We start from the raw sequence: 57,671 nt of genomic DNA, 5'->3' as shown, positions 1-57,671 counted from the left end.
TGCCCAAAGTTTTGCGCGATCAGCCTTATGTTCGTCAAATTGAGCAGCGTTCTCTCGTATATGTTTTTCAAAATTATCCATCACATTTCGCTTATAATTTCTAGTAATTTTTTCTTTGCCCTGTGGTATTGCGATTTGGAAGTACTGGTTGATATTCCCAATATTTCTCCGATCTCCACATGGTCATAGCCTTCTATTAAGTATAGGTTGATAATCTGTCTGTAGCCATCTGGTAATTTGGAAATACCAGATTTCACCTTTTTAATATCTACTGGGTCGGCTTTTATAGGTGCTTCATCTGCTAGATGATATTCATGAGCATCCATAGGTACCACAGGAACCCTTTTAGTCTTCAATCTGTTGATACTCTTATTAATGACAATTCGTTTTAGCCAAGCTCCAAAACTACTGTCATACTTAAAGTTATTCAGGTTTTTAAAAGCGTCTACAAAACTATCTTGTACGATATCTTCTGCTTCTTCCTTACTTCCCAAAAAACGCATACCAACATTATACATCGCATCCACATACAGCCCATACAGCTCAAATTGAGAACTGCTATTCCCTGCCTTGCATTGCTCGACTAGGGTCTTGTGCGTAAAGCGGATGTCGGTTTCCAAAGGGTATTAGGTTGATGTCTTGATGTTGCTAAAGACAAGGTAAAAAATAAAGGGTTGCATCTAGGCATAAAAATTTTAAAAAAAGTTTGCTCATGCAACTCTCTATTTTTTGGGTTGTCATTAGTGGTGAAAATTTTATAAACCATAAAAAATCAAAAAATGAACAGTCAACCACAACTGTCCTCAGTTACCCAACCTAATCGCTGGTTACTGTGGCTATTCTTTTTAAGTTCCGTCATAACAATGGCACAAAACAATCACACCGTTAGTGGAACCATTGCCGACAAGAGCAATGGAGAAAGTATTTTTGGAGCTACAGTATTCCTTAACGGCACTAACATTGGCGGTGTTACCAACGAATACGGATTTTATTCTATTACTGCTCCCGAAGGTTCTTACGTTCTTACCATTTCCTATATGGGATTTAGTGATGTTACCATTAATATCGATCTTACTCAAGATGTAAAACATGATGTTGAAATTGATCAATTAACTTCAGAACTTGAAGAAGTTGTTGTTAAGGCCGAAGGTGTAGAACGTGCTATTCTTCGTAAACCTGAAATGAGTGTAGCCAAGATGAATATTGGTACGGTCAAGCAAATGCCAGTAGTTCTGGGTGAAGTAGACGTTTTGAAATCCCTACAAATGCTACCTGGAGTCGCCAACAATGGTGAAGGAACTGGTGGATTTCATGTCCGTGGAGGTGCGCAAGACCAAAACTTGGTATTGCTTGATGAAGCCATCATTTACAACACTTCGCACATGTTCGGTTTCTTCTCTGTTTTTAATGCTGATGCTATCAAAGATGTAAAACTCTATAAGGGTGGTATCCCCGCACGTTTTGGAGGTAGAGTATCTTCGGTATTAGATATCCGTCAAAAAGATGGGAACAGCAAAAATTTTGGATTGACCGGAGGAATTGGACTCATCTCTAGTCGCCTAACTGCAGAAGGCCCGCTCTTTGGGGATAATGGTTCCTTTTTGGTAGCGGGAAGAAGATCGTATATCGATTTGATCCTAAAAGCGTCAGGCGAAGACAACAGTGTATCCTTTTATGACCTCAACCTTAAAACAAACTACAAGATCAACAAAAACAACAAGTTATTTTTGAGCGGGTATTTTGGTAGAGATGCTTTCGAACTTGGGAATAACTTTGATAGCAGTTATGGAAATACTTCGGGGAACTTGCGTTGGAATCATATTTTTAACGATAGAATATTCTCTAATCTGTCTGCTATATGGAGTAAGTATGATTATGATTTAGGGTTTTCACAAGATCAATTCGAATGGATCTCTTCCATCACGAATTACAACCTCAAATACGATGTAAAGTATTATTCAAGCGATGCACTTACGCTGGATTTTGGGGTAAACGGAATTTATTATGATTTTGATCCGGGTCAAATTAAGACCACGTCAGATACTTCTCCGGTTAATCCGTTAACCTTAGACCCTAAACGAGCTGTTGAAGGTGGTGCATATATCAACGCAGAATATAAAATCACCAAAAATTTAAGCACACAACTAGGACTACGCTATAGCACGTTTTCAAGATTAGGAGGACAACCTATAGCTCAATATGCCAATAATCAACCTGTAGTATATAACCCAACTTTGGGGATTTATGAAAGAGGCCAAGAAATTGGAGAAGAAACTTTTTCCAAAAGTGACGCCATAAAAACTTTTGGGAACTTTGAGCCCAGAATATCTCTTGCTTATCTATTAAATGAGAATTCTTCGGTGAAAGCAGGCTTTTCTAGAACTGCACAATATATTCACTTATTATCTAATACCTCATCGGTTACCCCATTGGATGTATGGACGCCTAGTGGTCCATTTATCGAACCTCAATTATCCAATCAATACGCCATAGGATACTTCCGTAATTTTCTGGATAAAAAATATTCTTTAGAAGTAGAAACTTATTACAAAACAGTAGACAATCGTATCGATTATATTGATGGATCAGAGCTGATCGGACAAAACAATATCGAAACTGAGATTCTAAATGGCGAAATGCGCGCCTATGGTCTAGAAGTGTTGCTTCGCAAAAACATAGGTAATTTTAAAGGATGGATCGCCTATACCCTTTCCAAATCAGAGCAACGTACTCCTGGAGGAATTGCAGGTGGGCCTGGTATCAATAACGGAGAATGGTATAATGCAGTTTTTGATAGGACTCACGATATTTCTATTTCTGGTTCGTATCGATTCAATGATCAATGGAGTTTTGGAGCCAATATGGTCTTCCAAACCGGTAGACCTGTCACCTATCCCAATGGTCAATATGAATATGAGGATCTATCTATTGCGAGTTATGCAGCAAGAAATTCAGATCGCTTGCCTGCCTACCATAGAATGGATGTTTCTTTAAATTATAAGCCTAAAAAATATCAAAACAAAAAGTTTAAAGGAGAATGGGTATTAAGTGTCTACAACTTATACCATCGAAAAAATGCGGCCTCCATTTCTTTTGGACAAAACCTGGAAACCGGAGCTAACGAAGCTACCCGAACCGCCATTTTTGGTATTGTTCCCTCTATAACATACAACTTTACATTTTAAGCCATGAAAACAGTAGTTAAACTTATTATAGTAACAATCGCCATCATTTTTACATCTTGTGAAGATGTTATTGATGTTGAAGTACAACAAGGTCCTGAACGACTGGTCGTAGAAGCCTCTATCGATTGGGAGAAAGGAACCCCTGGTAACGAACAAACGATCCGATTACGTAAATCAACACCATTTTTTGATACCAATACTAACACTGCAGTAACAGGAGCTTCGGTAGAAATAACCAATATCAGTACTCAAGAACAATTTGTTTTTACAGATCAGAATGATGGAACCTATACTACAGATTCTTTTGTACCTGTTTTAGGGCAATCTTATTCACTTCGTATAGCCTATGACGGAGAAGTTTATACAGCCACAGAAACTATGACATCTGTTCCTGATATTACCAATGTTTTTCAGGATAGAGAAGATGGGTTCGACGAGGAGCTTCTAGAAGTTCACCTTGTATTTACGGATCCCGTAGATGAAGAAAACAATTATCTATTCAAGTTTCAACGTAGAGGAGACTTACTGCCTGAATTAGAAGTTGCTGAAGACGAATTTGTGAATGGAAATGAGATCGATTGGTGGTATGAACTAGAAGATGATGATGAAGACGGAGAAAATCAAGGTCCGTTTGCGCCAGGAGATACTGTAGATATCGAATTTTTTGGAATATCAAGACAATATTATGATTATATCAAAATTTTAATCTCTCAAATAGGGGGTGTTGGTCTTTTTGAATCCACTCCTGTAGCGGTAAGAGGAAACTGTATTAACGAAACAAATCCCGATAATTATCCTTTTGGCTATTTCAGATTGACAGAAGTGGTAAGAACGAGCTATACATTTACAGAAGATTAGGTTTGGTTGGTTTGATGTCGAGTGTCAGGTTCCTAGGGCCTGGCACTTTTTTTATTGTATATAAATTTCCATTGGAAGCCTTCGTTATCAAAATGTTACTTTTCGTTAATTATACTCAAAACAGGTAGTTTTTACGTAAATTATTATTCAAATCTTAAAACCTAATATTATGTTACACCGTATTTTAAATCTTAATGGAGTAAAAACACTTGACAGCAATCAGAAAAAAACAATACACGGAGGTGCCTGGCCACAAACCGAAGAAGATTGTTATCGATGCGGAGGTACCAGCTGGATTCCTACTCCGCTCAATGGAGGTTTATGCGAACTCCCCTGGAACTCTCCTTGTATCTAGTTATTCGCAAACGATATGAAAAGAAAAAAGCGAGCATGAATATATGCTCGCTTTTTATTGATCATCTTAAATGAGTAAACTAAGATGAAAACCTAAATTCCTTAGATGTTGTATACATCCATTAAGCTTTCTTTTCTTTTAAAAATTACTGTACGGCTTTAAGAACATCTATTTTGCCGAAACCATATCTGTTGCTACGATTAGGATAATATTCACCCGCTTTTTGCATTTTATCCAACACCTGTTCTCTTGTCATATCTGGATTAGTTGCCCATACCAGTGCTGCTATTCCTGCAGTGGTCGCTGTTGCAATCGAGGACCCTCCTACTACATTTCTAACATCTGATCTGTACCCTAAAACTGGCATTGTTCTATCTCCATCGTTATCCCTTTGCATCATTACAGTAAAGTCTATTTTTCTTCCATCATGACATATATTACAACGTTTACCATTCTCTCTGATACCTGTAACTGCTACCGTTTCTCTCATACTAGCTGGAAATATTACTGCATACCAATTAGTAAACGTGGTAGAAGTACCTCCTGCAGCAACAATCATCTTCCCTTTAGAATGCGCATATTTTACTGCGTCTTTTATATTTCCTACGGTCCACACCCATCCAATAGACATAGATATAATTTTTACATCAGGCCGATCTGCCAATTCTATAAGCGCTTTGCTAACTGATCTTCTTTCTTTTCTACTTTCTAAAAGTACATCCCCTGTACCTCTGTAGGACACCAAATTACAATTGTAAGCTACTCCTACAGGCATTGCATCATCATTTCTTGGGCCTGCAATTGCAGCAGACATAGCTGTACCATGACCACAATCGTCCACTACTGAACCATCAAAAGTACCCAACTTCTCAACCGTTCTTCCTGTTGAAAAACCATCATTAAAATCACTTCCTAGAAACTTTTGACTGTCAGAAATACCAGAATCGATAATTCCAACAGTAATTCCAGCACCAGTACTATATTGCCAAGCTTGAGGGATATTATGAACATCAAAAGTCCAGGGAATCCAACTATTAGGCGTAGTTACTCTATAGTCATTGGGATTAACTAGTCTTCCATCTCTAGCGCAACCAAAGTTTTTTTGGTTTTCTTCATTCAATTCATTTTCTAAAAAGAAGGTATACGAATTGGGTTCTAAATATCTTACTCCTTCCAATTTTTGAAGGGCTTCGATGGTCTTCAAGTTGGAAACTTTAACCTCGACAGATTGTAATATTTCCTGCTCTTCTATTACAAAGTTGGATTTGGTTGTATTTTCATTTGCTTTCAAAACAGCAAAGATATTTTCCTTTATCGTATTAATTTCAGGTGATTTCTGGCCAGAAAAATGTACTTCTTTTCCATATCCTATACTTAGATATCCATCACCATGTTTTACCGCACTCCATAATACATTTGCAGGTGCATCAAACCAGAGCAGATCTCCTTTTTCTTGCAATTGCTCTTCTATGTAGGTATTGACCTCTGTAATAGATAGTAATTTTTGATTTTGTTCTATAACAGATTCGTTAGGGATCGTTTCATTCACTTTTTCTTTTGTACACGATACAATAAGAACTAAACCAATGATTAAAAATTGAATTTTTTTCATTTGATAAGATTTTCGAGTTTGTGTTATTTGTGTGAGGTTTTTAGTTGGTTCAGTTTTTTGGTTATTTCCTCCTTTCTTTTTCGTTTATTTTAAAATAGTGCCTAAACCCAGTCAAAACCCTAATTATATAGGATTTTGACTGCGTTGTTTTCTATCCTAGGTGTTTATGTACTACTGTTTAATGATTCGGGTAGTACTAATTTGGGTACCATTATTTACTTTAAGGAAATAAGTTCCTGAAGGAATGTCATTTACCATATCACTTATATCGATGTTGCTTTGCAGCTCCTTGCTAAATTGATCTGACTTTTGATGTATTAGTCTACCAGTAAGATCAAACAAGGATATGGTAGCTTTTGATGTATTACTACTATCGTAGGTAAGCATTAATTGTTTACCATCGGTAGGGTTAGGATATACCACCACAGTATTCGTAAGAAAAGTATCGTCTATTATCGTATTATTTTGCTTGGATAAACTACTAATCGTTACATCTAGATTTCCTGGAGAAGACCAGTTTCCTGCTGCATCTCTTACCAAACTTTTCACCTTACCATTTCTCCTTCTTATATCCTTGGTCACTGCACTTCCTGCAGTAATCACTTGACTATTCCCTGCTCTGAATTTGTACACCTTAAGGTCATCAAATTCTACCGCCGTTTTATTGGTTCTTAACGAAATAGAACTACCATTCTTGATCGGGGAAGTATCTGTCCATTTCAACAAAGACCTATTGTTCTTGAAGATTTCTAATACTCCAAATGCTGGACTGTAGGTAATTTTGTAATTCGCCCATTTGTTATCCTGTGGCGCATCACCAATAGCTCGGGTATTAAGCACATTATTCACCGTTTCGTAAATACGCACCTTATTATCTTCGCCACTAAACCATATCAGGTAAGAATTACCCCGTTGAGATAAACTACCATCACTGGCCATGATATGTATCCCAAACTTACGAGGACCAGAAGTTGATTCTACTTTGGCAGCAAACTCATACAAATAAGGCAACCCTGAGTTCTGAGACAAAAACGAGCTAAGTTGAGTGTTATCAGAACTTGTGTTGGATTGCCGAAGATGTTTATTACTAATCGACCAGTTTCCTGCTCCAATGGTATAGCCAGAATAGAGCACATTGCAATTATCATTAAAGAATCCATTACCTCGATTAGCATACCAGTTATCGCCGTATTTCTCGAGAGCCTGATAAAACCTTCTAGTTACTCCAACATTATCATTATCTGTAAAGTTGGCTGTAAAATCACCAGCTTGTGTAGCTCCTCCACTGGCACTAATACTAGTTGTGGGAGCAGTAGTATCCCCAGAAGGTGGAGGTGGTGGCGGAGTTCCTCCTCCAGAACAATTCCCTAAACTGTTTTTTAATGCTGTCACGTAAGCATCGGCAAATCGATCTCTCCAGGTATCATTCAATAATTTATTTTTATCGGCAGAGTCTACAAAACCAATTTCATTTAATACACCTATCGCATTATTTTGATTCAAAACTCCTAGTGTGAACCCCAAATAAGGGCGATCTTCAGAAGACCTGCGATCTACCCATTGCCCTCCAGCAACCATTTGATCCTGAATTTCTCTAGAAAAACGACTGTTGCTTGCGTTCGGTGAATTACTAGATCTGGACCAAAAGGTTTCGGTTCCTGTACCTCCTCCACCATTACAATGAATACTAATAAAACGATCTCCCCTCCAATTGTTAGACATTACTCTCCTTTGTGTAAGCGACACCCAACCATTTCTGGTTGTTCTTGTCATTCTTACGGTCCAATTGCCACAACCATTTTGCAATTTTGCACGAAGTTTCAATCCCACAGCAAGTGCTGTAGCATGCTCTGTATCTGTCCTTCCATCGGGATCTGCTCCGGTAGATGTATATCCATGCCCTGGGTCAATAACAACTACTTGAGCATTACTTGTTTCTGAAAATAGCATTACCACCAATAAGACCATAATGCCAATAGTATTATTCAAATATTTAGATGTATTCATGATTTACTTATTTAGGTTAAAATCAGCGATAAATATGGCTCCGGTTTTTTCGTCAGAAAACGCAATTTTCTTTCCATCTGGAGATATATCTCCCCACATTTCGATAGTATTTGGTGTAGCCGTTAGTTGTACCTTTTTTGAAGATTTTGCAGAAATATAAAAGAGTTCTGAAGCAGAAACATCATGTCCATCCTCACTTTCATCTTCAAAAGTGACTATTCCACTGCTATCTGGAAGCCAGCTACTTGCCAAACCTATCCCCAGGTCTTTTCTTTGACCTTTTCCTGAAATAGGGTAACTATACATATTAGCGCCCTCATGGACCACCACATATTTTTGATCTGGAGAAACTATTGGATGATAAAACTGTCCCTCTTCTTTGGTAATTACCCAAGGTTTCCCAGTTTTTCCTTGTTTTGCCTCAAGTTTTAAAGTCTTTTGATTAATGTATACTACTAATTGGTTCCCCGATTTTGTTTGAGCCACCATTTTAGTATTCTCAGGGTGTACTCCGGCCAATACTTTTTCCTTTTTAGATGCCAGATTGATACTCTTTACCTCAAGGTCAGAAAAAGTTCCTCCTTCAGGTTTTTCACGAAATATGATACTATTGCTATCGGCTGACCAATTGGCTAAATATCCAATACCCTCAGCACTTTTTACTTTTTCCACTTTATTCTTTTTTTGAGATCGACAACAAACAAAGTACTGTTTTCATGATTCGTAAAAAGTATTTTTTGTCCATTGGGAGACCATACTGGTGTGCTAAAATCTCCTCCTGAAGTAATTGGTTTTACATTGGTTAGATAAGATTGCGAATACCCAATAGCGCAGGTAAAACCGCATAGCATTACTGCTAATAATTTGAATGTTTTCATAAGATTTGTGTTTCGATTAATTATTCTGAGGTAGCTTTTTACTTTTCAAATTTCGATTTATTGATATGTATCCTCCTGAGATTACTTGTTGAGAATACCTTTGTCCTCTATTGTTTTGTAATTTTTACTGTACTGGTGATGTGATCAATAGATACTTTGATTATATATTGCCCTTTTTGAAGATCGTTTATAAAATTGCTGAGATCCATACTTCTGGCATTTATTCCTTTATAAGGATCATGAGTCGATTTCAGTTTTCTTCCTAGCATATCATAAATAGAAATATATGCTGTGTTCTTGGATAAAGAATGGTAATCCATTTGTAGTTCTTTTCCATCAGTAGGGTTAGGATAGATCACCACAGTATTGGTAAGAAAAGTATCGTCTATTATCGTATTGTTTTGCTTGGATAAACTACTAATCGTTACATCTAGATTTCCTGGAGAAGACCAGTTTCCAGCAGCATCTCTTACCAGACTTTTTACCTTGCCATTTTGCCTTCTTATGTCCTTGGTCACTGCACTTCCTGCAGTAATCACTTGACTATTCCCTGCTCTGAATTTGTACACCTTAAGATCATCAAATTCTACAACCGTCTTGTTCGTTCTTAATGAAATAGAACTACCATTTTTGATCGGGGAAGTATCTGTCCATTTCAACAAAGACCTATTGTTCTTAAAGATTTCTAATACTCCAAAAGCTGGGCTATAAGTAATTTTATAATTCGCCCATTTGTTATCTTGTGGCGCATCACCAATAGCTCTGGTATTAAGGACATTATTCACCGTTTCGTAAATACGCACCTTATTATCTTCGCCACTAAACCATATCAGGTAAGAATTACCGCGTTGAGATAAACTACCATCACTTGCCATGATATGTATCCCAAACTTACGAGGACCAGAGGTCGATTCTACCTTGGCGGCAAACTCATACAAATAGGGCAATCCTGAGTTCTGAGACAAAAACGAGCTAAGTTGAGTGTTATCAGAACTTGTATTGGATTGCCGAAGATGTTTGTTACTGATTGACCAGTTTCCTGCTCCAATGGTATAACCAGAATAGAGCACGTTGCAGTTATCATTAAAGAATCCATTACCACGATTAGCATACCAGTTATCACCGTATTTCTCTAAGGCTTGATAAAACCTTCTAGTTACTCCAACATTATCATTATCTGTAAAGTTGGCTGTAAAATCACCAGCTTGTGTAGCTCCCCCACTGGCACTAATACTAGTTGTGGGAGCAGTAGTATCCCCAGAAGGTGGTGGCGGTGGTGGAGTTCCTGTACTGTTATTAGAGCGATAACGATAGTCTTGTCTTGGTTGTCCAATTCCTGTAAAACGACCTGTGGTAGAAGCATTACCACCAGCAGCTCTCCATTCAAAATGAATATGATCTCCAGTTGATCCGCCTGTGGTACCTTCTTTTGCAACTACTTGACCTCTGCTAACGGTTTGACCTTGGCTGACCAAGTTGACCTTATTATGTGCATAATAGGTTCTTGTACCATCACTGTGGCGAATAATCACTAACCGACCATATCCACTGGTAAGACTACCGCTTATACCTGAAAAAGAAACCACTCCGCTTGCCGAAGCCCGAACATTTTGATCACTAGACAAAGATGTTGCAAAATCAATTGCTGGATACGAATGATGTCCTCCTGGTCCAAATATGTTACATCGACCAACATTAGTATGAGATCCAACTGGTCCTGGAGTACCATGCCTGGAAACGCATAAATCTACTCCTGCATCCCATGGTAAATAATAACTTAAGTTAGAAAATTTTGTTTGGTTTTGTTGGCGTTTCTTTTGAGTTAGCTGTTGTTTCCAGCCTATTAATTGTAAATATTGTCCCTTTGCTTCTAGCAGCGTATTCGTTTGTTTGGATTTTATATCGTAAGAAATGATCTTGTCAGCGTGTCCATGTAATACATCTATCTTCCTGTCCATTGTCCCCAAAAAATAGAACTGAGATCTATTAGGTGATAGTAATGGTGTTTTCATGTAGCTAAATGGTATGCCTAACTTTTCGAACTTATTGGATAAAAGATCTAATATCCAAATACCATTATGCTCATCAGAGGAATCCAGAAAGGTTCCCTCTACATAAATCTTATTGGGATCGTTAGTCCAAGCTATTGGTTTGAAAGCAATTTCCCTTCGGTCTGGATTCTTTTTATGTAATAAGATACTTTTCTGTTTCTGTAAAAGATTGATTTTGATCAAATTGAATGCGCCTCCAATCTGTTCACGTTCCATATATACCCATAAGTTTGGATCAAAAGGACTTTGAAGGCCCTGAAAAAAATCATAGGCTTTGGTGACCTCTATATTTGGATCTATCTGAGCAATAGTATAAGCGATATTATCCAAAGATGTAGGTTGAATATCCAGTGTTACAGCGTTTTTTGATGTATTTGGGTCAATTTTTCCTGTCATAGGATCCATAACAACTATTTCTTGTTGTTTTTGAAGGATCAATTCTTGAGAATGTATTGCTGAAGCATAGAGCAATAGCAAACACATACATGTTTGTGCAAAAGATTTCATTAGGGATGAGTTTGTAGTTAAGATTAGTTAATAGTCAGCCTAGCCTATTTGAAACAAATAAGCTGCTATGACAATTTGTGATTGTCTTTTTAGGGATTTTAAAGTCTAGTAATTGGTTTGTTTACGGATTAGTCAAATAAATACTAAAATGACAAGGAGTTTTTCATACATTGGGTTTTAAGTTTGATGCATCATTGTATTTAATAATGCTAAAGTACTTATACCCAAACCTAAAAAAATAGGCACATGTTCTTATTTCTACAAAAGGTTAATAATCATGGATGAAAAGCAGACCATTTCGTCTCAAAATGTAGTAATCAATTATCCATATAAATGCTCCTACTAAATAGGAATACCAGGAGACATGATATCTTTTTTTATTTCTAACGCATATTTCAAAAGCGCATTGCTTCCTTGAAGGTTAAGTTTATTACATATGTTTTGCCTATGGTTTTTTACTGTCTTTACACTCTTATAAAATTCTAAAGCGATCTCTTTATTGGTTTTGCCCTGCGCCACCTGTTGTAGAATTTTTATTTCTGTCTTTGATAATTTGTACAAGGGATTCTCCTTTTGTATTTCCTCTGCATCCTCGGCATACCATTTTTCCCTGAACTTTTTACTTATATAAGGTTTATCATGAATAGCCCTCCATGCGCATTTTTTCATGCTTTCTACGGTATCTGCTTTGTACATCACCCAGGTGATCTCCATTTTTCTTAAGATCCTTTTCAAGCGAATATCCAAATCAAAAGTCATGATAACTATTTTAGTTTTCTTTGCATTTGCTTTGGTAAACTGGGCAAGCTCTATTCCTGAATTATTAGAATTTAAAGTCGCATCAATAACAATAAAATCAGGTTGTAAATCTACAATCAATGCTCTCATTTTATCCAGGTCACTTATATCATCATGAAGTATAAATTTAAGTTCTTTTGGAGCTTCAAGCATTGCTCTTATTCCTAATCGTTTTAAGGGGTCTTCATAGGCTACAATCACGTCAAATTCTCTCATCATTCAAATTGGTTAATTATCGCAAAACAAACTATTTTTGGAAAATAGTTTGTTAATATAACAATATTTACTATAAAAAATTAACGAATTTTTACTTTACAATCAATTTTATTGACATAATGCAATAATTTTCGACGTCTGACAATATTTTAAAAAATAAGGTTTCATAAAAACAAAATAACTGTTCTTTATCTTCTAGATCATCTACAACAAATAAAACCCGTATTTAAAAATCCACAACCACACCAATACTCGGTATAATTTGCCCAGAGTCAGTTTCAATTGGAGTAAGGCTTCTTGGATTGATTATTGTTCCTGTATTATCTCTACTAAGTCCAAATTGAGTAGGCTGAGGAATCTCTTGACCCAGCACATTTTGAGCTTCTATAAATACATCAAGAGATAGATTCTTAAAATTCCATTTTTTATCGATTCGAAGATCTAGCTGACTGAAAACATCTAATTTTTCTTCTCCCAATCTCGAATAATCCAAAATAACTTCAGGATAATTTGCCAGGGTAGCATCAAGATCCGTCGGTACAAATGGTGTTTCGCCTGCAAAGCGATAACGCGCACTTATTTCCCAATTTTTACGAAGTTTATATCCTCCAGTAAACGACACCAAATGACGGCTATCCCATACCGAAGGCAAGTATTCATTGCTATCAAAACCAGTAAACTCACTGTAAAACCAGGTATAGGCAAAGATTCCGTAAAAATTATTCGACAGTTTTTGTTGAAATTGCAATTCGACGCCATAGCTTCTTCCCTGACCTACGGTAGCTACATCTTCACTTCCTAACACCTCAAAATCAGCTCCCTTGTTAGCTAGAGAAACTCCATCCAGTACAGATACTGGATAATCATCATATCTTTTGTAAAATCCCTCTAAAGAAATACTGGCAGATGGCCCAAAATAATGTTGCAATCCAATAACGTAATGGTCGCTCACCGTATAATCTACATCTCTATTCACCAAAACATCATTGTTATCTCTAAATCCTAAGATTGTATATGGTGGTAATTTGTAATACCTCCCTAACGATCCATTTACTCTCCAATCTTCAGCAAATTCATAGGATAAGGAAAGTCGTGGCGAAAAAGTGGAAAACAGCGTATTGTCTTCTACAAAACTGTCATCGTCTGCTCTAAATCCAAAAGACACGTCTAATTTCTCATTAAAAAAGGAACGGGTCACATTGGCAAATAACCCGTATTTAAAAAAATCAATCTCGGTACTAAAAAAGTTATTATCTGTAAGATTAGCAGTATTGTTTTCGTAATACGAATACTGGGCATTAAACCCTGTGGTGAGTTTCCAATCTCCCAAAAATTTGGTGAGTTGATATCGTAGTTTCGTTTCAGATTCTACCGCATCATTACTAAAAATAACCCCTGTTTCATTCTCTGGATCTTCAAATCTTGTAAATTCATTGTTCAATGTATTATTGCTCAGTGTAGTTTGCATAAAACCAGAACCATCCTTGAAACGGTTTCTCCACGATATCCCGATAGCGTTGGTCCTTTGTTCTATAAAAGGAGCCTGCTCTAATTGTGCCTGTTGTTCGGGATCAAAGTCATCTGGAGCTTCCACAGAAAAATCATCAATAGATCCTAAACCTGTAAGGCTAATCTCATTATAAGCATCAATTTTGTGATTGATTTTGTATTGATAATCCCAATAATTAGGTCTAAAAGGAAGACCAATCACTTCGAATAAGAATTGCAGATAACTACGTCTTGCAGATACTAAGAAAGTAGTTTTTGCATCTTCTAGAGTTCCTTTAAACAAAGGGCCTTCTAGAGTTAACGCTGCTTCACTTGCACTAACTCTGAAGTTTCCACTCAACGATCTACTATTTCCTGTGCGTTGACTGAATTGTAACACACCAGATAGTGGATTATCATATTGCGCACCAAATGCAGAAGTGGACAAGGTAACATTGTCTATAAAAGAAACATTGATTAAACCTACAGGTCCTCCCGCACTTCCTTGGGTACTAAAATGATTAATGTTTGGTACCTCCATACCATCTAGATAATACACCGTTTCGTTGGGTGCCCCTCCCCTTATGATTAAATCATTTCTAAACCCTCCTATTGAAGGGGATACTCCTGGTAGCGTTTGTGCTACTTGTACCACATCATTATTACTCCCCGGATAGGTTGCTATTTCTACAGCAGATAATGATTGTGTGGATAATGGTGTTTCTTTTGGTCTACTTATCTTATTAGCATTGGTTACAACCACTTCATCCAAGGATTCTGTGGATTCTAAAAGAACAAAATTATAAGCTGGAGTTCCCTTTGATCTTACGATAACATTAAATGTGGTTTGCGTTTCAAAACCTACATAACTTACTATTAAATTATATGATCCGGGAGTAATATTGGTGATGCGGTAATTCCCATCAAAATCAGTTTGTGCTCCTTTTTCGGTACCCTCTAGAAAGACTGAAGCACCCAAAATCGGTTGACCGGTCTCGTCGGTGACATTCCCGGAAAGTTCTCCATACACTTGCGCATGTAGGTTTGAAATCACCATCATAAAAAATACAAGGAAAACATTTTTAGAATTCATAGTAGTAAGAGTTAATGTTTTAGTTCTATTTTAGTAAATACCAAAAAAGAGATTTAAATTTGTATAACATTTTTTTACAAATATTAAACAAAAAGGTATTTTATCATAATATATATTTTTAATTTAGTGTTAAATAATACATAATGAAGGTTTTTGACTTTATAAAACAGGTGTATGATCTGGTTGGAGTATTTATAAAGAGCAACAAGGAAGAGGATATCAATCTGAAATATTTCTCAAATTGGTTAGATCATCAATTAGACGATACAGAGCAAAATGACCATTTTGGCATTACAGAACATAGTATTGATGCCGAAATAGCTGCATATATTGGAAGGATGAGTAGATATTCTAATTTCTACATCAAATCTGCCTTAGAAGAATTGCCCTTTACCACAGATATGGATTTTGCCTTTACAGCAATCTTACACAGATCTCAACCTATCGGAAAAACGAATTTGATTAAAAAAATGGCGTATGATAAATCTTCAGGAATGGAAGTAATTAAACGATTACTAAAAAATGGGATTATCGAGCAGTTTCCTAACCCAGAGGATAAAAGAGGTAAATTATTACGATTAACAAAAAAAGGCGAAGAAAATGTAATCCTCGCCTATGCCGAGGCCGGAAAGGCGGCAAAACTTGTAAGCGGTAATCTATCCAAAAAAGAACAACAGACGTTGCATCAACTCCTTAAAAAACTAGATAATTTTCATTATCCAATATATTTAAATGACGGAAAAGATATAAACACTATTCTTAACGAATATCTGTAACTACTTTATACCTAAATTATAATCTTCTAATCTTTGGTATCGCAAATGCAATTAGTAATACCGAAGCTACCATGAGTGGTAACATTCCTCGCATAGGAACCAAATCAGCATTTGCTTTGTGATATTCGGGTTTAAATTGTTTCCAATCTACAGTATCCGCATGTTGTTGCTCAAAAATTTTGGGGTAGAAGAAAATGATGAACCATATCATTACAATATGCGTAAAACCTTGTCCAAATATAGAACGCAGAATTAAGAATAAAATTTACTGTTTTAACAGAACTTTAAATTGTAATTTTATAACTCATAGTAATGCTTTTCTATCAAGTCTTGTAATGAATTTCTTTTTTACACGACTTAGCACTACTTATACCATTAAATTATAGTTGCCCACTGAATGTATACTTCAAACACAGCATTACTTGTTTTCTCCCTTTCACTTCAAGAAGAGTTGAAAAACAAGGCATTTTTTGGACAACATAATTTAGGAAAATCCTTAAGCAACAACACCAAAAAAATTGCAAATCAAAGTGGGTTACCTGTCCTTTATTTTGACGAGAAGCAACAATCAGGTGTTAATTTTGGAGAAAGATTCTCTAATGCCTTACTAGATGTCTTTGAAGCTGGATACGATAAAATCATCACTATTGGTAATGATTGCCCTCTACTTGATGTAAGGCATATCCAACAGGCAAAAAAAGCGCTAGACAATAATGGTAATGCTATAGGTCCAACTGCTGATGGTGGTTTTTATTTATTGGGTATTTCCAAAGATGACTTTGATTACCATTCTTTTTTGGACTTCACCTGGAATACAGCATTCGTCTATCAGGAAGTATTAGATAACATCATCGATAGCAATCCTTCTTGTATCGTACTTGAAGAGCTTCAGGATGTTGATTTCCTATCGGATATCTACCACTTATCTACTAGATATATCCTTAATGAGGCATTAAGAAGAAGCATCCAAGCCATTCAAAAGCAAGCCTCTCCGTCTTATAGTCATATTGATTTCAATATACTTCAATGTTTACAACAAATTCCTTTTAACAAAGGATCCCCGGTACCACTTTTAATTCAATTGTAAGACGAGGTCTTTTGTTTTAAATACAACCTCTGGTTATTCCTATTTATTTTTTAATCATCTACTTTAAATTCTAGAAGCTTTTCTGGTGTTTTTAAGTACTAATTCAGCATAGCCGCATGAATCGCTTTGTCATTATCATCACTATACTATTTTTTAACCTATATACTTTTGCCCAAGAGACTACGGGTAGCCTTCAAGGAAGTTTAAAAGATCTTCAAAACAACCCTATACCCTTTGCCAATATTGTATTAACAGATACTGAAACCAATTTTACCTATGGTGCTATTTCTCAGGAAAACGGGTTTTATAGATTTAATAATATACCCCCTGGAAGTCAATATACTGTTACCATCTCTTTTTTAGGGTTTAAAACCGTTGAAGAGCGTAATCTCGTCATCAATTTGGGGAGCGCTACTATAAGAGATTTTATACTTCAAGAAGAAAGTACTGCACTACAGGAAGTGGTTGTTTTGGCAGAATCTACACCCAAAAAAAATGGTAATGAAACTTTACTCAATCGTAAAGCCATTAAAGCTACTCCTACCATCAATAGAAACATCCAGGATCTTACTAAAAACTTACCCGAGAACAATCTAAACTCTTTTGGGGGTGCCAGTAACCGATTTAATAATTTAAACATTGACGGGATTGCAAACAATGATATTATTGGATTTCAGGAACCTGCTAGTGGAGCATCAGGCTCGTCGGCTAACGGGACTCCAGGTAGTCTGTCCAGGAGTCAACCTATTGGACTTGGAGCAGTAAAGCAAGTAAGTGTAAAACTATCTCCGTTTGATGTGAGTATTGGAAATTTTAACGGAGCAAGTATCAACTTAGTTACAAAAAATGGTACAAACACCACAAAGGGAGAAGTATATGGTTATGGTAACAATCAAAATCTAATAGGTGAGTTTGCCCGAGGTATAGAGCAAGATGTACAATCCTTTTATGATGTACAATTTGGTGGTGGAATCGGTGGTGCTATTATCAAAGACAAGTTATTTTACTACGTCAATTTTGAGCAGGCCTTATCCAAAACCCCCGTATTAAATGCTCCTGGGAGCGAGTCTTCGAACATTTCGTTGGATGATGTAACTGCAATCCGAAACAGATTACTCAATGTATACAATTATGATCCTGGTGCATACGAGAGCGCTGATTTACCAACTGCAAGTACCAAACTATTTGCTCGCTTAGACTACAATCTTTCTGAAATCCACAAGTTGACACTTCGTAATAATTATGTAAATAGTTTTGCGGATAATTTAGAATGGAATAGTACTTTTTTCAACTTCGGAAATCAAGGATACCGACATAATAGTATTGCCAATAGTCTGGCATTAGAACTAAAATCTAACTTTTCTAATGGAGCGACCAATAAGCTTTCTGTTGGGTATAATATTGTAAAAGAAGATCGAGATTTTGACGGACGCGTGTTTCCGCACATTCAGATCGCAACTTCGTCTGCCGGTCGTATATTTGCCGGAACGTATCGAGAAGCTTCAGTTTATAATACCGATTTCTCAACACTTCAGATTGCCGACACTTATACTTTTGATATCGACAAGCATCACTTTACTGCAGGGGTATTTGGACAACTGCATGATGTTGATTATGGATTTCTTTCGGCATGGAACGGTCGTTGGGAATACCGTTCTGTAGATGATTTTTTGAATGATCGCCCTGCTCGAATTCGAGGAGTTTATAACATCAATAACAATGACTTTGGTTTTGTGAGCAACCGCCCTTCTGCGACTATCGGAGTCTTTGAAGCCGCTGCTTTTTTTCAGGATAACTTTCGTATTGGGGAAAACCTAGAGGTAACTGCCGGAGTGCGCCTTGACGGACAGTATCTGACTCAAAAACTACCTATCAGCGAAGCTGTAAGCAACACTCCAGAATTTTCTCGATTCGATAATACCATATCCAAAGCCCCACAACTTAATCCAAGAATTGGGTTTAATTACAAAATAGATGCCAATGGCAAATACACGTTAAGAGGTGGAACCGGTTTGTTCTCTGGACGTATCCCCTATCTGTGGTTTGCTTATGCAGAATATATTTCGGGTACAGAATATTTTAATATCGATCTAAGGCCAGATAATACTGTTGCACTTACTGAAAACCTAGAAGATCTGCGAAGCGTGCAGCCCAATTTGACCGAAATTAATCTATTGGATCCTGATTTTAGTCTACCTCGAGATTGGAAAACAAATATTGCTTTCAAAGCAAAACTACCATATCGATGGACGATAGACGTAGAAGGTACTTATACCGAAGTAGTCAATGGACTCCTTTTTCAGTCGATCAACAGAAGAGATAATGTGGGTAACTTTGATGGTGCAGACAACAGACCGTATTTTTTAGAAACCGGTGACGCCATCAAAATTAATCCAAATTTCACCAACGTGTTTTTACTCACCAATACCGACAAAGGGTTTCGATATAACCTAACTTTAGGACTCAGCAAGCAAGCCGGAAATTACAGTGGATATTTGGGCTATACTTATGGCCGTAGTCGAGACATTTCAAGTACAGTACGTAGTTCTCCTGCGGCTAATTTTGAGTGGAACCAAGCATTAGTCGCAAACGATCCTGGCTTGTCTTATTCCAATTTTGACCTCAGACATAAATTTGTAAGTAGTCATTCTTATAATTTTAATTTCGGAAAATCCAGTACAGGCTTCATTTCGTTTTTATATAATGGAAGAGCTGGAACCCCTTTTTCTTATGTATACCAAGGAGATTTAAATCGTGATGGTTCCTCCAGAAATGATGTAATCTATGTGCCAAGAGATGCTTCAGAAATTAATTTGATTGATATCACCGATAGTGCTGGAAATGTTACAGTAAGTGCTGTAGAACAGTGGCAACGTCTTAATGCGTTTATAGAAGCAGATCCTTATCTAAGAGACAGAAGAGGGCAAATTGCAGAACGTAACGGAGCCCGTACTCCCTGGAACCATGAATTAGACATGAAACTAGAATATGCAGTACAGCTAAAAAACGGGGATGGCATTTCTCTCTCTTTTGATATGCTTAATGTATTCAACTTTATCAATAGAGATTGGGGGCGTTTGGTGTTTGTGCCTAATGTGGTCAACTCCAGTTTTAGTCTTTTAAATTTTAGAGGAATCGAGAACAACGAACCTTTATTTCAGTTTAATATCCCTGAGGGTACAGAACCTTACGTAACGGATTTGTTCAACTCGAGATGGAGAGCACAGTTTGGGTTGAAGTATAATTTTTAAACATTCAAATGCTTCAGTAAATTTCACCTATTTTATTTTTAGAAATAAAATAGGTGAAACAAATTACATTGATTCAAAATGCAAGTATAAATACCAACTTAAATTTTAAGCAATAGTACGTAACCAATCGTCACTTTAAGTTGATAACAGGTTAACAAAAAAATAAAGGAATTAACATGTCTAATTGAGGAAAAATATGGTTTTTTGCAGGCGAATTTTAAAACCTATATTATGTTTGCCCCAAAAGACAAATACTTAGGTCAATACAAAGGCCTGGATTTATATCAAATCCGAAAACCGCAGCTTCCTTTTTTCTCTGACTTTGTGTTTAAACTGTATAGTTATCACTATGCCAAAAAGTATGACTGGCAGCCTTCAGATCAAATTCGCTTGGATATGCGAGCTTCAGACCAAAAAAGATACTATCAATCCGTCTGTTTTGGGTTTAAAAATGAATCTCAAGACTTTGTGGGTACCATAAAAGTTACCTACAAGACAGAAGGTGATGTATTTCCCATTGAAGAGGAATTTCATATCAACTTACCTGAAATTATCCAAGAAAAGAACCTACAGGTAAAACATATTTGGCATCTTGGTCGGCTTGCCATCGATTCTAAATTTTTGAAACAATACAAGAATAAGATTTCATCAAAAGAATTAATCACGCAACTGGTAAACCAAGCTTTTCTGATTGTCGATAAAAATCCGAATAGTTTGGTGATTGCAGAATCTGATGCGCTTATTTATACCATTTTCAGAGAAATAGGGATCAATATGCAGAAAATAGGCCCCAGTCAGGAATGTTTGGGGAGCCCCACATATCCCGTGATCATGACCGGACCGGATATCCATAATTGGCTAAAGGGTATCGAAAACAATGAATTGTCTCCAATATATCATTAAAAAAAACAGCATTATAGAAATATGGAAAGTGTAAAGAAAATACCCGAAATGCACGATGAAGAACACTATCATAAAAATGTGCTATATATCACTCCGGAAGAACAAGATCGACTGAAAAATATAAAAATTGTATTTGGAGGCGTAGGTTTAGGTAGTGTTATTGCCGAAGCCGCTCTGCGATTAGGTTTTGAAAACTTTGTATTTATCGATGGTGATGAAGTTGAAGCTTCGAATTTGAATCGACAAAACTATGATTTTCAAAACGTTGGAGAATCAAAAGTGGCATCGATTACTAAAAGAATGCAAGCCATTAATCCTAATGCAAATATCGAGTATCACCATCTGTTTCTGGAGCCTAACACCATTGCTCAGTATGTTGACGGTTGCGATATTGCCATAAATGCAATTGATTTTGATGCAGAACAAACTCCTTTTGTGTTTGACGAAATATGCAAAGAAAAAGAGATCCCGGTAATTCATCCTTTGAATTTTGGTTGGGGTGGAGCAGCTTATGTAGTTACCCCAGATAGCGAACAGATATTTGATGTAGCCCAAAAAGAAGGAAGATTTGAGCTTGTACTGATCAAAAATATGTTGGCTTATTTCAAAGACAGAGCCGATATAAATCTAGATTGGTTTTATAATTTTTACGAATCCTACAAAGCCAATTCGACTAAGATCACGCCTCCTCAACTCGTGGTGGGATCGCATCTGGCCGCTGCTCTGGTAACCAATATCTTATTTTGTATCTGCAATGGGATTGAGGTAAAAAAGTTCCCAGAACCTTATTTTCTGTCAACTCGGTAGTTGATTTGGCAGCTATATTTACTTATATTTTTACTTGGTAAAGCTTGTTACTTTTGTATAGCAACAAGCTTTACTAGATGCAATACTTGCATTTTACTCAACTCCCAATAATTAATAAAGCCCCAATTAACAACAGCACTATCCATCCAGGATGTTTTGCTTTGGTTGCCACAAACACCAGGAGTGAAGAAACAAACATAGTTATCGCAGTGGCATAGACCATAAAACTGACAACATCTGCATTCAACTGCTCTTGTACCAATGCTATTTTTACTAGAAAGGCTCCAATACACCAACCAAAAAATGAAGCCAAATGCCAGGTTGCCCAGAGTATTCTTAAATGTCTTCCTTTCAACTTGGTGTTTCCTATTGTAGGAACAATATGCCCTTTTCTTCTTTTGGATTTAAATATTAAATACTCTCCAAGAATGGAGTGTACCAATCCCAATATAAAACATAAGCTTCCTGCAATTAAAAAATACGTATTCATAAATGGGTTACTATTCTGGTTATTAAGGTTCAGCTCGTACTAGTTTTTAGGATCGGTTTCGATCTTTTTAATCATCTCTTTGGCATTTGCATTTTTAGGATCTAGAAGGAGCGATTTTTTATAATTGATAGCTGCTTTTTCTTTGTCTCCTAATTTCAGATAACACTCTCCTAGACTATCATACACGTTACCAGAATCAGGAAATAACTTGGTATTCAATTTAAATACTTTTAGTGCATCATCCATTTTTTCCTGGTTCAAAAGTGCATAACCTACATTATTCATTTCCTGTTCTCTAAGATAAAATTTTTCTGAATTTTTATGTTGGTCAAACCATACTTTTCCGGCTTCATAATTCGTAGTAGAAATAATATCATAGATTTCTTGCGCAATGGATTTTTTGGGTAAAACATATTTCCTGTTGGTTAACTTGTAAAGTATTTCCTTTTCTAATTCTCCAATCCACTTTCCACCGCTTGAAGTGAGAATGATTACTCCCGATTGATATTCAGGAGAAAAAACATAAGCACTTCCAAAACCATCCAAGTCTCCACCATGTCCATATTGTATTCCGGTATCAAAAACCTTTTTACCCAATCCAAAACCATATCCATTTTCTTTTTCGAACGGATTTTTATGAAGCATTAACGGATTTGAGGGGTCACTCTTTTTGGAATACGTTTTCATCTGAAGCCTCATCAATTGAATTTGATCATTTATTGTTGAATACACTCCTCCAGCAGCGGCCAACGTACCCATAGTAAATGCGGATGTTTCTTCATTTCTATTTTCTTTTCGATAAGGGGTAGCTAGAAGTTCTTTCTGTTTGTCTGTCAAAACCACCGTTGTATTAGTCATATCATATGCGTTTGAAATATACTTCTGGATCAATGCTGCATAAGTTTGTTGACTTGCCAATTCGCAAACATATCCCACAATGGCATATCCGAAGTTTGAATAGCCAAATTCTGCTCCTGGTTTAGACTGTAATGTAACCTTGTTCAAATCATTTAACAAAAGTGCTTTTGTATACGGGTTTAGCATAGGTTCTCCATCCTTTCTCGTAATAGTGAGTTGTCTATAAGGCAATCCGGATGTGTGTAACAAAAGATGTCTTACTGTCACATGCTTGAGTCTTTCTTTAGCATCGTTCTCTAATAAACTCCCTAGATATACTACAATAGGTTGATCCAAATCTAATTTTTGCTCATTAACCAGGTTTTTGGCAATGATACCCGTCATTTTTTTGGTGTCCGAAGCAATTTGATACATCGAATTTTCGGTTGCAAGTCGTTTTGTATTTCGATGTAGAACACCAACTCCTTTTTTAGAATAACCTTTCCCCTATGTATAACTCCGATAGACAAGGCAGGGATGTTGTTTTTTTGAACTACACTATCAATTTTGCGATTCATCCACTGCACCAATTGTTCTTCGGTGTAGTTGGCAGTGGCCCCATCATCGGTTCCCAATTGTGAATACAAGGAATAACTACTTAGTAGATAGCAGGCGATTACGAACAGTATTATTTGTCTCATGTTTTCTAATTTTTTAAAACGATGCCACAAACCTCTGATTTATAGTTCTAATAAAAGTTCGAATGATTCATCCGAACCATTTTCTCATCAAATAATTATGATAAATGATGTTTTTTTCTGAATTCTGTAGGTGTATGCCCTGTTGATGTTTTGAAATGAGTATTAAAAGTAGATTTGCTATTGTAGCCTACCTGGTATAAAACTTCCAAAATTGTTTTCTCTTTGTCTTGAAGTAGAATATGTTTTGCCTCGGTAATCCGGTATTGATTCACAAATTCGTAAAAATTGAGATTCAGATGGTGGTTTAGGATACTTGAAATTTCTCTGGTATCGGTTTGAGTCTGCTCAGATAGCTTTTGAATCGTAAAGTCGGGATCAAAAAAAGGTTTTTCTTCTTGCATGAACCTTTTTAATTCATTCACTTTTTGATGGAGATCAGGATTTTCTTTTACGATAGCCGTTTCCTTGTTTTTATTCAATTGAAGTTTGGAATCAATTCCTGTAAAAATTTTGGGAGCATACATGGCTTTTAACACTAGCCAACAGGTAAACAATAACATTCCCACGGATACCGCTAACCGAAATGGAAGAAGGTCTTCGTTTGTATTTCCATACTTCTGACTATTTTTTATGATGGCAACCACAAACAATACACTTAAAAAAATAGTCATTTGCATCAACCATTTATAGTTATAATCGTCTGAGATTGCATAGTTGGCCACCAGTATCTTTTTATATTTCATTAAAAGCTGAAAAATCAGAATGATATACAGTAAGTTTTGCAAATGGGCTAAAGACATCGAAAACACACCAAAAGGGTTATACAGATAGGTATCTGCAAATTGATTTTGAGCGCTAGCATCGGCCAAATAAAAAATAGGAATTTGTATCAGACTCACCAACACAAAAGGAATCAGATGTAACAAGTATTTTTTCTTGATTTCAAAGTCAGCGTAGACTATAGAAAGTACAAAAAGATATAGAAATGGAATCTCCAAAAAGGAGCCAAGGTCCATTCTGAACAACTCTAACTCGATAGGTAAATCCACTATATCATAGTAAAAATAAGCACTTACATCTATGGCTCTAATGATTAAATAAATGGCTAGAAATATATTCCCTATCCTATTTTTTGAGTTTACCGTAAATAAGAAAAATGCTAAAAGAAATGAAACAAATACTATTAAAAAACTAGTGATTTGAAGTAAAAACTCAGTATTCATTCTTTCTTACACCATTGTTTTATTGCAGTAGGTTGCCTTTTCGAAGTCCCTAATATTGATCGAAATAATCGGAACGTCTGGAAATAGCAATTTCAACTCGGTGATGATACTATCCGACAATTTCTTTTTTTGAGCAACGGTTCGTCCTTCCATAATATTGGCAAAAATATGGATGAAATCATCTTGAGTATTACCAACGGTATAATATTCAAAGGGATTGATTCTAACTTTAATATCTCCGGGATCAAAAAGATCGGATGCTACTGCCGTATCATAGACTTTTTGAATAATTTCTTGTGGGGACTTTAGTTGTATAATGTGCTGTGAACAATCAATAACAAAGTGTGGCATAAACTATTTGATTTTCGGCTGTTGATTTTGACTAATGAGAAGGTATTATATCCTTAGGAATTTCACTTATACCAAGGTAAGGAAATTGTGAAGAATTAGGGTAATATAAGTTATATACTTTATGGTAAAAACATTTTACCCGATCTTAAAATTAAGCACTAAATTTCCCTTATCAATCAGAAAATCTCCTATTTCATCAATTATTACATTTTTGTCCAAAGAAGAGTCGGAATAATCTATTACCCAATCGATTCCTTTCGAATCTAAACCTCCTCCTGCTATTAAATTCCGTTTTTCAATTTCTTCAATCAGTTCATCCCAAAAAACCATTTGTTCTGATTCTGATAGAATATTGGTAAATTCTATTTTTAAGGTTAACTCTTTATCCATCTATTGTGAAATTCTCTTTTTACTGAATACTTTTTTGTATGAATTTTCAAAGGGCATACAATGATTGGCAAGTTCATAACTATAACTTACAGAATAACAATCATAATCTGTGTTACCTTACCATATTTTTAATTCAATACTGTTTTTATTTTTTCCCAAAAACTTTTCTTTTTTGACTGAATTTGAAACTTATTATCTTCATTTCTGGTGTTCACTTCTCTTCCGATAGATCTTTAATAAGTATTCTATCCTTGATGAATTTGTATCCAGATGATTCAGGAATACTTTAAACTCTTCAGATCCGGTTGTAAAGATCAAATATTCATCAGGGTTCCATGGAGAGGCGTGATTAGCTTCATTTATGATTTGGTCATCAGAGATTGCTCCCCAACTTATCGCCTTTCTCCCTTCTAATGCGATTCCTTTATCGGATAGTTCGATTTGTATCCTATTCGTTTTTGCTAATTTTAAATACCCTGGAATGCCTCTCATCGCTAATAGCGTATATAAAATAACCACTACCCCAATTATCCAGTGGACAGCGAATAGTAAATAAACCCCAACAGCGATCCAAAATATCGCTAACGCGATTTGCCGGTAATAATAGGATTTGGATATATATATATATTGGTTTGTTGAGGCGCTTTTTTGTTTTCTACAAAAAGTTCTGAAATCATTTTTGATTTAATTCTATTTTGAGGTTTATGTGATCTTGCAAAAAGACAACAGAAAATACATTTTATATGGTGTTGTTTTTCCTTTTTTTAACTAGTATTTTTTTACAAAATAATCCCAAGCTACTTTTGTAATATCAGCGATGATTTTCTCGTTGGTTTCAAAATTTTCTGACGATTCGGTAACAAAGACACTTATGGCAAAGTACTTTCCATTGGGAAGAAAAACGAGTCCAATATCGTTTACTGCAGCCGTAATCCCTGTTTCCTTATGCGCTCCTGACCAACCTGTTTTATGTGCCACTACGGTTTCCTTTGGCAATTGCCCTTTTAATCGGTTTTTACCTGTTTTGGTTCCTTTCATAACATCCCATACAAATTGGTGACTTTCTTTGGTGAGCAGGCTATTGCTGTTTTCGTAAAATGCTTTAAGAATCCTATTCGCTTCTTGAGGTGTAGTCCAATTCAAAAACTGCTGATCCCAATTGTTTTGCATGGTTTCCTCATTGATTTTTACTGCAAAATCTTTAAAACCTAATTGAGAAAAATGATGTTCTATTGCTTGTGGTCCTCCCATCAATCTTAATAACACATCGCATCCCACGTTGTCACTTAAAGCAACTGTATATTTCATAATTTCGGCCAGGGTTAGTGTAGCTCCTTCTGGATATTTTTCCCGTATTGGGCTCCATAAACCTGGCAACAATTCACTTTTCTTGATTTTGATTTTTTGCTCCAGAGAAAAGTTTCCTTTATCGATTTCAGATAACACCTTCAACGCAATTGGGAACTTGAATACACTTTGCATCGGAAAGTGTTTTTGTCCGTTGATACTCAGAGTATCTTTATCATCCATTCCATGAATTGCCACCCCAACAACAACATTCTTGGACTGTATAACATCTTCTAATTTCTGTCGTAAAGTTTCTATTTTTTGAGAATATCCTTGTGTAAAAATCAATAACAGGATGAAGAAGATAAACGGTCTTTTGTTTGTCATAATTTGCTTGCTGGTACTTGGATGAGAATTATAGGTTGTAAAATCGCTGCGGATTATTACTTGTATCAAATATAAAGAAAAAGGCAATTGAGAGAGTTCTCAAATGCCTTATCTTTTTACAAAATTTGATGTGCTTTTATTTACTCGGTAGAGTTGAGTTTTCGGTTTTTGAAGTAAGCATAAAAACTTGTAATTATCGCAAAAGATGAAACGATAGTCATTACGGTTCCTGGAAAAAACTTAACATATCCTCCTAGATCCATAAACAAGAAGTATCCCAAATCTGCTAAGCCTCCAGTTATTGCCGCAAGAAAAATAGCATTTTTATTTCCTTTCCAAACAAAGAACGCGCTTACAAAGGTTACAATACCAATCCAAAACAAGTTGAATCCGTGTTGTCCTACAACAGCTCCGGCTGCTTTTGGATAATCCATGGTTAGTGTATTGGGTTCAATAGCATCTGCTATTCCCGCAATCGATGAAGAAATATCGTTGGTGAGTATGCCTTTCATGGTCATAACCCCTGCGAGAATATGCACAATTCCCCAAATAATCCATAAAATTGCCGAAATTTTCAGTAGTGTAGCTCCGCTTTTCATTTGACTGTAAAATTGATTCCGTCAAATATGTTCTTAATTTATCTTTTGTGCATTAATGTAGATTAAGAAATAATGGGAAACGCTTATTTAAGTTGTTTGCTTTTGATAGCGCTCAATGCTTCTGGTGTAATTCCTAGATACGAAGCAATCATCTTTTGGGGTACTCTCTGTACAATTTCTGGATAGGTCTGTATAAAATGGTCATATCGTTCAAGAGCAGAAGCGCTCATTAGCATAATCACTCTTTTCTGAAGGACCGCAATACGTTTTATAAATGCTGGTGCATTTTTACTTTCTTTTTGTATATCTTTAGGAAAAACAGTGATCACAGAGTCCTCAAGCGCATCGATATATAAATCACAAGGTATATCTGGTGCTACATTATCAGCTACCGTCCACCCCTCGGGGCCAAACATAAAAATATGTTCTTTGCCCTTTTTATCAATTAAATAACTTCGCAAAAGGCCAGATTGAACTTGATAAATTTTACTGTTTAGATCTCCGCTTTTTTGTAAGATCTCTCCTTTTTTGACGCTGATCTGTTTCAACTCTTATCTTTTTTATCAACCAATTTTGTTAAAGACATCTATTAAAATTCCAATCAAGACGATAACAAATGAACCCATTGTTGTTCCAAAAACATATGCTAACAAGCCCTTGAAATAACTCATCGCTTTGTTTTTATCAAAGAAGTTTCCAATAGCCCAGGCAGAATAAGCAAGTGCCACAAAATAGGTAAAATTATAACTTTCAAAACCTGTTATACTTTCTACAATCCCAAAGAAAGTGAAAATTAGATTTCCGATTCCTACAGTAAAAAATACCAAAATAAATATCTCATAGATATTATACTTGGAGTTTAAAAAAAACAATCGAGTCCAAAGCCCAATAAAAAAACCCAATAGAATATTTACCACCCCAAAATTTTCTCCGACCCATTCAAATGCTTTTAGCACGCCAGGGCTTTGTATATTCTCTGGAGTTGTTCCCGTATTAAAACCTAATATTTGTTGAGTAATCACAAAAAACAGTGAACTAAAAATCACAAAAATGATAGGCTTTACCAATCTTTTTCTATCATATAAAATAAATTCAAGTACCGCTTTTCCCGGTCTTAAAAACAACTCTTTGATGGTATACAACACTCCCTTTTCAAAGTTCAAAACACCACCAATTTCTTTTAGGATATAAGCACCATCAATTCTCTCTAAAGGTTCTAAATTTTTATGTTCCTCAGACTGTTGTTGATCAGGAGTAGTATTCCATTTTTTTGTTTTTTATCAATAGTAACTTTAACGTGTAGAACGATTAAGAAACTTCCCTTGGAGCACTAAAATAACAAAATTGAATTGCATTCTTTTATAATAAGCTCTACTGCAAATAGACTCTTTATTTTTCGCTTTGAGTTTTAATAACTATAGTTTTTGCAACGATATCACCAACCCTTTGGTTCTTTTCTGAGTTTTGTATCGTTAGAATCCCAACTAATCCGAAAAAAAACATGTCAATAGGATCGAATAGATGCCTAAGCAAAGATTGTCCTAATGAAACTTTTTTTGAAATTCCGTTAATCGACACAGGTTTTAATCTTGTAATTGAATTACCTATGGTAGCCCCGAACAACTGTTCAAGTCCAACTGTCATTATCCCCCAAAATAATACCGGTATCAATGCTGGCAATCCGTTTACAGAATATCCTCCATCCGGGTCAGGAGCTCCAAAAGTGTATATATACACAAAGAAAAACGCATAAATTATTAAGTAGTCGATAAATCCAGCCAAAATTCTGCTTCCAAGATTTGATTCGTTTTTTGTATTCTTTTGATTATTCATTCAGTTTCTAATATATATTGAAACAGTATTATTTGTTCAACTCCATATGTAAGATCGGATAAGGTTTACCAATGGAGTCTAATTCTGAACGACTTATAACTTCAAATCCGAAATGCTTATAAAAACCAACAGCTTGTTCATTTTGTTCGTTCACATCTACTTTGGTTACGCCCAAATTATCGATAGCATAATCTAATAATGTTTTTCCAATTCTTTTTCCTCGATACTTAGGATCTATAAATAACATTTCCAAATTCCCTTCGGCAACTCCTAAAAACCCTATTATGCTTTGATCTTTATTCTTGATACATCTTAATGTTACTGCATCCAAATAGGTATTTAAGATTAGCGGTTTAAAATAGGTTATATCTTCTTCTTTTAAAAAGTGATGCGTAGCTCTAACCGAAGCTTCCCAAACCTCTACTACTTCTTGGTATTGTTCTTTGCTAACTGTATCTATTTTTTGTTTCATTCGTTTGATTGTAACTATCGTTCCCCGTAGATGTCCGCCTAGAGCAAAGCGTTACCTTATTTTTTTGATTTTTCTACCTCATCAACAGTCAAATCCGTATATGGATTGCTATCTATTGGCATTGTACAATTCGATGGCTTGTAAGTATTTCTTTCCTACCTCCTTTGTTTGCGGATACAGAAATCCATCCAGTTCAGGATGGTTTACCTTCGTCCAATTTACCAGGCCATCCCTGTTTTTAAGAAATTTTGCGACATCAAAAACCTCGTATTCCACTCTTTCAACCTTGACTATTTTTTGATCCTCAAATCGTACCATTTCACGCCATACTATTGGTTCTTCGGTTAGAAAAAGAATTCTTTTATCAATTTTTGAAATTTTGGCTTTCACCACATCATTTTTTTGTTCAATTTCAAGGACTTTGTAAGTGGGCTCGAATACCGAATCCCATTCTAACCATATGGTATAGGCTTCTTGAGAAAAACGTTCTTCGTAGTTGTCTGCGTTTTCTCGTACCACAATACTATCCCCTAGTATCGCTGCCATTCCGGAGACATCAGAACGATCAAGAGCCTCATAATACTGCTTTGCAATTTCGAGTTTGGTAATTTCTTCATCCTTTTTCTTTTCAGAAGTATTGCAGGATGTACACCCTATGATCAGCAATACTAACAGTGTCAGGATTTTGTTCATTCTCTTTTAATTTGATGTAATATACTAATAAAGGGCATTAAATGCCCTTTATATAATGTGATCTTCAGCGTTTTTAATTCAATCCGATTCTTCAAGATGAAATTACGTCATCATGAATCATTCAAGTTATAGACCTTTCAAATCAATTACTTCAAAATTTCTAGCATCAAAATAATCATCCAATCCATAATCAGTATTAATGATGACCCCTCCCAATAAGGTTATCTTGTCTACATGGAATTCATTTTTACAGGTTTTTATATACTCATGGATCTTCTTATCAATAATCTTGTACGTGGCTTCTGTAATGGCTTTTGCCTGATTATCGCTACCCAGTATTTCGTCTCTGTATGGCAATAAGCTCTCTTCCAACTTCATTTGTTGGTAGTCATCATCATTGATCACAGGAGCGTAACTATTATCTTGTAAACGACTTAAAGCAAGCATCAAAGCTCCACAAGAGTTTCCTGTTTCTTCCATTCTTGGTCGATACATCTTACCTAAATCTCCTTCTAAGGTAATTCCGATATGAGGGCCATAAAAAATAAAAGCACTTCCATTATCCGGTATATGATGTGCGAATGCTGTCATTCCTGTTTGTCCAACAAAAGGGACTCCCCCAAGTCCTCCCATAACAAACGGTCCAAACAAGACATTAAAGAACGTAGTTGATGGCACATTGATATCGTCAGAACATACAGAAGTTGCCATAAGTACCTTTGAAATATCTAATTGATGCTCAATTTGCATTTTCCCTAAATAATGAATAGAAGTATCCTTTGCATCCTTCGCATTAGGGAATTCCTTTTTTACTACTTCGTCAAATTTTCTTTGTAACATGCTTCAGTGATTTTTTACAATGTTTTAATTATTAGATCTTATAAAGATAAACTAATTTCATCAAAAGCAACAAAGTTGCATTAAATATAAAGTATCAAATGGGAGACCTTGCCAGATATAATTTTCCGACAATTATTTTTCTTTGTCTTTTGCTATCTCAAGGTATATGTAGTACAGAAATTCCTAATTCTTTAACTGCTGTAGCTTATGAATTGCATTTTGGTTTTCAGGATTCAGTTCTAAAGATTTTTTGAAGTTCACAATGGCATTTTTTGCATCCTTTTTGATCAAGTAAGCTTCGGCTATACTATCGTACAAATTTGCCGAATTTGGATATATATGCAACGCTAACAAAAACACATTGATCCCCTCCTCTATTCTTTTTTGGCCAAAAGACAATCTCAAACCTAGTTTATTGAGCATCCACTCTTTTAGTTTAAGGTTTGGATGGTTTGTCAAAGTTTGTTGATACAAAGGAATCAAATCTTGATATCCTTGACCTAGTGCCAAATCATTAAAATCCTTATAGTTGAATTCTTTTGAGAGGGATTTCTTCATTTTTTTTGAAATCTCATTCACCTCTGGAGTGTTTTCAATGAATTTCTTGGCACTTACTTCATTTTTTAATGTAGCATTGAGAAATTGCAAGGTATACATCGAAAGCAGGTTGTAAGAGGCCATTATTTTATCATCACTTTTGTCTTGCCTTTTATCTCTATTCCCAAATAAAACGCCATAGGAACTAAAATAAGAATGAGATAGATCATGGAATTTGTAACTATACGCATTGCTGTATTGTAAAGAATCATACAGTTGAAACTTATAGTTCAATTCTTCTGGAATCTTATCCTCCTTCAAAACGATTTCAGGAATTTCTTTTTGGGCAAAATGAACATAGGGAATATTCAATCTGTTTAAATTAAAATAAGCTGATTTTTCTAACACATCATATCTGTATCTTTCTGTTCCATCCAGACTTACCAAGGCTTTTATGTTACGATTTTTCATCACCGTAATTGCGTTAGAGAGCCCTCCAAAACTAAATCCCATCAATGCAATTTTATCTGTATCTATGCTTTTATACTTATGAATCTCTTTTAGTAGGAACTCGACATCACGAGATTGCGTTTCCATATCTTTGGTTGTTCCACCTTCTAACTGTCTGGTATCTGTACCTCGGGATGGGCTTGATATCACAACAAATCCATTACTCACCAAATACTCAAAGAGTGCAAAATTCTCGATCGATGACGCTTGGTAACTGGGTGCATACACTACCACAGGAAATGTATCGTCCAAAAAATGGACTTCAGGAAAAGCTCTCGCGTTTTCGGGTAGATGCGCTTTGTTTTGAGGTGTATTCCACAAGTAAGGAAACCAATCTAGCAGAAACTCATTGGGTAAGTTTTCCCATTCTTCCTCTTCCTTTAACACCTCCAAATAATCTAAAACTGTTAGTGGCTTGGTATTTTCTTTTTTAAGGTCTGCAGGATACCAAATACTCACAGGAATGGGTCTGTATACAAATTGATTATTGAACTCATTTTTGATTTGATAAGTTCTTGTACTATCAACAGTGGTATAATGTTTAAAACCTACGGTATACTTCCCTGGGTTTAAATTGATTTTTTCTAATGAAGTTTGTCCAGATAGTACCCCAAATTGAAAAAGCACCAGGGCCCATAACATTGCGATTCTCATATTTTTAGATGATTAGTGTTCAAACGTATAGATTTACTAAATAGATGATTGTTACAGTTGGTATGCTAGTAGATGGTGTTTATAATAGCAGTATTTTTCTGAAAGCAGCAATTATAATCATTGAGATTGTATGCGATATCTTTCACTCAATTTCTATATATTCTGACTTTCCACCAGTCAAATCTCCATTTAGCCAATTCCAGTCAAACTCTAATTTAAGTTTTCCATCTGTTGTTTCCGAAATGATCCCTTTAGACTCCCCTGCTTTTAATTCTCCATCGGTAGTGAGGCACTGATACAAAAGTTCAATTTTTGAATCTTCAATTTGCTTACCAATAATAAGCCCTTCTTGTATCGATCCTCCTTTATAAGTTCCGGTAATTGTTGTTCCCTTTTGGAAGTAATGAAAAGTGGTTTCTTTGGATGATAATCCACTTTTATTTTCGGCAGTTACAAATTTTCTATTGTTTAAATTCAATGTAAATACTTTTTTAATTTCTAAAATAATTATGAATCCACTATTAGTAATTTTATTCTGTACTGGAAGTGCTTGATGTTCTTATCAGTGCGTGTACTTTATCCATATGAATGCCCTTACCATTATTCAGATCTTCAACGGTATACATCACATTAATTTTAGGCAGTAATCCTTTATTTATGGTCTGCTGTTTTTCTGAAACCGGAAAAACGATGTGATATCTTGGTATTCCAATCTCTAGCTGGCTATTGACTAAAGTGACATACTGCTTTGATCCAGCTGCAAACCCTTCATACCGAGTACCAGTCTCTTCTCCAACAATAGTAGCATCTGCATATTCGTAAAGATATCTCGCAAGGGTACTGCCTGCAGAATACGTTCTTCCATCTACCAGTACATAAACGTTACCTTTAAATGCGTTTTTCGAGGGTTTAGGAAACTTATAGATTTTCTCCTTTCCTTTCCAGGAAATAGTTTTTCTTAGAAATGGAGATTGCACACTCCCCTTGAGTATGTATGGTACCATATCATCGGCAAACTCATTTCTTCCTCCAGTATTTCCTCTCAGATCGATCACCAAATGTTTCATCTGTTTAGCATCAATCTGAGTAAAGATAGTTTTGTAAAGTTGGGGGGATTTGACTTCAAACTTCTCTACCAACTTCCTGGCAAAAGATGGTAAGGTCAAATAGGCTACATTATCTTTAAACTCCAGGGTATAAAAGGCCTCATTCCCTCCCTTTTTCTTTACATTATCAGCATTATATTTAGCAAAGTTTTTGGACTGTACCTCCCTCGTCAATCCTTGTATTGTTATTTTTTTAGTACTGCCAGCTGTATCTTTTATCTCCAAATGATAGGTGTCAGTTGGAAATACATACAAGTAATACATCCAGGAAAACCCCTGTTCAATAATTCTGTCTTGATAGGTATTTATACTACCATCGGAAGGTGATGCTGAATATAATCGACTCAGAATATCTTCTGCTTTCATAGTATTCATTGATAGAATTTCATCACCACGGTTTAATAGTTGTTCTCCTGAATTATCATTCCAGACGTATATACTACCCTTTATGATTTTTATTGAAATTGGTAGGTACTGATATTCATTTTGCAAGAAACCCGAATGTACCTTATCCTTCCAACTTCCTAATGCGAAATGACCTTCATTGCTCAAAGCACAAAGTTGACTTATCCATTTAAAAGTTTCAATATTGGATGCCGAATCTTTAGGAATCTTTGCAATTAAACGATCGACATTTGTGTTAAACTTTGGATTGTAAACCTCTAGCGCTGGGTTATATTCTGCAATAGCGTTTTTTAACTGAATTAAATCATCATACAACTGGGTATTTGATAGACTTTGCCCGCGAAGCACACCAAATTGAAAAAAGATCAAGGCCAATAACGTTACAATTCTCATTTTTTACGTGATTAGTGTTTAAGTCTATAGATTCCCTAATTAGATAATTGTTACAGTTGGTTTTCTTGCAACCAATATCTATAACGAAAGTGGCAATATCAAGAAAGCCTACAGTTTATTATTTTGTTGCCTGTTCATTCCAATTTTTGTGTTCGATACTTTATCATATATACTACTTTCCCCTCCTGAGATAATAATACTGATCAAATAAATCACAATAATGACCTGAGGTACTATTAAAGTAACCCAAATCCAGACTGGAGGATTTTGATCAGATTCAGAGTAGAAAACAATCCAATGCACCCCAGTATGAGCAATTTCCCAGGGCAATAGCTTTAAGATATTCCTTATAAGAATATGTACTCTACTATTTTGAGAACCAGAACGAACTGAAATATTTAAGATTTTTTTCCCAATCGTAGCTCTAGTTTTGCTTTGTTCTGACAAGAAAAAATAAAAGAACACTGGCAATGTTAACGAAACGAACCCCAACAGCTGAGCGCTAATAGGTGTTAAAGGGATTTTTTTTAAATTGAAGATAGTCGCAATCCCAAATAAAATAACAGCGTAGATGGCGATGATGATATAGTCAATCATGTATGCTACTAATCTTCTTATAACTAATTTTTTCATATGTTGACTTATCTCAATGCTATGGTATCTATAAGCAACTGAAATTCTTCTTCACTTTTGTTTCCGATTAAAAAAGCAATTTCCTCTATATACTCTCCTGAAAAATTTGGTTGCTCAAGCTTTCTCCCTCTAAATGTAGGATACATATCTTTTAAAGGGATTTGTATTTCCTGCCAATCTCCATTTGTAGAGAAATAAGATATATAAGAATAATAATCTCTTGAATTGGCTTTTAGTCTAAATTGATATTTTTTACCATCTCCTTTTACTTTAAGGACGATTTTGGAGAAACCCTTCGCCGACATTCTTTCAAATCTATGTCGTACCGAGGAGAACCCTCCATTATTTTCTAAGGATACATTTCCTTTAAAAACTCCATAACCTTCAGGACTTAACGTCAAAGAACCCGATGATCTTCCTCCCATCACAACGTCATCAACTACTAGCCAGTTTTTTAGATCCGAATCTGGATTAAAATCAAAAATGATCTGTGATGAAAGTGAAGCAAACATGATAATCATAGTTATTATATACTTCATGATTTAGCAATTGCTATTCTTTAGAGCTGTTACTATCCCTGTAACGCACTCTAAAAAATGATATTTTTTGATAACAAGATACTAAATATTAGAAACAACAACGGTTTGAGTCTACACCCAAACCGTCATTATTTTTTATACATTTTTTGTAAGCTCTTTTTTCTTTATTAATTTGGAGAATGTAGCCCTAATTTATTTCCTTCTGTATCCAAAAACAAGGCAAAAAATCCACTTTCATCTGCATGAGCAGTTTTGGGAAAAATAATACTGCCACCATTTTCTTCAACCTTATCGAGTATAGTTTGAAGATTATTACCGCCATTTAGATATATAGTTACCCCATCCGCAGAGGGTTTGAAATCTTCTCCTTTCATGATGACTCCCATTACCGTTTGGTTTTGATACGGGAATATACCCATTTCCATTCCTGGCATTTCCATTTTTTCGATATCCACCTCCAAAATTGTTTGATAAAAACGAATTGCTCGCGAAATATCTGTTGCCGGAATCTCAAAAAGGGAAACAAAACTATTCATATCTTTTACTTTTTCTACCGTTGTTGGTTGTATTTTGGTTTCTGAATTGGGCTTGTTTTGATCTTTACAGCTAATAACGCTTAAGATCAAAAAAAATGAAACCCCTAGTATTTTTCTTTTCATTCTTTTAAATAAGTTTATATCATAAAATTAATTGTAACGAACGAATTGGAATTGTAAAAATGCGACATCAAAACCTTATTTGTAGAAAAGGGTCGAAAGCTCCATGTTTTTGTTTCCTAAAAATTCCTTTGGCGTAGTCCCAACGAATTCTTTAAAGTCCTTATTAAAATGGGCTTGATCGAAATATTCACTTTCATAAGCAATTGTGGTCAGGCTTTCTTTATCATCGAGCAACATTTGTAAAGCCGATTGTAAACGCAATACCCTACCCAACTGTTTTGGACTAATTCCTATTTGTTTTTTGAAATTTCTTTCGAGCTGTCTTCTTTTTGATAAATCTTCTTTCTATATTTGATGTATAGAGCTACTTCCATTTGTAGTAAGAAGTGCATCTACGGTAGTTTTCACTAAGTTTTCAATAGTAGAATTCTGATTCAATTTGTCAAAAAGAAAGGTTTCAATAATCTCAATACGTTCTTCAGTACCAGACGCCTTATCTATTTTCTGCTCTAGTGCTTGCCCAGTAATCTCTCCAAACAAATCTTTGATCGGCACTTCTTTATCTACTAACTTTTCGAGAGGGGTGTTCACAAAATTTCCAAAACCATGTGGATAAAAGCAAATTGCAAATGATTTGACATCACCTAAGGGTTCTATAAAATAGGATTTTGTTCTTTGTCCCATTATCATGGCGTTAGGATGCACTATAAATTCTTCTTCAGAGATATATTTTTTGATCTTATCTTTCAGGTTAAAGGTCATCTCGATACATCCATCTGGAATGATTTTTTGCTTTTCGTTATTAGGATCAAAAGGGACTTCTAAAGTCCAATAAAATTTGACCAAAGCACTTAGATCAGGATGTGGCTGAAACGTCTGATAATCCATCATAATTACATATTATTGAGTAACTTTTCTGAAGATAATAACACTCCATCCAAATCGGCATAAATGTGGTGTGTATTCTTAATTTTAGTCCCTTCGATTATCAATTCTTCACCCAATACACCTACATTTCTTTTGACACTTTTTACAGGGCAGGTTCCTATGGCTTTAATGCCAATATCCATGGTATTAATTTCTTTGGAATCTCTAATGCAACCATATACTAATATTCCTTCCCAATGATTATCTATCGCTAGCTTTGCTATATTATCTCCTACCAGCGCGCAACGCCTAGATCCTCCCCCATCAATGACCAAAACCTTACCACTCCCATCGTTTTCAAGTGTTTTTCTAACAAAAGAGTTATCCTCATAGACTTTTAAGGTGACCACCTCTCCGGCAAAACTTTCTTTTTTACCAAAATGTTTAAAATCTACATTGAGTAAGGTAAGTCGTTCTGCATATCGATCCCAAAGATCGGCTGTAATAATTTCCATGGTTATTGCTTTCTGTTTTTATAATGATAATGTTTTAATATTTAATCGTCAAATTCAACTCCAAAAATTCCCTTGATTTTCCTTGATGCATATTGTCAAATTCGAGAGTTAGGTGCATTCTATTTCCTGTTGTAAATTCGATGAGATCTACATCTTGAAAATGGTTGACAAATTTGGTTCCATAATTAAGTGTGGGCATTTCAAATTCTACTCGAGTGAGTCGCTTAATTTGGTTTGCATGTTCTGTAGGTTCTGTATGAGGCTTCTTTTCGCCACGATAAGGAAGTCTAAAAGTCCAAGGTAATTTTGGATATTCTTCGTTGGGGATGATGTCTATTGACATTCCTTCAGGAAAATAATTCGGTTGGTAAATTTTGCTGGTTTCAAAAAGTTGATCCGTGGATGTAGCGTTTACCAAACACAAACCAAACGGCGAATAATCATTGTTCTCGAATTGAGAGCGTTCCCATAGTTTTGTTGGAGCGGTCAATTCACTTTGAATTTCCTTTTCGTTAACCACCCATAAAATCTCGAGGAAGAAATTCTCAAAATAGAATTTTCGATTCGTTGTTCCTTGTCCAGGATGGCTTCTGCTACTGCCTTCTGTTAAACCAAATTCAATCAAACTATTGGCTTCTTCACCTCTAGCACTAGAAAATATAAATATGTGATCAACTTCCATATTCAATGAATAGCATCCAAAGTTTTATAACGGACTAGTATATGATAGACAGTGGGGTTTTCTCCTCACTGACTTTTCAATGTTATATGATCATAAATTTATTAAATTCATTTCCGTCTAAATGCTTATCAGATACTTTTTTATTCGGATCGAAGTTTTTTGTAACATATATGCATTTTGGGTTTTTGATATCAGTCAGTATTCATTGCTTTAACGTATAATTCTGCATTAAAAAGTCAACAGTAAATCCCATTTTCAAGTACATGTTTTTTGCCATTTCTGAGGCTTGTAACGTGGCTATATCACAATTTAAATCAATTGCCCTATTCAAAACATGTTGCATGATACTCCATGCATAACCTTTTTTTCTTTGAGCAGGAATAATGCCCAAGCTATGGATTCCGGCCACGTTGTTTGTGATCAACAACATCACTGTTCCTACGATATTTCCCTGATCATATACAAGAAAATAGTGCACATCATTGCTAGTTTTTACTACTACATTTGCTGCGATTTGATATCCAAAAGCTTCAGAAAAAGTACTACTCCACAACAAAGCTTTGGCTTCGTCATCTACTAGTATGCATTCTAATTCTCTTTCAATTTTATTTTTTTCGCTAAGAGGTAAACTCATACCGTATTGTAGAGATTTAAGTGTAAAAAGCTGTTGAGTCTCTAAGGAATTATCTTCCTGATTTTCACTAAAACAGGAGAAGGTCAACTCAGGAGATTCCTTCATTTTTAAACTTATTTCTTTTAATGACTCTTCAGATAGTGTTGAAGTCGACCAAATTCTATTGGGCCATTCTGTATTATTTATTTTAGCAATGGTATACGTTAACTTTTCTTCAAATCCCTGGAAAGCTTTCCCTGCTAACGCCCATAAACGGGTCAAATTATTGATATTTCGTTTTACGTTTTTCATTTTGAATTGATTAAGATGATTCCGACGATCATCGCAAAAGCTCCTATCAGTCGTTTTGTAGTTAAGGGTTCTACAGGCAGGTTTAACCAACCAAATTTCCCTGCTACTAACGAAAAAATAAGTTGTCCGCACAGGCCGAGAGCAATCATTTTTGAAATTCCAAGTTTTGGGATGGTATAGAAATAAAGTGTTATACCAATCATACTAAATAATCCGCCGATAAACCATAAAAACCAGGGTACCTCGCCAAAGATTTGAAGCTGAATATTTCCTTTACTTATAACTAACAAAATAAGTAAACCAAAAACAACACTCGTTATAGAAGTTGATATTACTGCAATAATAGGTTGTTTAAGAATTGAACCCAACTGTGTGTTGAATCCAGCTTGAACGGCAAGAAAAACGCCGCCCGTAAATGCAAGTGTGTATACTAATATTGATTTCATATTGCAAAGTTCAAGAAGAACAAGTTCTTTTTCCTTTACATATGTTGATTCAGGTGTGTTTTTTTATTTTTTTCGAATTCTACTTAATTGCGTAGGGGTAATCCCCAGATTAGAAGCTATGTAATGTAAAGGAATGCGTTCTTCAATTTTAGGGTGGGCATGGATAAAATCAAGATATCGTTCTTCGGCATCTTTTAAAACAATATTGATCTCTCGTTTTTCTTTATCGAGCACCCAATTTTTTTCGAGATAGGCAATATAGAAGTCTTTGAGTTCCACATGTTTCTCTATAAGTTGGCGATATTGTTTATAATCAAAACTAATGAGTATACAAGGTTCAATCGCTTCGAGTGCAAAATTTGAAGGTTCATTTATTAAAGCAGAAACCATCGAACCCACAAAATTCTCTTTTAAGAAGATATTTTTATGATACAAATTCCCTTCATCACTGATATAATACGAGACAATGACCCCTTTGTACAAAATGTGTTTTTGTTTTGAAGTCTTCCCGATTTCAAGCAACATTTCTCCTTTCTCCAAATGCTTGATTTCAGAAATTGACGCAATCAATGAGACATTCGTATCGTTTACCGGACTGTATGTATTTAGAACTTTTTTGATAAATGGTATGTAGTCTTCTATATCCTTCATTACCTACTGATTGATAACTGTTGTCATAAAATCAATATTACAAAGTGTTCACTTTTGTTTTCATTAAATGTTGTTCTATTAATGGTTTTAACTCATAAATAAGGTCTCTCCCCTTATTACCATTGGTCATTATAATGAACCCCATTTGCTGCTTCCAAAATAAATAAAAAAGAGATCTATAAGAATCATTTGCTCCTCCATGTTCGACGATATGTTTCCCATTTTCCGTATTGATTCTAGGGCCAAGTCCATTATGCGAATTTTCTTCTGCTGTGATCATATCTTCAACTAATTCCTTTGACAAAAATTTGGAACTAGTATCTTGTTGTGATGTCATCGTTGCTTTCAAAATCACATACAAATCCTCAGGAGTTATCCACAATCCAGAAGCGGCTGCTTCTGGCATAGTTTGATAACCTCGTGGCAAAGCCTCTGGTTTTCCTTTTTCATCATGGGCTTTGGCAATATTTCCAAATGCCTCTGGAAGCGGATTTAAAAAACTTGCTCTTTTAAGTCCTAATGGTTCAAATATTTCTTTTGTAGCAGCTTTATGAAAAGGTAACCCGGTAACATCTTCAATGATCTTCTGTAAGACCGTTGTTCCACCACCAGAATATTGATATTTTTCACCAACTGGAAAGACTAATTTTACTTCGTCATTTTTTACGGGTTCTTTACCTTCCAGAATAGCTATCGTTGATGTTGGCAGTGCTTCTCCCGGATAATAATCAGCAAAACCATGGACCGAAAATCCTGCTGTATGAGACAAGATATGTCTTATAGTTACAGGTTGATGTTTATTAAATTGATTTCCCTGGACCTTCCAATCTCTTAAATAGGTATTGATATCAGTATCCAAGGCTAATTTTCCAGAATCAACCAATCGTAATGCTAAAATTGCGGTGACTACTTTACTAACGGAACCCGCCGAAAATACCGTCTCTTGATCGATCGGTGTTTCTTTTCCTTTTTGTTGTACTCCAAATGTTAGGGTTTGTACAGTATCCAAACTCTTCATCAATAACATGCTCATTCCAGGGATTTTATGTTTTTTCATAAGCCGTTGTGCTGATACCTTTAGGCTATCTTTGCTCACAGCTAATGCAGTAGCGTTCGAACTTTTAGTCTGCGCGCAAGAAAAGGTGATGCCGTACGATAAACAGATCGCAAGTATTAATCTTTTACTATTCATTTTGGAAAGTATTTTTCTCATTAATCCTAGGATTACTTTGAAATCCAAATAAAGGCTCCAGCTTTATCGATATACCCTAATCGATCTCGATGCTTAACATAAGCAAGGCCATTTTTAAAGGGCAAAGCTATTTCAAACTTTTCCGGAATCACTATCTCCCCGCTCATATCAATATAACCTTTGTATTTGACTCCCGTTCTTTGAACACAGGCCGTCCCCTCGGAAAATCTCATGCTAGATTTGAATTTTGGTTCAATAACCCATTCCCCGGAAGTATTAACAAAACCAAAAAGCTCATTTTCTGAATCATACATATCCGCCAATCCTTCTGAAAAACTAGTTGCTACCTGAGTTGTCCTCTCAAAAGGGACTTCTCCTTCTATATTGATGAAGTAATAATCAAAACGATCCTTCACCATTGCAAACCCTTCTGAAAATGCATTTGCATAATAATCTTGAGGTTCAAAAACAACGTCACCTCTTTTATTAATATAGCCGTAATTGTTTTCACTTTTAATCCCTTCTTCGCCAATGTTAAAACGAACTGCTGCAAGTCCTTGTGAGAATTTACTTCTTGCCTCAAAAGTTCGATCCACACCAAATTCGCAATTTATAATTTGATTACCAAGTTCATCTATATACCCATAAGATCCATTTATAGCCACTAATGCTCGGTTTTCAGAGAAAGCATAGGCTTTGTCATAAATGGGTTCGGTTACAGGCTCTCCAAACTTATTGATATACATCTTTTTTTTATTATTAGCTTGGATAGGCGCCAATCCATCAGAGAAAAGACTTGTTTCATTCAAAGACCAACCATATCCAGAAAAAACAGGCTCTATTACCCAACTTCCATTTTCATTTATAAATCCTGAAAACCACTTGCCATTTTTTTCTATAACTGCCCAAGCAAGACCTTCATTAAACTCGGATACTCTTTCAAATACGGGTTCAATAACTTCTTGTCCTTTTTGGTTAATGAATCCATATTTCCCGTTTCGCGTAATTATATATCTAAACATCTTTTTTTACTGATAATGATTAATGCGAGAAAATATCCAAGTACCTTCTCTTGTTAAAAATACTTAATACCTGTGAATTTCTGATGCTCATTGTGAGCTTTAATATACTCGAGCAAACCTTTTAGAAGTAAGGCAATTGAGCTGGAATTATGGACATGCATTGTTAGCTAAAGCTTTTTTGATTTTTCTAAGTTTGAATATATGAAATCCATGAATCATAATCGCAATTCCGCATCCTATGATAAATGGCGGTGCATTGAGTAACACTCCATAGACAAGATAAATCAAATTGGCAATTAACGACAATAATCGCAATAGAAAGATATTTTTCATTGTCATCGAAACCAAATTGATTCCTAAAGCAATATAACCAATGATATGAATCATAATGAAAGGCACATAATTTTTTCTGTTCTTTCTAATACTTCCATTTGAGGTGGTGCCGAACGATCATCAAACCCAAGTTTATAATATAGTTTATGGGCTTGAGGCATACTCATAGTAGTTTGTAGCCACAATTCTTTAGCATCATTTTCTAGACAACGAGTTATACAACGCTCAATGAGCTTTGTCGCGATTCCCAGTTTTCTAAAGTTAGGATTGATAAATAACTTGGCGAATTCAAAAGTATCTTCATTCAATCGTTTCAGAGCAACGCAACCCACTATTTCACTTTTGAATTTTGCATAAAACAGAAATCCTCCATTTTCTAAATAGGCTTTATCCGGATTATGTAAAGTAAATTTATCTTCTTCTTCCAGTTCTCCGTTCAAAACACCTAACAACCAAGGTCCCGCCAATTCATAGAAGTATTTTTTCAAACTAGGCTTATAATCAATGATTTTTACAAATTCATCTCTGGGTTGATCAATACGTTTATTAATGGGTTGCCTATTAATTTCCCAATCAAGTCTATTTAGAATATTAATTAGATCCGGATGCCCCAGACAAAATAATTCTTTCAATGTATTAGAAAACGAAAACCATAGTGGTTCCAGTTTGTTTTGTAGTGCTTTACCTTTTTTGGTAAGTGTTACTAATTTGGAACGTTTGTCGTTAGGATTAGGTATGATACTAACTAGTTCTTCTTTTTCTAATTCACGTAAGATATTCTTGACCGTAATATGAGAAAAGGCAATTTGGTTGGAAATTTCAAGTATCGTTTGAGGATCTTTAGATTTTGCTAGTACATAGTAAACCGAAAACCAACTTGCTTTAAACTTAATATTAGCATCCAAATAAATCTTATCTCCATCTTGTTGTAGTTTTTCACTGATCCTACGAAACCTTGAAGCTCCTGCGAGATACCCTAACTCATTTAATATATCTACCATATTCTTGAATTTATGAAAGTACTTTTACAAAAGTATAAAAGTACTTTCATAAATTCAAATGTTTTTTCAGTTCTTTAGGTAACTTTTATATCCTTATCATAGAAAATCAGTCCATTGCCCAAAGAAATAACCTCCATCAACTCCCGAAAAACCTTATCTACCTCTACTAATTGTAATGACTTGTTTTCCGAAAACGGCGGCGATACCAGCTGCTAATCCTCCTATCACTCCTGTAATCAAAATAAGGAGATAAGGATTACCTCCTATTTGTAACAATTGCGATATTTTTTTGGCCAGCGTAAAATCATTAGTACTACTTAACATAAAACAATACACAGCCCAAAAAAGTAATATCGCCAAAAAGGGAACAAAAAAAACTGCTGCTTTTTTTAGCGGTATAAATAAAGATGTAGCTAAAGCCGCTGTCATTACCGACCACCACGGTAGAAATAATGATAATACTACTCCCAATATAATGGTGGCTATAAAATTGATGATATTCTTAGTCATTGCTAGCTGGTATTAAAGTTTGTGTCCCAATGATCGCACTAGTGGCTTCATTAGACTGTAAAAAATTCAGACTGTGGTACTTCCCAGCGGCCCAATCGTCGATAAAATTGTCATAGTATTTACTCCCCGGATTACCAGACTGACCTCCAGGATATATCCCCAAAGCTGTTGGCGGCGAGGTCATCTCTACGATCATTCTCCACGAAGGTCCGTGATCTTCAGAAGTGGCATTGACAATATTACGGTCTCCACCAATAGGAATATCAAATCTTGAAAAGGCCGGTAGAGCTTGTAACAAATGACCTGCGTAGGTCCCCTTGTAATTTGACCAGGTATAATCTCCTTCTTCCTCCTTTATTTCTTGTAAACGTTTCGCCGCTTCTTTAAAAGCCAACAGAAATAAATCTTTTGCTGTTTCAGTTGTATTCTTAGTGGCCACAATATCCATAAACTCGTGATTACCATGGTTTTTTAACAGATAAATGGTCTGGTAGGTATACGGCGAAGTCAACGCCACATCTTCTACATCAAATTCGTCCCAAAGCATTTTGTACAATTTGCCATACCACTGTCTCCATATACTTGGCCCAACCTCATCTATATCATTATTAAAGTTCCAACCTCTAATTTCTTCGTAGATCTCTATTTCATCTTCTGACAAGGAAGTGATATCCATATGTATGAACATATATGGAAGGAGTTCCTTAGCCTTAAGATTAAGGTTATTATTGTGTAAATCTTTAAAATCCTGTACACTAAATTTATCCTTTGTATTAAAAAAGGTGTTGATCACTCGATTTCTATACGTTTCATAACCATCATTAAAAACAAAATAGGGATAGTTTTCATCTACAGGATGCTGATTAGCAGAACTTACAAAACCTCGTTCCGGGTTTTTGGTATGTGCATTGAATTTTTGTGGAATATAGGATTGCCAATCATTTTCTGGATTACTACCATCCATCAAAAATTTCCCCTGCCCTTCCCATTTATTCGGAAATTTTCCTTGTATCCATAACGCAATATCTCCTTCGGTTGATGCAAATACGAAGTTTTGAGCGGGTGCATTCCAATATTGTAAAGCACTGACGTAGCCTTCATAATTCTTTGCTTTATTGAGTTCTAAAAATGTTTTCTGGTTATTCCCGCCATCATGACCTATCCACCTCATCGCATAACCCGAGCGCTCATTATCTGATTTAAAGTTTTTATCATACACTACAGGACCATGATGGGTATAAAGCACTGAATCCTTATAACTTTCTTGACCTTTGACCTTAATATCTTCTACCCTAACCGAAACATCTTTCCACTGACCGTCATATTTATATTTTGTACGATCCTCGTTGAATTCTATTTTATACCAATCGATAACATCTCTTGTAGCATTGGTTTCTCCCCAAGCAATATATTGGTTAAAGCCAGAAATCACTCCCAATGCACCAGGAATCGTAGCCCCAAACGCATTGTGATCTGGTGTGCTTAATTGCATCACAAACCAGATAGCAGGTAATTTAAGTCCTAAGTGTGGATCGTTGGCCAGTATCGGGTTACCAGTTTCAGACTTCGCTCCAGAAACCGCCCAGTTATTACTTCCATTATCGGGATGTGGCTTTTCTATAGTTTCGGCAATGGTATCCAAAACTGCTTGGCTAGCTGGCAAGTCTGTCTGAGGCACATCGATAAAACTCCAATCAGTCTCCTTGGGAATTACCGGATCAGTAACATCAAAAAAGTCAGGAAAGAGCAAATTAAAATTCTCCTCTCCAACAATGCGTAGCATATTAGTATATTCGAGATCATCGTCATTACCCGCCAGCATTTTGGTCATATACATCAACAACAAAGCTGTTTTTTTGCTGTCCAGGCTTCTGGTTGATAATCCAAAAGTTTGTATTCTACAGGATAATCTTTAGGATCAAGTTGGTCGATATATGCATTTACCCCATCTGCATAACTCTGCACAAAACTTAAGGTTTTGGGATCATAGTCCTCCATATACTTCATTACCTGATCTGCACCAAAGCCCATACCTCGTCTTCGTTCTGTCCTGTCATAATTTAAAGCTCTTTCTCCAAAAATCTCGGATAAGCGTCCAGCAGCAGCATGGGTTTGGAACTCCAATTGCCACAAACGGTGCTTTGCGGTGAGGTAGCCCTGGGCTTTATACAAGTCCTGTTCATTTTGAGCAAAAACATGCGGAATTATTAATTCATCATAATGTACCGTTACCTTATCTGTTAGGCCAGGAATATTAATCTCTCCCGTTAAGGATTCATCGGTTTCATTTTGCCAAATGCCCGAACTTGGATTTAAAAATTTACCTAAGGGAGGAATGGCGCCGAGTTTGGTATTTAAAACGTAAAAAATTCCAATGGTGAGTGCAAAGGAAATGAGAAGTTTAAAGTATTTCATTAAGTGCGTCTATTATAACCTCTCTAAAAATACCAAATATTATTTTAACACAATGCAGTCAATATGTGGTTTAAATTTTTCTTTTTCCTATTACTTAAACATAAGTACCCAAAGAGTTTGGCTTCTACTTTTACCGTTTTCTCTAATTATATTTTAGGTGCCACAAAACGTTTGATAACGCGCATCAAAATCTTCGGGTATTTGCTGAAACTGGAGTTCATCGGGATGATCCCCATAGGGTTTGGAGAGTACTTCTAACAATTCATTAAAGGGATCCATCTCACCTCTAGCTGCAGCGTTCAATACATGTTCTACCCAATGGTTACGTGGGATCACTTTGGGGTTCGATCGATTCATGAGTTCCAGGCTAGGTCCTTCACGACCGTCGCGCAAGTAGGTAGCTACCCACTTTTGCCTCCAATCCTTAAATTTCTCAGATTTAAAAAGAGAGCCTTCTATTGGTGTATCTTGTGGTAGTGTCAAAAATACTTGCGTATAATCTGCTTTATGGGTTTCCATTAGGGTGAGTAGATGATCCACCAGTTCTTTATCCTTTTCTTGAGGATGTGAAATACCCAACTTATCAAACATCATTTTATACCATCTTTCCGTAAACTTATATTGAAATCCATCAATAACTTCCTGAGCAAGCTGTACAGCCTTTTTCTGATCTTCTGAAATTATAGGTAACAATGCATTGGCAAATGCAGTTAAGTTCCATTGTGAGATATGAGCCTGGTTACCGAAAGCATATCGCCCTTGGGTGTCAATCGAGCTAAATACCGTATTCGGGTTATAAGAATTCATAAAAGCACAAGGACCATAATCAATGGTTTCGCCGGCAATGCTCATGTTATCAGTATTCATCACCCCATGAATAAACCCTACTCGCATCCAATCTACAATCAAATCTATTTGTTTGTGCATTACGGCCTTTAACAACTCAAGCACTGGATTGTCTAAATCTTTTTTATCTGGGTAATGTCTTTCTAAGGTATACATTGCTAGCGTACGCAAGTCTTCTGTACTACCAAAATGACGGGCATATTCAAAAGTGCCCACCCGTATATGGCTTTCTGCTGTGCGAGTAAGCACAGCACCGTTGTGCATTTGTCCACGAAAAACCTTTTCTCCTGTCATAACAACAGCCAGACTACGTGTGGTGGATATACCCAAATGAAACATAGATTCACTAATCAGGTATTCTCGTAACATAGAATACAAGGTTGCTCTACCATCACCCCGTCTTGAATAAGGTGTTTGCCCAGATCCTTTTAGCTGTATGTCGAACCTTTTGCCCGTTGTGTCAATTTGTTCGCCCAAAACAATAGCCCTACCATCTCCCAACATATTAAAGTGCCCAAACTGATGACCAGCGTAGGCTTGCGCCAAAGGTTGAGCTCCATCGGGTATCAGGTTCCCAGAAAAATAACCCACCATGGTATCTTTCTCATGATTTAAGAACTCCAGCCCTAATTCATTAGCCAACACTTTATTAAAACATACTAGTTCTGGCTTGGTTACGGGTACAGGCTGATGCAGACTATAAAAAATCTCTGGTAATTTGGTATAAGTGCTCTCTAATTGCCAATTGTCTTTCTTCATGTTTGCTGACATATGTATTCATGTTGTTGTCAATCAAATTGTCTTTAAGGTTCCCTAAGAACAATAGCGAATTTATCTCGACTACTTTCCGAAAAGCAATATACTTCAATTATATTAAAAAGCGGTCCGCGTTAACACGCAAACCGCTATTGTTTTTACATCTTATTGCCTACCATATAATTCGTGCAAGGTATTGATTGACTTATTGAAGCAATGAATACTAGTAATCACAAATCCAACCGCAAGGGGTATTAGCACATCCACCGGTAATGCAATACGTTCTTCCCTGACAGTTGATACATCTCCGCAATGGTGCTACATCACTCGATGGTGTTTGAAATTCGATTTCTTCGCTAGAAATTATTTCCTCATCAAAATCCCTTTTTTTGAATATTTGTAGTTCAGATCCCGACAAACTTAATGAGAACGTCTTGTCATCAACAGATAATTCACAGTTTGCATTCTTCATATGCACTTCTATGGACTTACCTGACTTAAAATTCAGTTTAAAAGCTTTTTCCATGTTCACAATATTTAAATTTTCTGAATTTGTAAAGATCTAACAACACTGAAATCCTAATTGCTCACCAGGCAAATGAGTGAAATTATAATTTCTCCCGTTAATTATTCTTATGTTTCCTGAAATTGAAGTTACTACCCCACCTCTTGAGAAAACAGCCCTAACACAACCTGATCCGATTCCTCTATACGAATAAGTACGTCCACTTCTTCCTGTAAAACGCATGCAATTACAAATTATACTTTCAGGAGCTTCTTCCTCACGTTTGTAATTTTTAATTTCATCAATAGTTTGTTCAATTTGACTTTTTTCTAATTCTTCAGAATTGACTGTTACATTTTCCATAATTATTATTGTTTTGAATTATGGTAAAAGTCAACATTTCATGTTCGCTGTTAAATACCCAATAGGGGGTATTTTTGAGAAACAGTTCTAAGTTTAACCGTTCTTGAATTTGAAAAATCACGTAGTATTGCGTGAGTGTTTTAGGCGTAGATAGCCTTTAGCTATGTCCAGACAACATGATACACAAAGTTTTATTCACCCAGTAGTTCGAACAGATCCTTTTTTTGGATCTCATTACCGTCAAAATAAAAATAGGTGTAGAGAGAAAATGTAGAGTCTTTCACCAAGGTCTTTTCAAAGTTTGCAGAGTATATTTTAATGGTATCCTTATCAGAATACCTAACAGGAATTTTTAATGAGTCCATTTTCTGAATTAGCATTGAGTTATACCACATTAAATCGTCGGATGCGGTATAAAAACGACCTTCTCCATCCATTAATTTAACTTGTTCTATTTCCATGGAGTCCAGCTCTACAATAAGAACCGTTGATCCAGTTAGCTGTATTTGTTCAAAACTCGGACCATTAGAGAAATACAATCTTTTACTCTTATGTGAATCCTTTGATGATGCATTTTCAGGTATTTGATTTTTGGATATAGTTTTCTTTATATCCATTGAATCTGCATCAGTAATGCTTCTATCTTCAGATTTTTTTTCGACTTGCTGTCCACAACTAGATATAAGAAGGATTGCAATAAGAGTAAGAATTCTATTCATCTATTTTTTGTTTTACCTAATATCTCTGTACCACATATTTCTCTATAGAAAGGAGCACTGGCAATATACAAATTGTTGTACGTCCTTTTATTTTAACTGCAAGTGAATATGATCATCATGTCGAACTGCTCTACAACCGTGATAACGAATTTTATGATGTGTTACATTCATTCTTTTCTTTAAATGTGGTTCGATAAAAAGCTTTCCTAGGTTTCTATTTTTTAAAATACTACTTATAAGTTTTTTGGTTCCTTTTTCTGAAAGTACCAAGTCTCTATTTATGGTGCCAAAGGTGACATATTTGGGGAAGTCGTATCGAAAATAACCACTGTTAATGCATTTATCTATTTGGTTGTATTCATTGGGTTTTGGGTCTTCAAAAACTCCGTATCCGCTTATTGATTTTTGTTGGTTTGTGATTGCTCCACTTTTGGTTTCATAAATTAGGCTAAGATCAATTTTCTTTCCATCATTATGGCTCAAATGAGGGAGTAGCGGAAATTTATTTATGAAAGGAAAATTCGCATCCAAATAATGAATTTCAATGTGGGATCCTTTCAATTCTTTTTCAACTTGCATTAATAAATGATTGAGTTCTGGTCTCACATAATTTCTATTCAACAAGGTCGTTAGATAATTTGTTGGTTGTATCCTGTCGGTATGTTTTACTTTTTCTCGTCCAAAAATGGGAGCAACAAAAGGAACAATGAATAAAGTTGAAATTATGTAAAGTCCTATAAAAACTACAATAAGTTTAAATCTTGAATTCCATTGCCATTTTTTGGTCACTATAAGACTCAATACATAAACGATTCCTCCTATTTGGGTAACTAAGGTCAGAAGAGCAAACAGAAGAATTTGTGTTATTATTTTCAGTAGTATTTTCAACTATGGATTCATTTTTTAATGATGCGCCTTGGTTCAAGCATCCAAAAAAGTAAGATATATATTATTCTTTGTATTGATAAATCACAAACCATTACTTAAGGTTACTTTCTTTCCATCCATTCTTTTTTGCAATAAGTTCGGGATAAAGACAAGAAGTTTCTCCGTCTCCAGAAACTAAAATCCAAATGGTATCTCCTATGGATTTATCATTCGTCAATGCAAAATTATTTGTCCTTGAATTTCCGATACTCATGGTTCCGTTCGCTACGTATTCGTAATGTACATCCATTGACATTCCAAATTTTGAGGAGGTAGAGATCCTATTTTGATTTATTGAAACTATTTTTCCCTCCATGATTCTGCCTGTCTTATACAATAATATTTCCTTATTTACTCTAAGGTATAGAAGATAACAAAGAATTAGTCCGATTAACAGAACAATTCCCGCTATATAAAACATAAAATCCATAGTAAACGAATATTGTTCATATTCTGTCGGAATTGATTCTCCGTTCAAATGCTTAATTGGAATAATGTCTCCGGTTTTTAGAAAATCAGTCCTATCGGGATCTAATACACTAAACTTAGATTCCGTTTTTTGTCCATTAAAATCAAACTCGTAGGTCAAAACTTGAGGATGATTTCCATTAATAGTTACGTTATTGATTCCTTTGATGTTAGTCAAAACGGCATTTGCTTTTATTCCATCAGATTGGATTTTTTCCACGTTTTCAACAAATGGGAAACTATTCCCTAATGAATTCATTAAAAATCCGATAGGAAAAAAGACTAATAATGAAAATGCAATTCCATGAAATGCAAAAAGAGCTAATACTGGCCTGAGTTTAACTCTTTGCCAAATAGTGCTAAAATTGATTTTTCTATTTATCAAGGTTGAATTTTATATGGTTTAATGTGTAATATATGTGTTGTAGTAATTCGTAATGTTACCTTTTTTTAACAATATTTAGCGTAAAACCTACTTAAAACATATTTACACTTTGCCGGCAAATACCTAATTCCTCTTTGTATTGAAAAGTACATCGGCATTTACCCAATACACTTCTCCTTTTTCAACACCTGCCCATCCTTTTTTTCAGGGTTATTATATTTTCTGGAATAGATAAAATATTTTCCATCAGAAGACATATACGGGCAATAATAACGCCAATTTCTTTCGTATTTTAATGGTATTTCTTTCGGTTTTGTCCATTCTCCGTTATTATTAAACGTTATTTGAAATTTACCTTGTCCATTAGTAATGGCATACCGTTCATCTGGTGAAACATACGTTATCAGTTCTTTTTTCTCTGTCTTAGTAGTTACGATAACAGGTGTTTCAAATTTTTCATTTCCTAAATATTGTGCACGATATGTCTGCATTCCTCCTTTACTACTTGGTCTATTCGAGCGAAAATATAAACTACCATCTGCTGTAACAACAGGATAGGTTTCTAAATATTCTGTGGAAACCGAAAAATCTACTTTAGAAGCTAATTGCCATTTACCATTCACTTTTTTACTCATATAAATGTCAGGTGGTATCGTATAAAGTTCTTCTCGGGTAACATCATTGTTGTAAAGCTTAGGGTCAACACCAAGAAAATACATTGTTTTTCCGTCTTTAGTAATTGTAGGGTCACAAGAGACTGAAACGATAACATTGTCGTTATACATCTTAATGGGTTTAATTTCTGACCATTTTCCATTGATCAGTTCAGAATGGTGAATAACAAAACTGTTGTTCACAATTCTTGAAAAGAACATTTCTGTATGCTCATAATTAAAAACCACATTAAGTTCAATACTGTCAGTATTAACAATTGATGGTGCAAATAATTTAGGGCTTGCTGAAGGAAGTTTTTCATCGAAATACGAAATAGTATTCTTTTTACAACTAAAAAGTGTTGCGATAATTACGAAAATTAATAAAAGTTTATTCATTACTGAAGAAATATTTGCTAACGGTTGTTGTAGTGTACTAAAGGTAACTAGATACACTATTCTTTTTCTTGTGAACTGATACACATCACTGTATCATTAATGTTGATCGGTGGTGTAGCCAGGTTATACAAAATCACCCCATCTTTGGGTGATTCGTACTCTTCCAAAACAGTTCCAAACTCGTCTGTAGTATATCCTACTACTTCTCCCTTTTTGACCTTATCTCCCGCTTGGAATTGGGTATAAAAAATTCCTTGCACGTTGGACTTGATATAGCTTTGGCTATTGCAATACACAATATCAGGATGGGCTCCGGTGGCATTGCTAGTATACATATTCATGGTTGCCAACATATTATATACGCCTTTTTTAATTAGATTCACGTTATCTTCTTGTACATTACCCAATTTACCGCACTCGATACTCAATGCTGTTTTTCCATCTTGCACCGCTTGCTTAAAAGTATACTTGGCAGGGTCAGTGTCTGAAATGGTATACGGATAAGATACTACATATTCAAACCCACTATCTACCGATAGCTTTTTGGCCAAAGCCGTTTGTTCCGGCTTTTTGGTATTGTTGTAATAACACACAAACGGAATCAAATCTTCGGGAGCATCTCCCCCGTGAATATCCAGAAAAACATCGCTAACCGGAATAATATTCTTTGTAATAAAGTGTGCTTTTTGATAGGTTACACTTCCATCAGCTTTTCCAGGAAATGTATTGTTTAGGTTTTTTTGATCCTCTGGGCTGATAAAGGGCGTGCGTGCAAAAAATGCGCCCATACTTGCTATCGGAATAATGATTAGAGTTCCTTTCAATTGTTCTGGATTAATTTCTTTCATCAAGGCTTGTGAAGCAACAATAGGAGGATATTCAAAACCGTGTACTCCTGCCACAATAGTAAACGTAGGGCCCTCATTTTTACCTTTTATAATAGATATGGGTAAATGGGTAGCATTTCCTGCAGTATCCGAAAAACTAATCCGAATGTTTTCTATTCCCGGTCCTGTGCTTGAGCTAAAGACTTTTTGAAATTCATTTTGGGAGGTAACCACCTGTGTTACAAAAAATAGGGTAAGATATAGAGTGATGATCCGCATTCTGGTAGCCTTTTAGATTAAGGTTTGTGCAAAAGTTTGTAATGTTGTTGGGTTATAAAAATAATAATATACAACCATAAACCGAGGTCATATGACCCCGCTTTGCTAAGTTTTATGTCATTTTTAACTGTTAGAGGGTTAAGTAAAAGATCCCTAGTAAACTTTTACTCCATGCGGCAACTGGTAGTTTCATTCTTTTTTCGTCCCCAATAAATATAGAATAACACCTGGACCCGATTTTATTTTATGTATTTCCCAATCGTAATTTCCTGTTCCTTTTAAATCATCTACAAGTGCATTCATTTCCTTAATAGAATATGTTCGCAACGAAGAAACAATTCCATCCCAAAGCACAAATAATGGAACAATTGGAACGAGGTAAGTAAAAATAATTCGTCCCAGTTTAAATGGTCTTATAAAAGGTGTAGTTAATAAGACGCTAATTGGTGAAAAAATCATGGCTATAATGCTAGGTATACTTCGCTCCTGAGCCTCAAAAATTGCAATGGAACTATTGGTGTCGATAGCATTTTGAAGTATTTGTTTTGCTTCCTTTGGTTGAAAATGGTGTAGTGATAAAAACTGCGTTCTCAATCCGTCTAATTCTGAAGGTACACTTCGTGCATCTACTGGAGTTTCTATAAACTCAAAATTATCTGCCTGCTTTTTTGTAAACCTGAATGCCGAAACATTTGGATACAAGTCGGTGAGCACTATTTTCAAATCCGGAATTTCCTTTTTCAGTTCTGTATTTAACCAAATAAGTCCACCGCCACCTCCCGAACCTAGATCGATGATTTGATTCGTTTTACTTTTTTGCAGCCCTTTTTTAATGATTGGGATAACAGGTTGATACATTTTTGTTTTGTTGGACAAAAATTGTAAAAAATCCGTTCCATAATTTCTTAGGAAACTTGGGAACCATTTCTGGTCTTCGAATTCAAACAAATGTATTCTTCCCATATCGTTGGTTTATATGTGGTACAATGGTTTGCGTATGATAGGTTGTACTCCCTACTAAGTTAGTAAAAAGGTTAGAAACCAAGGTATTGCCGGTACAGTAATTAACAAAAAGAACTGATAACTTCTGCACCTTATGAGAGCGGGTAAAAACTACAGAACCTGAACATAAGAATCTCTAGAAAATACGAGTTTTAACAGGTTTCAGTTACCAAAAACATATTGGGTAACTGAAAGTTGACTTTTCAATTGCGTTCAAAAACAATGATAATCTCACCATTGTTGTAATACATCAAAAGTTCTGAATTTCGAATTTCAAAACTTTGAACAGCACTAATATTATATAATTGAGTCCATTCGGGCTCATTGATAAATGTCGAGAATACCGATCCTATCGTTAGGTTACCTATACCTTCAATAGCATATTCGCCTTGATAACTATTAGTAACCGTTATTCCAGAAATAGTTCCTTTGCCTTCAATATCGGGTTTAGAAAAACTTGCAGTGATATCTCCATTATTAGAGTCTGGCCAGGTATTTTTATCCGCTTTAGTAATTTTTCTCCCGTTCTCTATATAGTAAGCTACTTTCCAATCTCCAGACAGATCATAAGAAATGTCATCATCATCTTTTGAACAACTTCCAATAATGAATACTAAAGTTACTATGAGAGCAAAAACTTTGGCAGGAGCATAACTTTTCATAACGCTAGGTTTATTAAAAGATCAAAAAATCTAGTATCGGTTGCGTCAATTTATGGCTTTAATTCCTCTATATCTTATTCATTACCGATCTAATTCTTTTCGATTATTAAGGCCGGAATATTTAATGATTTATACAAATTGTTATAAGCTTTCATCTCAGTATTGATGATAGCATCTCTTTCGGTTTTATATACCTGCCAGTCTTTCATAAGGTCGTCAAACCGTTCTTTGGCTCCTGTGGTTACTTTTGGATCTGCCTGGTCTATATAGTTTAAGAGTTGTATGAGTTGTGAATTGAGTTTGTTATTAAAATTAATGACATCCTGAAATGTTTTTTGTTTCTCCTGTACCAGGTGCTCTTCCCAACTATTGATCCGTTTTTTCAGTTCTTCTCCTTTTTCAATGAGCTCCTTTGCTTTGTCGTCCTCTTTTAAAAGTTTGGCGTAATGAGTTAATTGCGATTTCGCAGAGCGCATTTGAATAACAGATTCATGCATATCCCTCAAGGTGTTTTCTATATTCACCAAGATATTTTGTTGCTCTGTAAAAGCTTCAGGAGTGGATTGAATTGCGGGGTTGGCAAGAATTGTTGCCTCCGTTTCTACAGTTTCGTCTTCCAAAGACAATCTCAAGGTATACCTTCCCGGAGCTACACTAGAGCCCGAATGGCCTCCAAAAACAAAAAGTTTTTTGATAGCAGGAATAGCCTCTCGATCAAAATCCCAGGTAAATCTATGGTATCCTTGTTTTGAAGGTAAGATTTGAGGTTTAGAAGGGCCGCCTGGCCAAGTTTTAAAATCTTTTGGCTTTTTATTGGTATAGGATCTGATGACCTCTGTTCCTTGTAAAATATCCAACTTAAGATCTAATGAATCCGCATCTTTACCCAAGTAGTAATCGAATGTAACTC

Annotated in this window: 60 protein-coding genes and 3 pseudogenes (1 of these 63 only partly in view); 8 read left to right on the top strand and 55 right to left on the bottom strand. The window is 35.5% G+C overall.

What is annotated here, in order from left to right:
• Together AC0L3Q_RS05515 and AC0L3Q_RS05510 are read right to left on the bottom strand one after the other, a co-directional pair.
• Positions 1–81, bottom strand: partial view of a hypothetical protein gene (locus AC0L3Q_RS05515; protein WP_473285667.1) — the beginning only. 438 nt of this gene lie to the left of the window's left edge; 81 of the gene's 519 nt are visible here — the first part of the coding sequence; the start codon lies at positions 79–81; its stop codon lies beyond the left edge, outside the window.
• Positions 81–620, bottom strand: coding sequence for an RNA polymerase sigma factor (locus tag AC0L3Q_RS05510; protein WP_473285666.1), 540 nt, complete (start codon positions 618–620; stop codon positions 81–83). Before AC0L3Q_RS05510 ends, AC0L3Q_RS05515 begins: the two co-directional genes overlap by 1 nt.
• A 159-nt stretch (positions 621–779) precedes the next feature.
• On the opposite strand from AC0L3Q_RS05510, the gene AC0L3Q_RS05505 reads away from it, so the two are divergent.
• From AC0L3Q_RS05505 to AC0L3Q_RS05495, 3 genes are all read left to right on the top strand, one after another.
• Positions 780–3,185, top strand: coding sequence for a TonB-dependent receptor (locus AC0L3Q_RS05505; RefSeq protein WP_473285665.1), 2,406 nt, complete (start codon positions 780–782; stop codon positions 3,183–3,185).
• A 3-nt stretch (positions 3,186–3,188) separates the two neighbouring features.
• Positions 3,189–4,043 (top strand): DUF4249 domain-containing protein, encoded by an 855-nt coding sequence (locus AC0L3Q_RS05500; protein ID WP_473285664.1) that lies wholly within the window; start codon positions 3,189–3,191, stop codon positions 4,041–4,043.
• A 169-nt stretch (positions 4,044–4,212) separates the two neighbouring features.
• Positions 4,213–4,398, top strand: a complete 186-nt coding sequence (locus AC0L3Q_RS05495; protein WP_473285663.1) for a hypothetical protein — start codon at positions 4,213–4,215, stop codon at positions 4,396–4,398.
• A gap of 145 nt (positions 4,399–4,543) precedes the next feature.
• On the opposite strand, the gene AC0L3Q_RS05490 is transcribed toward AC0L3Q_RS05495, so the two are convergent.
• From AC0L3Q_RS05490 to AC0L3Q_RS05460, 7 genes are all read right to left on the bottom strand, one after another.
• The gene (locus AC0L3Q_RS05490) at positions 4,544–6,010 is read right to left on the bottom strand and encodes a S8 family peptidase (protein WP_473285662.1); all 1,467 of its coding nucleotides are present in this window, start codon (positions 6,008–6,010) and stop codon (positions 4,544–4,546) included.
• A 171-nt stretch (positions 6,011–6,181) separates the two neighbouring features.
• Entirely contained in the window at positions 6,182–8,017 is a 1,836-nt protein-coding gene (locus tag AC0L3Q_RS05485) for an N-acetylmuramoyl-L-alanine amidase (protein ID WP_473285661.1), read from the bottom strand.
• Between the two features lie 3 nt (positions 8,018–8,020).
• Positions 8,021–8,689, bottom strand: a complete 669-nt coding sequence (locus AC0L3Q_RS05480; protein ID WP_473285660.1) for a TolB family protein — start codon at positions 8,687–8,689, stop codon at positions 8,021–8,023.
• A complete protein-coding gene (locus AC0L3Q_RS05475; RefSeq protein WP_473285659.1) occupies positions 8,677–8,895 on the bottom strand; it encodes a hypothetical protein in 219 nt (72 codons plus the stop codon). The genes AC0L3Q_RS05480 and AC0L3Q_RS05475 overlap by 13 nt, the downstream gene beginning before the upstream one ends.
• 107 nt (positions 8,896–9,002) lie before the next feature.
• Positions 9,003–11,453 (bottom strand): peptidoglycan DD-metalloendopeptidase family protein, encoded by a 2,451-nt coding sequence (locus tag AC0L3Q_RS05470; RefSeq protein ID WP_473285658.1) that lies wholly within the window; start codon positions 11,451–11,453, stop codon positions 9,003–9,005.
• Positions 11,454–11,795: 342 nt separating this feature from the next.
• The gene (locus tag AC0L3Q_RS05465) at positions 11,796–12,470 is read right to left on the bottom strand and encodes a response regulator transcription factor (RefSeq protein ID WP_473285657.1); all 675 of its coding nucleotides are present in this window, start codon (positions 12,468–12,470) and stop codon (positions 11,796–11,798) included.
• A 223-nt stretch (positions 12,471–12,693) separates the two neighbouring features.
• Positions 12,694–15,048, bottom strand: a complete 2,355-nt coding sequence (locus tag AC0L3Q_RS05460) for a TonB-dependent receptor (protein ID WP_473285656.1) — start codon at positions 15,046–15,048, stop codon at positions 12,694–12,696.
• 143 nt (positions 15,049–15,191) lie between these two features.
• Here AC0L3Q_RS05460 and AC0L3Q_RS05455 point away from each other — a divergent pair, with 143 nt between their 5' ends.
• Positions 15,192–15,824, top strand: coding sequence for a MarR family winged helix-turn-helix transcriptional regulator (locus tag AC0L3Q_RS05455; protein ID WP_473285655.1), 633 nt, complete (start codon positions 15,192–15,194; stop codon positions 15,822–15,824).
• Positions 15,825–15,840: 16 nt separating this feature from the next.
• Here AC0L3Q_RS05455 and AC0L3Q_RS05450 read toward each other — a convergent pair whose 3' ends face one another.
• Positions 15,841–16,035: a hypothetical protein gene (locus tag AC0L3Q_RS05450; RefSeq protein WP_473285654.1), complete on the bottom strand. Its 195-nt coding sequence runs from the start codon at positions 16,033–16,035 to the stop codon at positions 15,841–15,843.
• A 186-nt stretch (positions 16,036–16,221) separates the two neighbouring features.
• Here AC0L3Q_RS05450 and AC0L3Q_RS05445 point away from each other — a divergent pair, with 186 nt between their 5' ends.
• From AC0L3Q_RS05445 to AC0L3Q_RS05430, 4 genes are all read left to right on the top strand, one after another.
• On the top strand, positions 16,222–16,911 hold the full coding sequence (locus AC0L3Q_RS05445; protein ID WP_473285653.1) for a TIGR04282 family arsenosugar biosynthesis glycosyltransferase: 690 nt from the start codon (positions 16,222–16,224) through the stop codon (positions 16,909–16,911).
• 116 nt (positions 16,912–17,027) lie between these two features.
• Positions 17,028–20,162 carry a TonB-dependent receptor gene (locus AC0L3Q_RS05440; protein ID WP_473285652.1) on the top strand — a complete coding sequence of 1,045 codons (3,135 nt, stop codon included), beginning with the start codon at positions 17,028–17,030 and terminating at the stop codon, positions 20,160–20,162.
• Between the two features lie 231 nt (positions 20,163–20,393).
• On the top strand, positions 20,394–21,065 hold the full coding sequence (locus AC0L3Q_RS05435; protein WP_473285651.1) for a hypothetical protein: 672 nt from the start codon (positions 20,394–20,396) through the stop codon (positions 21,063–21,065).
• 21 nt (positions 21,066–21,086) lie between these two features.
• Positions 21,087–21,872, top strand: coding sequence for a ThiF family adenylyltransferase (locus AC0L3Q_RS05430; RefSeq protein ID WP_473285650.1), 786 nt, complete (start codon positions 21,087–21,089; stop codon positions 21,870–21,872).
• 97 nt (positions 21,873–21,969) lie between these two features.
• Here AC0L3Q_RS05430 and AC0L3Q_RS05425 read toward each other — a convergent pair whose 3' ends face one another.
• The 45 genes and pseudogenes from AC0L3Q_RS05425 to AC0L3Q_RS05205 form a co-directional block, all read right to left on the bottom strand.
• Positions 21,970–22,362 carry a hypothetical protein gene (locus AC0L3Q_RS05425; protein ID WP_473285649.1) on the bottom strand — a complete coding sequence of 131 codons (393 nt, stop codon included), beginning with the start codon at positions 22,360–22,362 and terminating at the stop codon, positions 21,970–21,972.
• A 39-nt stretch (positions 22,363–22,401) separates the two neighbouring features.
• Positions 22,402–22,608: a tetratricopeptide repeat protein gene (locus AC0L3Q_RS05420; protein WP_473286896.1), complete on the bottom strand. Its 207-nt coding sequence runs from the start codon at positions 22,606–22,608 to the stop codon at positions 22,402–22,404.
• Between the two features lie 282 nt (positions 22,609–22,890).
• Positions 22,891–23,637: pseudogene (locus tag AC0L3Q_RS05415) on the bottom strand (serine hydrolase domain-containing protein); the annotation flags it as partial.
• Complete coding sequence (locus tag AC0L3Q_RS05410; RefSeq protein WP_473285648.1) at positions 23,601–23,900, bottom strand: hypothetical protein; 300 nt, start codon at positions 23,898–23,900, stop codon at positions 23,601–23,603. The gene AC0L3Q_RS05410 and the pseudogene AC0L3Q_RS05415, both read right to left, overlap by 37 nt.
• Positions 23,901–23,995: 95 nt before the next feature.
• Positions 23,996–25,123 carry a helix-turn-helix domain-containing protein gene (locus AC0L3Q_RS05405; RefSeq protein ID WP_473285647.1) on the bottom strand — a complete coding sequence of 376 codons (1,128 nt, stop codon included), beginning with the start codon at positions 25,121–25,123 and terminating at the stop codon, positions 23,996–23,998.
• A gap of 6 nt (positions 25,124–25,129) precedes the next feature.
• Entirely contained in the window at positions 25,130–25,474 is a 345-nt protein-coding gene (locus tag AC0L3Q_RS05400; RefSeq protein ID WP_473285646.1) for a 5-carboxymethyl-2-hydroxymuconate Delta-isomerase, read from the bottom strand.
• 135 nt (positions 25,475–25,609) lie between these two features.
• Positions 25,610–25,864, bottom strand: a complete 255-nt coding sequence (locus tag AC0L3Q_RS05395; protein ID WP_473285645.1) for a hypothetical protein — start codon at positions 25,862–25,864, stop codon at positions 25,610–25,612.
• Positions 25,865–26,062: 198 nt separating this feature from the next.
• The gene (locus AC0L3Q_RS05390; RefSeq protein WP_473285644.1) at positions 26,063–26,356 is read right to left on the bottom strand and encodes a hypothetical protein; all 294 of its coding nucleotides are present in this window, start codon (positions 26,354–26,356) and stop codon (positions 26,063–26,065) included.
• A 276-nt stretch (positions 26,357–26,632) separates the two neighbouring features.
• Positions 26,633–27,538 (bottom strand): class A beta-lactamase, subclass A2, encoded by a 906-nt coding sequence (gene bla, locus AC0L3Q_RS05385; protein ID WP_473285643.1) that lies wholly within the window; start codon positions 27,536–27,538, stop codon positions 26,633–26,635.
• A gap of 140 nt (positions 27,539–27,678) precedes the next feature.
• Positions 27,679–28,137: a hypothetical protein gene (locus AC0L3Q_RS05380; RefSeq protein ID WP_473285642.1), complete on the bottom strand. Its 459-nt coding sequence runs from the start codon at positions 28,135–28,137 to the stop codon at positions 27,679–27,681.
• An 83-nt stretch (positions 28,138–28,220) separates the two neighbouring features.
• The gene (locus AC0L3Q_RS05375; protein ID WP_473285641.1) at positions 28,221–28,685 is read right to left on the bottom strand and encodes a Crp/Fnr family transcriptional regulator; all 465 of its coding nucleotides are present in this window, start codon (positions 28,683–28,685) and stop codon (positions 28,221–28,223) included.
• A gap of 15 nt (positions 28,686–28,700) precedes the next feature.
• Positions 28,701–29,300, bottom strand: a complete 600-nt coding sequence (locus AC0L3Q_RS05370; RefSeq protein WP_473285640.1) for a DUF3667 domain-containing protein — start codon at positions 29,298–29,300, stop codon at positions 28,701–28,703.
• A 226-nt stretch (positions 29,301–29,526) separates the two neighbouring features.
• Positions 29,527–29,970, bottom strand: a complete 444-nt coding sequence (locus AC0L3Q_RS05365) for an RDD family protein (protein ID WP_473285639.1) — start codon at positions 29,968–29,970, stop codon at positions 29,527–29,529.
• 28 nt (positions 29,971–29,998) lie between these two features.
• Entirely contained in the window at positions 29,999–30,442 is a 444-nt protein-coding gene (locus AC0L3Q_RS05360) for a GNAT family N-acetyltransferase (RefSeq protein ID WP_473285638.1), read from the bottom strand.
• 108 nt (positions 30,443–30,550) lie between these two features.
• Positions 30,551–31,135 carry a nuclear transport factor 2-like protein gene (locus AC0L3Q_RS05355; protein WP_473285637.1) on the bottom strand — a complete coding sequence of 195 codons (585 nt, stop codon included), beginning with the start codon at positions 31,133–31,135 and terminating at the stop codon, positions 30,551–30,553.
• A gap of 126 nt (positions 31,136–31,261) precedes the next feature.
• Positions 31,262–31,975, bottom strand: a complete 714-nt coding sequence (locus AC0L3Q_RS05350) for a hypothetical protein (protein WP_473285636.1) — start codon at positions 31,973–31,975, stop codon at positions 31,262–31,264.
• A 183-nt stretch (positions 31,976–32,158) separates the two neighbouring features.
• Entirely contained in the window at positions 32,159–33,676 is a 1,518-nt protein-coding gene (locus tag AC0L3Q_RS05345) for a prolyl oligopeptidase family serine peptidase (protein WP_473285635.1), read from the bottom strand.
• Positions 33,677–33,818: 142 nt separating this feature from the next.
• On the bottom strand, positions 33,819–34,154 hold the full coding sequence (locus tag AC0L3Q_RS05340) for an avidin-fold protein (protein ID WP_473285634.1): 336 nt from the start codon (positions 34,152–34,154) through the stop codon (positions 33,819–33,821).
• A 52-nt stretch (positions 34,155–34,206) separates the two neighbouring features.
• Positions 34,207–35,580 (bottom strand): S41 family peptidase, encoded by a 1,374-nt coding sequence (locus AC0L3Q_RS05335; RefSeq protein WP_473285633.1) that lies wholly within the window; start codon positions 35,578–35,580, stop codon positions 34,207–34,209.
• Positions 35,581–35,688: 108 nt separating this feature from the next.
• Positions 35,689–36,213, bottom strand: a complete 525-nt coding sequence (locus tag AC0L3Q_RS05330; RefSeq protein WP_473285632.1) for an RDD family protein — start codon at positions 36,211–36,213, stop codon at positions 35,689–35,691.
• 8 nt (positions 36,214–36,221) lie between these two features.
• Positions 36,222–36,752, bottom strand: coding sequence for a CIA30 family protein (locus AC0L3Q_RS05325; protein ID WP_473285631.1), 531 nt, complete (start codon positions 36,750–36,752; stop codon positions 36,222–36,224).
• A 167-nt stretch (positions 36,753–36,919) separates the two neighbouring features.
• Positions 36,920–37,411: a VOC family protein gene (locus AC0L3Q_RS05320; protein WP_473285630.1), complete on the bottom strand. Its 492-nt coding sequence runs from the start codon at positions 37,409–37,411 to the stop codon at positions 36,920–36,922.
• 75 nt (positions 37,412–37,486) lie between these two features.
• A pseudogene (locus tag AC0L3Q_RS05315) lies at positions 37,487–37,726 on the bottom strand (helix-turn-helix domain-containing protein); the annotation flags it as partial.
• Between the two features lie 30 nt (positions 37,727–37,756).
• A complete protein-coding gene (locus AC0L3Q_RS05310) occupies positions 37,757–38,302 on the bottom strand; it encodes a DUF6597 domain-containing transcriptional factor (protein WP_473285629.1) in 546 nt (181 codons plus the stop codon).
• 2 nt (positions 38,303–38,304) lie between these two features.
• The gene (rraA, locus tag AC0L3Q_RS05305; protein ID WP_473285628.1) at positions 38,305–38,793 is read right to left on the bottom strand and encodes a ribonuclease E activity regulator RraA; all 489 of its coding nucleotides are present in this window, start codon (positions 38,791–38,793) and stop codon (positions 38,305–38,307) included.
• 34 nt (positions 38,794–38,827) lie between these two features.
• Complete coding sequence (locus AC0L3Q_RS05300) at positions 38,828–39,475, bottom strand: hypothetical protein (protein ID WP_473285627.1); 648 nt, start codon at positions 39,473–39,475, stop codon at positions 38,828–38,830.
• 202 nt (positions 39,476–39,677) lie between these two features.
• The gene (locus AC0L3Q_RS05295) at positions 39,678–40,400 is read right to left on the bottom strand and encodes a GNAT family N-acetyltransferase (RefSeq protein ID WP_473285626.1); all 723 of its coding nucleotides are present in this window, start codon (positions 40,398–40,400) and stop codon (positions 39,678–39,680) included.
• A complete protein-coding gene (locus AC0L3Q_RS05290) occupies positions 40,397–40,846 on the bottom strand; it encodes a DMT family transporter (RefSeq protein ID WP_473285625.1) in 450 nt (149 codons plus the stop codon). The genes AC0L3Q_RS05295 and AC0L3Q_RS05290 overlap by 4 nt, the downstream gene beginning before the upstream one ends.
• Before the next feature lie 63 nt (positions 40,847–40,909).
• Positions 40,910–41,497, bottom strand: coding sequence for a Crp/Fnr family transcriptional regulator (locus AC0L3Q_RS05285; RefSeq protein WP_473285624.1), 588 nt, complete (start codon positions 41,495–41,497; stop codon positions 40,910–40,912).
• A 37-nt stretch (positions 41,498–41,534) separates the two neighbouring features.
• Entirely contained in the window at positions 41,535–42,710 is a 1,176-nt protein-coding gene (locus tag AC0L3Q_RS05280; protein ID WP_473285623.1) for a serine hydrolase domain-containing protein, read from the bottom strand.
• An 11-nt stretch (positions 42,711–42,721) separates the two neighbouring features.
• Positions 42,722–43,711, bottom strand: a complete 990-nt coding sequence (locus AC0L3Q_RS05275; protein ID WP_473285622.1) for a WG repeat-containing protein — start codon at positions 43,709–43,711, stop codon at positions 42,722–42,724.
• A 147-nt stretch (positions 43,712–43,858) separates the two neighbouring features.
• On the bottom strand, positions 43,859–44,098 hold the full coding sequence (locus AC0L3Q_RS05270; protein WP_473285621.1) for a hypothetical protein: 240 nt from the start codon (positions 44,096–44,098) through the stop codon (positions 43,859–43,861).
• Positions 44,095–45,045, bottom strand: a complete 951-nt coding sequence (locus AC0L3Q_RS05265) for a bifunctional helix-turn-helix transcriptional regulator/GNAT family N-acetyltransferase (RefSeq protein WP_473285620.1) — start codon at positions 45,043–45,045, stop codon at positions 44,095–44,097. The genes AC0L3Q_RS05270 and AC0L3Q_RS05265 overlap by 4 nt, the downstream gene beginning before the upstream one ends.
• 153 nt (positions 45,046–45,198) lie before the next feature.
• On the bottom strand, positions 45,199–45,555 hold the full coding sequence (locus tag AC0L3Q_RS05260) for a hypothetical protein (RefSeq protein ID WP_473285619.1): 357 nt from the start codon (positions 45,553–45,555) through the stop codon (positions 45,199–45,201).
• Positions 45,548–47,970, bottom strand: a pseudogene (locus AC0L3Q_RS05255) (penicillin acylase family protein). The gene AC0L3Q_RS05260 and the pseudogene AC0L3Q_RS05255 overlap by 8 nt, the downstream one beginning before the upstream one ends.
• Positions 47,971–48,123: 153 nt before the next feature.
• Positions 48,124–49,587, bottom strand: a complete 1,464-nt coding sequence (locus tag AC0L3Q_RS05250) for a protein adenylyltransferase SelO (protein ID WP_473285618.1) — start codon at positions 49,585–49,587, stop codon at positions 48,124–48,126.
• Positions 49,588–49,795: 208 nt separating this feature from the next.
• Positions 49,796–50,098, bottom strand: a complete 303-nt coding sequence (locus AC0L3Q_RS05245) for a hypothetical protein (protein ID WP_473285617.1) — start codon at positions 50,096–50,098, stop codon at positions 49,796–49,798.
• 36 nt (positions 50,099–50,134) lie between these two features.
• On the bottom strand, positions 50,135–50,440 hold the full coding sequence (locus AC0L3Q_RS05240) for a hypothetical protein (protein WP_473285616.1): 306 nt from the start codon (positions 50,438–50,440) through the stop codon (positions 50,135–50,137).
• Between the two features lie 191 nt (positions 50,441–50,631).
• A complete protein-coding gene (locus AC0L3Q_RS05235) occupies positions 50,632–51,159 on the bottom strand; it encodes a hypothetical protein (protein ID WP_473285615.1) in 528 nt (175 codons plus the stop codon).
• A gap of 87 nt (positions 51,160–51,246) precedes the next feature.
• Complete coding sequence (locus AC0L3Q_RS05230) at positions 51,247–52,047, bottom strand: hypothetical protein (RefSeq protein WP_473285614.1); 801 nt, start codon at positions 52,045–52,047, stop codon at positions 51,247–51,249.
• 91 nt (positions 52,048–52,138) lie between these two features.
• Positions 52,139–52,939: a hypothetical protein gene (locus AC0L3Q_RS05225; RefSeq protein ID WP_473285613.1), complete on the bottom strand. Its 801-nt coding sequence runs from the start codon at positions 52,937–52,939 to the stop codon at positions 52,139–52,141.
• A 158-nt stretch (positions 52,940–53,097) separates the two neighbouring features.
• Positions 53,098–53,991: a TolB-like translocation protein gene (locus AC0L3Q_RS05220; protein WP_473285612.1), complete on the bottom strand. Its 894-nt coding sequence runs from the start codon at positions 53,989–53,991 to the stop codon at positions 53,098–53,100.
• A 56-nt stretch (positions 53,992–54,047) separates the two neighbouring features.
• Entirely contained in the window at positions 54,048–55,097 is a 1,050-nt protein-coding gene (locus tag AC0L3Q_RS05215) for a M14 family metallopeptidase (RefSeq protein WP_473285611.1), read from the bottom strand.
• A 189-nt stretch (positions 55,098–55,286) separates the two neighbouring features.
• Complete coding sequence (locus AC0L3Q_RS05210) at positions 55,287–56,060, bottom strand: hypothetical protein (protein WP_473285610.1); 774 nt, start codon at positions 56,058–56,060, stop codon at positions 55,287–55,289.
• Positions 56,061–56,302: 242 nt separating this feature from the next.
• Positions 56,303–56,761 (bottom strand): META domain-containing protein, encoded by a 459-nt coding sequence (locus AC0L3Q_RS05205; RefSeq protein WP_473285609.1) that lies wholly within the window; start codon positions 56,759–56,761, stop codon positions 56,303–56,305.
• Positions 56,762–57,671: the final 910 nt, after the last annotated feature.

The organism is Aquimarina sp. KJ22-3, assembly GCF_055808215.1.
Note: the sequence above shows the minus strand (reverse complement) of the source record. Positions and strands in the feature narration are given on the sequence as shown.

Coding starts and splice junctions, on each gene's coding strand:
- AC0L3Q_RS05505 (WP_473285665.1), top strand. CDS start 780: ATGAACAGTCAACCACAACTGTCCTCAGTTACCCAACCTAATCGCTGG.
- AC0L3Q_RS05500 (WP_473285664.1), top strand. CDS start 3,189: ATGAAAACAGTAGTTAAACTTATTATAGTAACAATCGCCATCATTTTT.
- AC0L3Q_RS05495 (WP_473285663.1), top strand. CDS start 4,213: ATGTTACACCGTATTTTAAATCTTAATGGAGTAAAAACACTTGACAGC.
- AC0L3Q_RS05490 (WP_473285662.1), bottom strand. CDS start 6,010: ATGAAAAAAATTCAATTTTTAATCATTGGTTTAGTTCTTATTGTATCG.
- AC0L3Q_RS05485 (WP_473285661.1), bottom strand. CDS start 8,017: ATGAATACATCTAAATATTTGAATAATACTATTGGCATTATGGTCTTA.
- AC0L3Q_RS05475 (WP_473285659.1), bottom strand. CDS start 8,895: ATGAAAACATTCAAATTATTAGCAGTAATGCTATGCGGTTTTACCTGC.
- AC0L3Q_RS05470 (WP_473285658.1), bottom strand. CDS start 11,453: ATGAAATCTTTTGCACAAACATGTATGTGTTTGCTATTGCTCTATGCT.
- AC0L3Q_RS05465 (WP_473285657.1), bottom strand. CDS start 12,470: ATGATGAGAGAATTTGACGTGATTGTAGCCTATGAAGACCCCTTAAAA.
- AC0L3Q_RS05460 (WP_473285656.1), bottom strand. CDS start 15,048: ATGAATTCTAAAAATGTTTTCCTTGTATTTTTTATGATGGTGATTTCA.
- AC0L3Q_RS05455 (WP_473285655.1), top strand. CDS start 15,192: ATGAAGGTTTTTGACTTTATAAAACAGGTGTATGATCTGGTTGGAGTA.
- AC0L3Q_RS05450 (WP_473285654.1), bottom strand. CDS start 16,035: ATGATATGGTTCATCATTTTCTTCTACCCCAAAATTTTTGAGCAACAA.
- AC0L3Q_RS05445 (WP_473285653.1), top strand. CDS start 16,222: ATGTATACTTCAAACACAGCATTACTTGTTTTCTCCCTTTCACTTCAA.
- AC0L3Q_RS05440 (WP_473285652.1), top strand. CDS start 17,028: ATGAATCGCTTTGTCATTATCATCACTATACTATTTTTTAACCTATAT.
- AC0L3Q_RS05435 (WP_473285651.1), top strand. CDS start 20,394: ATGTTTGCCCCAAAAGACAAATACTTAGGTCAATACAAAGGCCTGGAT.
- AC0L3Q_RS05430 (WP_473285650.1), top strand. CDS start 21,087: ATGGAAAGTGTAAAGAAAATACCCGAAATGCACGATGAAGAACACTAT.
- AC0L3Q_RS05425 (WP_473285649.1), bottom strand. CDS start 22,362: ATGAATACGTATTTTTTAATTGCAGGAAGCTTATGTTTTATATTGGGA.
- AC0L3Q_RS05420 (WP_473286896.1), bottom strand. CDS start 22,608: ATGGATGATGCACTAAAAGTATTTAAATTGAATACCAAGTTATTTCCT.
- AC0L3Q_RS05410 (WP_473285648.1), bottom strand. CDS start 23,900: ATGAGACAAATAATACTGTTCGTAATCGCCTGCTATCTACTAAGTAGT.
- AC0L3Q_RS05405 (WP_473285647.1), bottom strand. CDS start 25,123: ATGAATACTGAGTTTTTACTTCAAATCACTAGTTTTTTAATAGTATTT.
- AC0L3Q_RS05400 (WP_473285646.1), bottom strand. CDS start 25,474: ATGCCACACTTTGTTATTGATTGTTCACAGCACATTATACAACTAAAG.
- AC0L3Q_RS05395 (WP_473285645.1), bottom strand. CDS start 25,864: ATGGATAAAGAGTTAACCTTAAAAATAGAATTTACCAATATTCTATCA.
- AC0L3Q_RS05390 (WP_473285644.1), bottom strand. CDS start 26,356: ATGAGAGGCATTCCAGGGTATTTAAAATTAGCAAAAACGAATAGGATA.
- bla (WP_473285643.1), bottom strand. CDS start 27,538: ATGACAAACAAAAGACCGTTTATCTTCTTCATCCTGTTATTGATTTTT.
- AC0L3Q_RS05380 (WP_473285642.1), bottom strand. CDS start 28,137: ATGAAAAGCGGAGCTACACTACTGAAAATTTCGGCAATTTTATGGATT.
- AC0L3Q_RS05365 (WP_473285639.1), bottom strand. CDS start 29,970: ATGAATAATCAAAAGAATACAAAAAACGAATCAAATCTTGGAAGCAGA.
- AC0L3Q_RS05360 (WP_473285638.1), bottom strand. CDS start 30,442: ATGAAACAAAAAATAGATACAGTTAGCAAAGAACAATACCAAGAAGTA.
- AC0L3Q_RS05355 (WP_473285637.1), bottom strand. CDS start 31,135: ATGAACAAAATCCTGACACTGTTAGTATTGCTGATCATAGGGTGTACA.
- AC0L3Q_RS05350 (WP_473285636.1), bottom strand. CDS start 31,975: ATGTTACAAAGAAAATTTGACGAAGTAGTAAAAAAGGAATTCCCTAAT.
- AC0L3Q_RS05345 (WP_473285635.1), bottom strand. CDS start 33,676: ATGAGAATCGCAATGTTATGGGCCCTGGTGCTTTTTCAATTTGGGGTA.
- AC0L3Q_RS05335 (WP_473285633.1), bottom strand. CDS start 35,580: ATGAGAATTGTAACGTTATTGGCCTTGATCTTTTTTCAATTTGGTGTG.
- AC0L3Q_RS05330 (WP_473285632.1), bottom strand. CDS start 36,213: ATGAAAAAATTAGTTATAAGAAGATTAGTAGCATACATGATTGACTAT.
- AC0L3Q_RS05325 (WP_473285631.1), bottom strand. CDS start 36,752: ATGAAGTATATAATAACTATGATTATCATGTTTGCTTCACTTTCATCA.
- AC0L3Q_RS05320 (WP_473285630.1), bottom strand. CDS start 37,411: ATGAAAAGAAAAATACTAGGGGTTTCATTTTTTTTGATCTTAAGCGTT.
- AC0L3Q_RS05310 (WP_473285629.1), bottom strand. CDS start 38,302: ATGATGGATTATCAGACGTTTCAGCCACATCCTGATCTAAGTGCTTTG.
- rraA (WP_473285628.1), bottom strand. CDS start 38,793: ATGGAAATTATTACAGCCGATCTTTGGGATCGATATGCAGAACGACTT.
- AC0L3Q_RS05300 (WP_473285627.1), bottom strand. CDS start 39,475: ATGGAAGTTGATCACATATTTATATTTTCTAGTGCTAGAGGTGAAGAA.
- AC0L3Q_RS05295 (WP_473285626.1), bottom strand. CDS start 40,400: ATGAAAAACGTAAAACGAAATATCAATAATTTGACCCGTTTATGGGCG.
- AC0L3Q_RS05290 (WP_473285625.1), bottom strand. CDS start 40,846: ATGAAATCAATATTAGTATACACACTTGCATTTACGGGCGGCGTTTTT.
- AC0L3Q_RS05285 (WP_473285624.1), bottom strand. CDS start 41,497: ATGAAGGATATAGAAGACTACATACCATTTATCAAAAAAGTTCTAAAT.
- AC0L3Q_RS05280 (WP_473285623.1), bottom strand. CDS start 42,710: ATGAGAAAAATACTTTCCAAAATGAATAGTAAAAGATTAATACTTGCG.
- AC0L3Q_RS05275 (WP_473285622.1), bottom strand. CDS start 43,711: ATGTTTAGATATATAATTACGCGAAACGGGAAATATGGATTCATTAAC.
- AC0L3Q_RS05270 (WP_473285621.1), bottom strand. CDS start 44,098: ATGATTCATATCATTGGTTATATTGCTTTAGGAATCAATTTGGTTTCG.
- AC0L3Q_RS05265 (WP_473285620.1), bottom strand. CDS start 45,045: ATGGTAGATATATTAAATGAGTTAGGGTATCTCGCAGGAGCTTCAAGG.
- AC0L3Q_RS05260 (WP_473285619.1), bottom strand. CDS start 45,555: ATGACTAAGAATATCATCAATTTTATAGCCACCATTATATTGGGAGTA.
- AC0L3Q_RS05250 (WP_473285618.1), bottom strand. CDS start 49,587: ATGTCAGCAAACATGAAGAAAGACAATTGGCAATTAGAGAGCACTTAT.
- AC0L3Q_RS05245 (WP_473285617.1), bottom strand. CDS start 50,098: ATGGAAAAAGCTTTTAAACTGAATTTTAAGTCAGGTAAGTCCATAGAA.
- AC0L3Q_RS05240 (WP_473285616.1), bottom strand. CDS start 50,440: ATGGAAAATGTAACAGTCAATTCTGAAGAATTAGAAAAAAGTCAAATT.
- AC0L3Q_RS05235 (WP_473285615.1), bottom strand. CDS start 51,159: ATGAATAGAATTCTTACTCTTATTGCAATCCTTCTTATATCTAGTTGT.
- AC0L3Q_RS05220 (WP_473285612.1), bottom strand. CDS start 53,991: ATGAATAAACTTTTATTAATTTTCGTAATTATCGCAACACTTTTTAGT.
- AC0L3Q_RS05215 (WP_473285611.1), bottom strand. CDS start 55,097: ATGCGGATCATCACTCTATATCTTACCCTATTTTTTGTAACACAGGTG.
- AC0L3Q_RS05210 (WP_473285610.1), bottom strand. CDS start 56,060: ATGGGAAGAATACATTTGTTTGAATTCGAAGACCAGAAATGGTTCCCA.
- AC0L3Q_RS05205 (WP_473285609.1), bottom strand. CDS start 56,761: ATGAAAAGTTATGCTCCTGCCAAAGTTTTTGCTCTCATAGTAACTTTA.